Genomic DNA, 57671 nt, shown 5'->3' with positions numbered 1-57671 from the left:
GGTATTGTGCCCGGTGGCGGCTTCGCCTTACCGGGCCTACAAACACACCGTTCACAGGCCGGGTAAGCGTTAGCGCCACCCGGCTATTTTATTGCAGAGAGCACCCACCCCACCGACAGCAAATCCGCGCTGCCGCCCGGGCTCAGGTTCCGTTCAATCAATGCCTTATCCATCTTAAGCAGCGCCTCTCGATCCCAGCCACTCACCAGTAATTCCCGCGCGTAGCCCTGAACGTAGCGCAGCCCTTCAATGCCGCCGCGCGAGACGAGATTACTGTCCTGATTGACCGCCATCAGGCGCAACAGCAGGCCGTGAAGCGACTGTCCGTTCCACTGCGCCAGCGCCTTACGCGCCGTCGCAAAGCCGCTTTCCGCCTCTCCGCGCGCGCCGGTTAAGCCGTACAGATGAAACTGCCGCTCGCCCGCCGTCGCCTGCCCGCTGCGCGCGGCCAGCTCACGCGACACCAGCCCGCTGCAGATGTTACTCACCTCACAGCAGAGGCTGTCTGCGGAGATATTTTTCACACGTCCGGCAGCGAAGCACAGTAAACCCAGGGCAAAAATCCCGCCCTTGTGGGTGTTCACTCCGTTCGTCGCGGCATACATCGCCTGCTCGCAGGCCATCCCCATCGGGCGGATAATGCGAAGCTGTGCGTCAGCGGGTTTATCTGCATGTGCGTTACCGAGTTCGGCAAAGCGCGAAAACCACGGCGTAATCGCCGCAATGCTGCGGACGAACAGCGCGTGGTTCATATCGCGATGGGAACCGTTATTGAGCTTGTCCACCAGCCCCGGCTTGGGCGTCAGCTCCAGCTCCTGCCATAGCGCCGCCTCGGCAAGCGCGGGCACGTCAACCGGGCGCGGTTTAGTCGCGAGCAAACCAGTCATCGATCGTCTTCTCCACGCGGGAAACCACCTGCTCAACGGGGTGATTGCGCGAACGGGAACAGGCATGAGCGGGTTCGTCGCAGATCAGGCAGCGTCTGAGGTTTGCCCCCAGAGACTGACGCCCGACGTGGCCGTACTGAGGGCAGATCACGTCCAGATCCCACAGCCTGCCGAGCGGGTGCGTCTGCTCCAGCTCCGCGCAGTGCGCTTTGATTTCCACCGCAGGATGGGCCACGCACCACAGGGCTTCTGGCCCGGTCGGGAGCCACAGCACCTGGCGGTCCAGCACCTGCCAGCGGTTTTCCCACAGCAGCTGGTCGCACATTTGCAGCGCCACGCCCATGGTATTGCGATAGCGCAGGCTGTCTTTGATTTCCCCTGGCGTGACCAGCGTGAGGGAAATCACCGGTTGTTGATAGTGCTCAAGCATGTCAGCCTGGCGCGCTGCGCGGCGCTCTTTCGCCGCCAGCAGTTCGTCCAGGCTGACACCCGCCCGCACGGGTGTCGCTATTGTCATAACTACTCCTTCACCTGTCGCACGGTGTCGATCACGCTGCCGTCGCGGTAGCGGATCACCCCGACGATTTTGTCAGTAAATTCAATCGATTTCGGTACGCCCGTCAGGGAAATCGCCCGCTCGTAAAGCGTGCTGATATCCACAACTTTGAGCCCGGCTTCCAGCAGCCGCTCGCGGATCTCCGGCCGCGCCGGATTGACCGCAATGCCGTGGTCGGTGACCAGCACGTCGATGCTTTCGCCCGGCGTGAGGCGCGTGGTAACCCGCTTCACGACCGTTGGAATGCGGCTGCGCAGCAGCGGCGCGACGACGATGGTCAGGTTTGCCGCGGCGGCCACGTCGCAGTGTCCGCCGGACGCGCCGCGCATCACCCCGTCGGAGCCGGTGATAACGTTGACGTTGAAATCAACGTCGATTTCCAGCGCGCTGAGGATCACCACGTCGAGCTGGTCGCAGCTTGCCGCCTTGCTGCCGGGGTTGGCGTAGACGTTGGTGGAGATCTCAACGTGGTTCGGGTTGCGCGCCAGCGAGGCCGCCGCCTGACCGTCAAAGCACTGGGTATCGAGTAGCTTTTCGATGAGCCCCTTCTCGTGTAAATCCACCAGGCTGCCGGTGATGCCGCCGAGCGCAAAGCGCGCCTTCACGCCGCTGCGCTCCATCTTCTCTTCCATAAAGCGCGTGCAGGCGGTCGCCGCCGCGCCGGAGCCGGTCTGCATTGAGAAGCCCGGTTTGAAGTAGCCGGAGTGTTCAATCACGTCCGCCGCATAGCGGGCGATCATCAGCTCGCGCGGGTTGCTGGTGACGCGCGCCGCGCCGACGCTGATTTTTGCCGGGTCGCCCACGCTTTCAACCTGCACGATGTAGTCCACCTGGTCCTGAACCAGGCTGGCGGGCATATTGGGGAACGGCACCAGTTCTTCAGTCAGCAGCACTACCTTACGGGCAAAGTGCGCGTCCACCATCGCGTAGCCCAGGGACCCGCAGCACGATTTACCGTGCGTGCCGTTGGCGTTGCCAAACTCATCGCTGCACGGCACGCCGAGAAACGCCACGTCAATATTCAGCTCGCCGTCCTGCAGCAGCTTCACGCGCCCGCCGTGGGAGTGGATTTGCACCGGCTCGTCCATCAGCCCGTGGGAGATGGCATCCGCCAGCCTGCCGCGCATGCCCGAGGTGTAAATCCGGGTGATGACGCCGCTTTCAATATGCTCGATCAGCGCGTCGTTGCAGGTCATCAGCGAGCTGGAGGCCAGCGTCAGGTTTTTGAAGCCCATTCGCGCCAGCAGCGCCACGACGGTGTTGATCACCCGGTCGCCTTCGCGAAACGCGTGGTGGAAGGAGATGGTCATCCCGTCCTGCAGGCCGCAACGCTTAACCGCCTCTTCAACAGAGGCGCAGAGCTTGCGGCTGTGCTTAGCGTCGCTGTCCGCCAGCCACGGCGTGGCGCTGTGGGCGGTATCAAAAGGTTTTAAGTCCCGCAGATGGGGAAAATTCACGTGAAGAAGTTCTGTCTGATTCATTATTTTATCCTTACCGACGCACGCCGGAGGCCGCCGCGCGCTCCAGCACCACCTGCGCGTGGTTAATAATCGGTGCATCCACCATTTTGCCGTTGAGCGACACCACGCCCAGGCCGTTACGCTCGCCCTCTTCTGCCGCCTCAATCACCCTTTTGGCGTGATCCACCTCTTCCTGCGTCGGGGCGTAGGCGTTGTGCAGCAGGTCAATCTGGCGCGGGTTAATCAGCGATTTGCCGTTAAAGCCCATCTTGCGGATCAGATCGACCTCGCGCAGGAACCCGGCCTCGTCGTTAACGTCTGACCACACCACGTCGAAGGCGTCGATGCCCGCCGCGCGGGCGGCGTGCAGCACGGCGCAGCGGGCGTAGAACAGCTCGGTGCCGTCTCCGCGCTCGGTCTGCATGTCCATCACGTAGTCAAAGGCGGCCAGCGCAATCCCGATGAGGCGCGGAGAGCTGCGGGCAATCGCCACGGCGTTGATGACGCCAATGGCCGATTCAATCGCCGCCATCACGCGGGTGGAACCAACCTCGCGGCCACACTCCTGCTCGATACGTTCGAGATGGCTTTCCAGCTCGTAGATATCGTCCGGCGTGTCGGTTTTCGGCAGGCGGATCACGTCCACGCCGGCCCGCACGGCGGCTTCCAGATCCAGCAGGCCAAACGGCGTGCTGAGCGGGTTAATACGCACTACGGTTTCGATATCCTGATACATCGGGTGCTGCAGGGCGTGGAACACCAGCATGCGCGCGGTATCCTTCTCGCGCAGGGCAACGGCGTCCTCAAGGTCAAACATGATGGAGTCGGGACGGTAGATAAAGGCTGTTGAGAGCATGGCGGCGTTGGCGCCCGGCAGGAACAGCATACTGCGGCGGAGTTTGCTCATTTCAGCGCCCCCCAATTGATGGCCTGTTCATCGGCGGCACGCATCAGCGCGCTTTGCAGGCGGGCGCGGATCACACAGTCCAGCGCCCCTTTGTCTTCAATAATAATTAATCCCTGGTGCACGTTCATGGCGCGCAACGTGTCGTTGACCACCTGGCGAATTTGCTCGCCAAACTGCTTAATCACTTCACTGTGGATGACTATCTCCAGCTCGTCGTGAGCGGGAGCGATTTTCACCATCAGGTCGCTGGACTCCTGCGTTCCGGCCAGCGCCTCCCTTACAATTTTCATGATAAATTCCTGGTAGTTAAGCGACTTCCGCACTCGCACGGTAATGCGTTTCGAGATGCGCGAAGGTGGAGTCCGGGACAATCTCCCGGATCCGGGAAAACTGCTGTGTCTTCAGTAAGCGGCGCACTTCGGACGCTGAAATAGCGTTGCCGGTGGCCTTGATGCGCGGCATTTCTACCACCTCGATATGCGAGGCCAGCAGGTCGTGCAGCGTCTGGTTGTACTGGCGGGTGATATCGCAGAACGGCTCCGAGCCGATGAAGCGGTGCGTGATGCCGAGCGCCGGGGCGATGAAGTCCCGGAAGATCAGCACGTCGATCTCGCTCCACGCCTGCTGCACCTTGCCGGTCTCCTTCAGGAAGTAGGCCGGGAAGGTGGCGCGGGAGATGATGTACTGCGAGCCTTCATGCACCACCACGTTCGGCAGATGCGCCACGCCCGCGCGCACCATCTCGAGGCGCGCGCTGAACGGGAAGAACGAGGCGTCTTCACGCACCACGAACAGGTGCAGGGCGTCGCACCGCTGCGCCGCCTGCTCCACCAGATGGCGGTGGCCGAGGGTGAACGGATTGGCGTTCATCACTATCGCGCCAATGTTCTCCCCGCACTTGCGCTTCGCGCGCAGGGAACGGCAGTAGCGTTCGATCCCCTGCGGGGTGTTCTCCATCAGCACCGCGTTGTTCCCGCTCTGGGCAATCGGCCAGAAGCCGCTGCGGGCAAAGCGCTCCCGGTTGCACGGACGGGTGCAGAGGAAGAGATGAAAATGGCCGCACTCCAGCGCCGCATTTTCCACCTCTGCCAGCAGCCGCGCGCTGAGGTTCTCGCCCCGAAGCTGCTCGTTGACCGCCACGCATTTGATAACGTTGGCAGCAAGCCCAGCGCAACCCACCAGCTGCGAGCCGGACCAGGCTTCGACAAACAGCGTGATGTCGTTGTCCAGGCCAAGGCCGCTGTCTGCCAGCAGGTAGCGGATCTGGCTTAAGCGTTCCGGGTGTTTCGCCACGACGGTGTGGCGAAAATCGATGGGTTGACTGTTCATGCCGTCTTTCTTAATGTGCTGCCGCAAGCCCGACGGCTGGCGCTTCCACGATCACGTTGCTGAGATGACCGATATGCTCGATCTCCACCTCAATGCGATCCCCTTCTTTCATAAACAGCGGCGGATTGCGCTTTTTACCCACTCCGCCCGGGGATCCGGTGATGATCACATCGCCCGGGCTGAGGCGGGTGAAAGTGCTGATGTACTCGATCAGCTCCGCAACCTTGTGGATCATGCTGCTGGTGTTGTCTTCCTGTACCATGCGGCCGTTCAGCCAGGTGCGGATCGCAAGCTGGTGCGGATCCGGGATCTCATCCGCCGTCGCCATCCACGGCCCAAACGCGCCGGTTTTGCGCCAGTTTTTACCGGCGGTAAACCAGGTGTGCTGCCAGTCACGGGCGGAGCCGTCCATGTAGCAGCTGTAGCCCGCCACGTGGCGCAGGGCGTCATCGCGACTGATGTTCTCCCCGCCTTTACCGATGATCACCGCCAACTCGCCTTCGTAGTCGAATTCGCTGGAGTGGCGCGGCTTCAGCACCGGCTCGTTGTGGCCGGTCTGTGAATCGGGGAAGCGGACAAACAGCGTCGGGGCCGGGTTATGCTGGTCAAACTCCTTGCGCTTGTCGGCATAGTTCATGCCCACGCAGAGGATCTTTTCCGGCTGCTCGATCACCGGTAAGAAGGTGATGGCGCTCATCGGCACGTCCACGGCATCGTTCAGGTAGCGGGTGGCCTGCGCCAGCCCGTTGCCCTGCAGCAGCGCCTTGAGGTCGCTGTAGCGGTCGCCGAGACGGCGGCCTAAATCAATCACGCCATCGGCCTGGACGATGCCGTAGCTGCGTTTTCCCTGGTATAAAAAGCTTGCGAGTTTCATTGTTCTTTCCTGAAAACTTAAACGAGGAAGTTGCCCAGAATCAGCAGTGAGACAGAGACGTTAATCGCCCCGCCGATACGGGTAGCAATCTGGGCGAACGGCATCAGGCTCATACGGTTGCCTGCGGTCAGGATCGCCACGTCGCCGGTACCGCCCTGGCCGCTCTGGCAGCAGGAGACGATGGCGACATCAATCGGGTGCATACCAATCTTTTTGCCGACGAAGAAGCCGGTTGCCACCAGTGCGGAAACGGTGCTGACAATCACCAGCAGGTTGCTGACGGTGAACGCCGCCACCAGTTCATGCCACGGGGTGATGGCCACGCCGACGGCGAAGAGGATTGGGTAGGTCACGGAGGTCTGGAAGAATTTGTACACCACCTGAGAGCCTTCCAGCAGGCGCGGAGAGGCGCCGTTGCAGAGTTTCACCAGGACCGCCATAAACAGCATGCCAACTGGTGCTGGCAGGCCAATCAGCTTGTGGCCGAGCATGCCCAGCATGTAGAGCAGCACCGCCAGCAGCGCGCCGGAGGCGATAGTGGTGACGTCCGCTTTGCCGGAAAACGCAGGCTGAGAGACGGTGGCATCGGCATTCGCGCGGTTAGGCATCAGCTGGCCTTCACCGGTCAGATGCGGGAAGCGTTTACCGAGCTGGTTCAGGCAGCCGGAGATGATGATTGCCGTCAGACCGCCGAGCATTACCATCGGCAGCACGCGGCCGAGCGCCACGCCCTGGTCCATGTGCAGCAGGGTGGCATAGCCGATGGAAAGCGGGATCGCCCCTTCCCCGACGCCGCCCGCCATAATCGGCAGAATGATAAAGAAGAAGATCTGGAACGGCTCAAGACCCAGCGCCAGGCCAACGCCCATCCCTACCAGCATGCCGACGATTTCACCGCACAGCATTGGGAAGAAGATGCGCAGGAAGCCCTGAATCAGCACCGTGCGGTTCATGCTCATGATGCTGCCGACGATAATGCAGCAGATGTAGAGATAGAGAATGTTGGTGGATTTGTAGAACTTGGTGGTGGACTCGACCACCACGTCCGGCAGCAGGCCATAGTAGACCAGCGCGGAAGGGATAAAGGTGGCGCAAATCGCCGCCGCGCCGAGCTTGCCGACAATCGGCAGGCGTTTGCCAAACTCGCCGCAGGCAAAGCCGAAGAAGGCCAGCGTTGCCACCATGACCACGATATCGCTCGGCAGTTTTCCGCCCAGGCAATCAATCGCAATCAGCGCGCCCGCCAGAACGAACAGCGGCAGAGGAATAATCCCAACTTTCCAGGTATCCATAATATGCCACCAGCGCTCTTTGAGCGAAGGCCGCTGAATTTCAATCGGGTCGTGGGTAACAGAGAAAGAATCGTCAGTTGTGCTCATAATAAGCCCCTTGGTTATTTTGTGCGTTCAGCTTAGAGTCACAAAGGCTTACTTTATGTGAGGGATGGCATATTAAAAGCGAAGTTTTAATGGCAGCTATGGTTTTAATGGTTTCTTTTATTTAATGTGATTTATACCTTATTTATTGCCGTGGTTTTTATGGTTTCTTTTCCGAATTGAACAAACAAATAACATTTATCCGGGAAGCCCGAAGCACGTTCGCCTTCAGGATAACTCTTTTACAGCGCCCGCTGTGCAAGGGATCACAAGTTTTCGGCAAAGCGGGCGTCAGCGCAAAAAAAGATGATATATTGGCGATCTTTGCTGCTACCTCGCGTGATAGTTATGAAAGTTTCTTTCCAGATTAAGCTGTTTATTTCGCTGGTTGCCTTTTTCTCGGTACTTTTCGCGCTGCTGGGCGGATATTATTATACCGACGTCGGGAAGCAGCTTTATCAGGAAATGAGTACGCGTGCCAAAATACAGGCTGAAGAGATTGCGCTTATTCCGACATTGCGTCATGAAGTTGAACAAAAGAATATCTCCGCCATCCATGATTTTATGCAGAAGATGTCTGCACACAGCGACGCCAGCTTTATTGTGATTGGTGATAATAAAGGGCAGCATCTTTTTCACTCCGTCTTTGCCGACAGAGTGGGCACAACCCTGGTTGGCGGAGACAATGAGGCCGTATTGCAGGGTAAAAGCACCACCACCATCCGCAAAGGCGGGCTGGGCATTTCGCTGCGCAGTAAAGCCCCCATCTTTAACGCTGCCGGACAGGTGGTCGGCATCGTTTCGGTAGGCTATCTCACCAGCTACCTTGATACCATTACCGTCAGTAAGGTGGTCAATATCCTGATTGCCGCCGTGCTGCTGCTGATCGCTCTCTTTATCTTCTCCTGGTTCTTTACCCGCAGCATTAAGAAGCAGATCTTCTCCCTTGAGCCGCGCGAGATCGGCCTGCTGGTGCGCCAGCAGAAAGCGATGATGGAGTCTATTTATGAAGGGGTGATTGCCATTGACGATCGGCGGCGGATTGAAGTCATCAACCAGGCGGCACGCAAGCTGCTGGGCCTGAGCCAGCCGGCCCGCGAGCTGCGCGGACAGCTGATAAGCCAGGTGATCGATCCGGTCCCGTTCTTCGACACGCAGACGATGCTGGCGAAAGATACCCATGACGAGATTTGTCGTTTTAACGATCTCACGGTGATTGCCAGCCGGGTGCACATCATGCTTGAGGGGTCGCTGCAGGGCTGGGTGATCACCTTCCGCGATCGCAACGAGATCGACTCGCTGAGCGCCCAGCTCAGCCAGGTAAAACGCTATGTCGATAACCTGCGCATCATGCGCCACGAGCAGTTAAACAGGATGACCACCCTCTCCGGCCTGCTGCACATGGGCCGCTATGAGGAAGCCATTGGCTACATTCAGGCACAGTCGGAGCATGCCCAGGAGCTGCTGGACTTTATCTCTTCGCGCTTCAGTTCCCCGACCCTGTGCGGCCTGCTGCTGGGGAAAGCCGCCCGCGCGCGGGAGAAAGGCGTCGAGCTGTGTTTCGACCCGGGCTGTCGGCTGGACAGACCCTTCCTGCCCCTTGGGGAGCAAGAGCTGATTTCAATTATTGGCAACCTGCTGGATAACGCCATCGAAGCGACACAGCGGTCGCCGCTTCCCCACGCGCCGGTAGAAGTGCTGATCAAACTCAGCGAACAGGAACTGATTATTGAAGTGGCCGACCAGGGCGTTGGCATTACACCGGCGATCCGTGACCGGATCTTTGAACGCGGCGTCACCACCAAAACACGCGGCGATCATGGGATTGGCCTGTACCTGATCGAAAGCTACGTCACACAGGCTGGCGGCGCGATAGAAGTTGCCGATAATACCCCGCGCGGCGCCATTTTCTCCTTGTTTATCCCGGCCACGGGAACCGCCCGGCAACTGGAAGACACCGACTATGCAACATGAACTTATCGACGTACTGATTGTTGAAGACGAGAACGAACTGGCGCAACTGCACGCGGAGCTGATAGGCAAACATCCGCGTCTGAGGCTGGTAGGCATTGCCTCGTCGCTGGCTGCGGCCCAGGCAGAGCTTGAAAGCAAACAGCCGCAGCTGATGCTGCTGGATAACTACCTGCCGGACGGTAAAGGCATCTCGCTTATCAATAACCCCATGCTGGCCCGCGCCAACTGCTCGGTGATTTTTATTACAGCCGCCAGCGATATGGACACCTGCAGCCAGGCGATTCGCAACGGCGCGTTCGACTACATCCTCAAACCCGTCTCCTGGAAGCGGCTCAGCCAGTCGCTGGAGCGGTTCGTGCAGTTTGCGGAACAGCAGCGGGTCTGGAAGATTGTCGACCAGCAAAACGTGGATTCGCTGTATCAGCTCCAGGCGAAAAACTACCGCCTGGACAATGGCAGTAAAGGCATTGAGGAAAATACGCTGGCGCGGGTGCAGACGCTGTTCAACGACAAGGCAACGCACTGCTTTACCGTGGATGAGGTGGTGAGCGAAACCGGATTAAGCAAAACCACCACCCGGCGCTATCTGGAGCACTGCGTGGAGGCGGGTTTTCTGACGGTGGAGATGCTGTACGGCAAGATTGGGCATCCGAGGAGGATGTACAAGCGTAGTGCGGTTTGATGAAAGGTTCCCTCTCCCTGTGGGAGAGGGTTAGGGTGAGGGCAACAGCCCGCACTATCTTAATACATACCCATACAGCCGCTTAATCCCGTCGGCATCCTTCTCGCTGTAAACTCCCTGCAGCTCCGGCGAGAAGCCCGGCAGCAGGTTGACGCCCTCCTCCAGCGCCAGGAAGTAACGCTGTACCGCCCCGCCCCAGACCTCACCCGGCACCACGCACAGCACGCCCGGCGGATAGGGCAGCGCCCCTTCGGCAGCAATGCGCCCTGCGGCATCACGTATGCGAACCAGCTCCACCTCACCGCGAATATAGGCCCGGTTCGCATCCTGCGGGTTCATCACCACCTCCGGCAGGCTCTCCTTGCGGAACATCGCCTTCTGCAGATCCTTCACGTCAAAGCTGACGTAGAGATCGTGCATCTCCTGGCACAGCTGGCGGAGGGTGTAATCCCGGTAGCGCACCGGGTATTTCTGGAAGATCGTCGGCAGCACGTCCGCCAGCGGCGTGTCGTCTTCAATATGCTGTTCGAACTGGCCCAGCATCGCCACCAGCTGCGCCAGCTTCTCGCTGCTTTCGGCAGGCGTCAGCAGGAACAGGATCGAATTGAGGTCGCATTTCTCCGGCACGATGCCGTTTTCGCGCAGGTAGTGCGCCAGAATCGTCGCCGGGATCCCGAAATCCGTGTACTCCCCGGTTTCGGCATCGATACCCGGCGTGGTCAGCAGGAGCTTGCACGGGTCGACAAAGTACTGCTCGCGGGCATAGCCCTCAAAGCCGTGCCATTTGGCCCCCGGCTCAAAGCTGAAGAAGCGCAGCTCGCTGGCAATGGCGTGCGTCGGATGATCCTGCCACGGCCGGCCCGTCACCACCGGCGGGATAAACGGTTTGATCATATGGCAATTCGCAATGATCGCCTTGCGCGCTTCAATCCCCAGCTCGACGCACTCCGCCCACAGCCTGCGTCCGCTTTCACCTTCGTGGATCTTGGCATTCACATCCAGCGCTGCGAACAGCGGATAAAACGGGCTGGTGGAGGCATGCAGCATAAACGCGTTGTTCAGCCGCTTGTGCGGGCAGAAACGCGCCTGACCGCGAATGTGGTTATCCTTTTTATGGATCTGCGACGTTTGCGAGAACCCGGCCTGCTGTTTGTGCACCGACTGGGTCACGAAAATCCCCGGATCGTTCTCATTCAGCTCCAGCAAGAGCGGGGACGTTTCCGCCATCATCGGAATAAACTGCTCGTAGCCCACCCATGCGGAGTCAAAGAGAATGTAGTCGCACAGATGACCGATCTTGTCGATCACCTGGCGGGCGTTATAGATCGTCCCGTCGTAGGTGCCAAGCTGAATGATCGCCAGGCGGAACGGACGCGCCTCGTCGGCCTTTTCCGGCGCCGCCTCGCGGATAAGATCCCGCAGATACGCATCGTCAAAGCAGTGGTCGTCAATTCCGCCAATAAAGCCAAACGGGTTACGCGCGGCCTCAAGATAAACCGGCGTGGCGCCCGCCTGGATCAGCGCCCCGTGGTGGTTAGACTTATGGTTATTGCGGTCGAACAGCACCAGGTCGCCGCGGGTCAGCAGCGCGTTGGTCACCACCTTGTTGGCCGCTGAGGTGCCGTTCAGCACGAAGTAGGTTTTGTCCGCGTTGAACACTTTTGCTGCGAACTTTTGCGCGTGCTTGGCGGACCCTTCGTGGATCAGCAGATCGCCCAGCTTCACGTCGGCGTTGCACATGTCGGCGCGAAACACGTTTTCACCGAAGAAATCATAGAACTGTCGCCCTGCCGGGTGTTTTTTGAAAAATGCCCCGTGCTGGTGGCCCGGACAGGCGAAAGTGCTGTTGCCCATCTCCACATACTGGCTCAGGGTGTCAAAAAAGGGCGGCAGCAGGTTCTCTTCGTAGCGGCTGGCAGCGCTCTCCAGTTCCAGAAACTCCTGAGCTTTACCCGAGATAACCGCGGTAGCGCCATCGGGAACGTCCATTTGCTCCTGCGAGAAAATAAACACCGGTAGCTGAAAGCCCGTGCGTTTCAGCAGTGCAAGAATGCCGCTGCGACTTTCAGCTGTTGTGATGACGACGGCCGCCACATCGGTAAAATCAGTGCTGTCCAGCGTCACCTTTTCGCGGTGCGTAGACACAGTGGAAAGCAGCTCGCGGCTGACGGCAATTTTCATGGTTTTCATAGGCGCAGTTACCCTCACCGGGCGGTGAGACAGGGAGGAGAAAATTCGCGCAATAATGTCACCTTTTATTTTGAGGTGCAAGAAGGAATCAGTATGCACGAAACCACCCAAAGCTAAGGCCCGCGAAGCCCTGCCGTGCCATAATAATGCAATATCAATGATTAAATAACAGGAGTTAACTTTGGTTATCGGGCCATTTATTAACGCAGGCGCCGTATTGCTGGGCGGCGTACTCGGCGCCATGCTGAGCCAGCGGTTGCCGGAGCGTATTCGCACCTCCATGCCCTCAATATTCGGCCTGGCTTCGTTAGGGATCGGTATTCTTCTCGTGATCAAATGCGCCAACCTGCCGGTGATGGTGCTGGCCACCCTGCTCGGCGCGCTGATTGGCGAATTTTGCTTTCTGGAAAAAGGCATTAACAGCGCGGTGAGTAAAGCCAAAAACCTGATTGCCCGACCGGGCGGCAAGGCGAAACACGGCACGCACGAGTCGTTTATTCAGAACTACGTCGCCATCATTATTCTGTTTTGCGCCAGCGGCACCGGGATTTTCGGTTCAATGCAGGAGGGGATGACGGGCGACCCAAGCATTTTGATTGCGAAGGCGTTTCTTGATTTCTTTACGGCCACTATTTTTGCCACCACGCTCGGCGTTGCCGTTGCCGCGATTTCCGTGCCGATGCTGCTTATTCAGCTGGCGCTTGCCACCTGCGCCACGTTGATTCTCCCGCTCACCACGCCGGCGATGATGGCAGACTTTACCGCCGTCGGCGGCCTGCTGCTGTTGGCGACCGGGCTGCGCATCTGTGGGATTAAGATGTTTGCCGTGGTGAACATGCTGCCCGCACTGCTGCTCGCCATGCCGCTCTCCGCGCTCTGGACGCACTTTTTCGCTTAAGGATGCTGCGAAATGGTGAGAGATTGCGCAGTCTGTAACGAAAACAACATTTTTCGTTGACGCCACGGGGCAGATCGGGTTTAATGCGCCCCGTTGCCCGGATAGCTCAGTCGGTAGAGCAGGGGATTGAAAATCCCCGTGTCCTTGGTTCGATTCCGAGTCCGGGCACCACTATTTAGAAAACCCAGCCTATGGCTGGGTTTTTGCTATATGGCTACGGCCGATTTCTGGGCGTTGATAAGCGTGGCTTTAATGCGGGCACGCTTACGCTAATAGCCCGGTAAGTTAATACAGGCGGTGGCTCTTTTTATCACTTAATTTTGCCGGATAAATTGCTGACCTGATTTGAAAGGTTGTCGTTGCTCCGCTTCATGTCATCAAGGCTTCTTTGCAATCGCTCGATCTTACTCTCCTGCTCAGAATTCTTTCTCTCAAGCTCTAAAACCTTCTGAGTTAGCTCATCGACTTTGCGGTTGTCGGACTTCAGCTTCCTCAGGCTATCCTGCATCTCCTTTAGATCCGACTCCCTGAAATCAGAAGACTCGATTTCATCTGCATTAGAAATTACCGGGATATATCCTCTATTAGAGATGTGGGGTTCGATACTAACCTGAACTTTATTTAGACCCGCAGAGTGCGCGTAACCTATTGAAGAAAAATAAAAAAAAGAAACAACACACAGACCAGACAGATATTTATTCATTTCTAACGTCCTTTTAAATTTTTCAATCACTTCCAGGAGTCTCCTTCTGGTATCACCCGCTCAGGATAAAACACATGGCTTAGCCTCTGGCAGTTCATAAACGTGGTTAAAGAGCAGAAGATACTATTCGTTTTTCATTATAATACGCGTTTCCTCTCCCCCAAAATCCAACCGCCACCCGCTCATTTTCTGCCACCTTATATCCGCCGGCATCGAGATAAGCGCGTTACCACGCACCTAATCAAAGGTATCTCCCATGCCCGTCGAAGAAATAATCCTGCTTAGCGCCTGCCTGTCAGGGCACCTTGTCCGCTACAACGGTACCGATAAATCCTGCTCCTCAGATCTGCTGCAACACTGGCGCGAATAAGGCCGTCTGGTCACCCACTGCCCGGAACTGGCGGCAGGGCTATCTCCCCCCTTTATCCGCAGAGAGGGTTAGCGGTCAGGGAATCGACGTGCTGAACGGGCACGCGCAGGTGGTAGAAAGCGATGGGCGCGACTGTATTCGCCTATGTTGGTCATTAAGGAATTCGATTGTTCAAGCCCATACCTGTACAAAGCCGTTGCGACAGGTCAAAACCTGTCATCAGCTGAGATAAAGTGGTATCGGATAAATTACTCTGGCCTTGAAGAATAGTTTTTCAACATGTTGCCTGAAGACGTCAGGATAGTGTCGATTTCCCCTGCGATGACTACAGGCGATAACCCTAACGAAAACCCTATGGAAACCGTCGAACTCAGGTATGAGAAATCACCTGGAAGGTCCATTCTTTCTTTGCCGGAGAGTTACGGTCACTGTAATTCTCAGTGAGGTAATCTAACAATTCTTGCTCATCATGTAGCATCAGAAAAATTTCCAACCAGACTCTTCAACCGTGTCCATTACAACGTCCTTTCTCTCGTTTTGAGCCAGAGTAAATCCATAGCTAAAATAAGGATGTCGTCACCGTCCAGTTTTCTTAAAACTCAGAATACTGCCCGCAAGTCAGTTCTATACTTTTGGTTTTTCCCCACCCCAGGGATCGTTCCCACCTGCGTCCAGCAGTTTGTTTTTAAAGATAAACAAACACGCCTCGTTGAAGTTCTCTGCCCCCAGCCGTTCCGAGAGCGCCGTTCGTTTACGATAGAGGCTTTTCACCGACGTATTCAGCTCATCGGCAATGGCTTCCATCGGCATCCCTGCCCTCAGCAACCGCAGCATGATCGCTTCGTGTGTGCTAAGCCGTAAGTTAAGCAGCCACTTCGTGGTCAGGCGCCTGCCCTTCATATTGAGCACCAGGTTAAATAACGACGCCATATCCGGCGCGGTCAGCGACGTGTTCATAAATAACTTCATACTGAGCAGATTCTCCTCCCGGTGTCGCATATCGAGCATAACGCAGCAGATTGTTTTTTTCGTTCTGGCCGGATGGCGTATCAGGTAATCATATAAACGAAGCGGAGAACGACTATCAATCAATACAGAATATTCATCTGCACCGTTATCAAATATGTTTCTGTCAATCGAGTCGAGCAGGATAATATCCGGGAAAAATATCCGCATCCCTCTGACAAGGTAGCGATCCTGAGTCACTAAAACAATTGAAGTTGCCACTAACCATCCCTTTTAGATTAAAGCAAGCACGATCCCTCGCAAAGAAGGCCGCCTTCGTTTTATAGCGCTATTATATTAACGATAAATGTATTCCGGCTTTGGACATCCCTCAATACAGACATTGATGAGCAAGACTTCCTGTAGACTATCATTCAATGGCTGCCATTAATTATAAATAAAAAACAATCGCAGAAAAGTCACTTCTCTAAACATTAAGAGTTTTTGTCATGAAACTTCCCAAACATGCACCAGAAAGTACTTTAATTGAGGCAGGTAAACCACATTAAAAATATATACAAAGCTGTCACAATATAAATAAAATACCAATATATCAATCAGTTACAAATAACCAATCATTTCAATAAAACCGCCAAAAACCACTCGATACAGAATTATCTCAAAACTACTCAGCCGCTTTTCAACATATTTATCCGGCAACATATCAGGTGTACATTAGCTTTCACCCAGTCCACTAAGATAAGGATCCATAATTACCTTTAGGTAAGTACCCCGTAACATCACTGCATTCAGATTTAACGTTCTCATTTATGGCCTTTAACCCTGAGTTTAAAGGCGGCCGTGTTATGCAATGGATTCATGATAAACAAATGGCAAATAGATATGGAAAGTTCACTTCGCTTCAATACGTTATTCTTTTATCGCACCCCAACATTATTGTTTCTGTTATTCCTCTTTCCCGTTCTGGCTCAGGCGACTGAATCCGTTTATGAGCAACAGATTCAACAGGCGCGTAACGGTAATTACACGCCGTTTCTCGATTATCTTCAGCGTTATCAGCAGCAGCATGCCCTGACGCCTGCACAAGTTGCGGACTGGTTACAGGTTGCAGCCTGGGCGGGTCATGATGACGAGGTTATTCAGGTCTGGCAGCGTTACGGCATTTATATGCCGCTGCCCGCCCGCGGCGTTGCTGCCGTCGCGCAGTCCAGGCGAAATCAAAAAGCGTGGCAGCCGGCCCTGGCGCGCTGGAAAGAGGCGCGTAGCCTTGCGCCGGATAACGACGATTATCGTATCGGCTACATCAAAACTCTCGCCGATGCCCGCATGGACACGCTTGCCCTGCAGGAAGCCCGACGGCTGGTGGCGGAAAATCCCTCTCAGGCGCATCTCCAGACGCTCTCGTATGTCTGGTTACGCCAGGGAAAAAGCTGGGATCGGCTTCTGGCAGACACCCGCGCGCTGAATGTCGCACCTGAGAATAAAGCGCTCCTCAGCGAGCTGATCGACGCGCTAACGGATAGCCGGGTGAACACCCCCGCGCTGCAGCTTTCACAAAGCGTCACGCTGTCTCCCGCGGAGCGTCGCCGTCTTGAGCGTAATGCCGCCGCCGAACGGGTTCGCCTTGCCGATGTGCCCGGCAGAACAGAAAAGGAGCGCCTGCAGCTTGCGCAAACCGCGCTGAATCGTTACGACGCCCTGCTTGCTCGCTGGCAAAATGAGCCGCAGGCGGCGGAAGACGTCGTCCTGGCGCGTATCGACAGGCTTGGCGCGCTGTACGCCCATGCCGATTACCCACAGGTGATTAGCGAATATCAGGATCTTAGGACAGCCCAGCATCCGGTGCCGGGCTGGGCCATCGGCTGGGTGATTTCCGCGTATCTGCAGGAGCAAAACGCGCCCGCCGCCTTCTCGCTTCTGCAACGCTATCCGCAATACGCTTCCGACCCGCAGGACGAGGAGCACGCGCTTTTCTACGCCTGGCTGGATACGGGACAGTATCAGTCCGCCCGCCAGTACGTAGAGCGTCAGATCCGCAACGTCCCCTGGACCCGCTACGATTTCGGCTCCCCTACCCCTCAGCCGAACGACAGGTGGCTTACCGGACAGTCGCTCCGCTTTAACTATTTGCTGGCGACGAATGCCCTGCCGGAAGCCGAAACGCTGGCGCACCGTCTGGCGACAACGGCGCCGGGCAATCAGGGATTACAGATTGACTACGCCACCCTGCTTCAGGCGCGGGGCCTGCCGCGCGCGGCCGAGCAAAAGCTGAAAAAGGCGGAGGCGCTGGAGCCGTCCAACACAGAGCTAGAGCAACAGCAGGCCTACGTCGCGATGGATCTGCAGGAGTGGCGACAGATGGATTTACTGGCCGACGACGTGCTGGCTCGCGCGCCCAACGATCGCAGCGCCAGGCGTCTCGACAGGCTCAGAACGGTCCACCACATGTCCGAACTGCGCCTCAACGCGAGCAAGGGTTTGCACTCCGATAGCCCCGTCAGCGGGACACACGACCTGAGCTGGGACGCCACGCTCTATGGCCAACCCGTAGCGGACAGCTGGCGGCCGTTTGCAGGCACCCGCTACGCGCAGAGTAATTTCGATGAAGGCAAGGGCACCAGCCGTCACCTTTTGGGCGGCGTCGAGTGGAGGCCACGCGACCTCCAGCTCGAAGCCGAGCTTTCCAGCAACCGCTATCACGGTGAAAACAAGCCGGGCGCTCGCCTCGCAACAACATACTTTGTGACCGATAGCTGGCAGGTCAGCGGCAGCCTGGAACGCCTGTCGCGCACCACGCCCCTTCGGGCGTTACGCAACGGAATTAGCACCAACCGGGGTGAAGGCGGAGTGCGCTGGTATCAAAACGAGCGGCGTGAGTACCAGTTCAGCGCCGCCCTCAGCCGCTTCTCCGACCATAACCGTCGCCAGGAATACACCCTCACGGGCAAGGAGCGTCTCTGGCAGACCCCGTCCCTGACGCTGGATCTCGAGCCGGGGATCGCCGCCAGTAAAAACAGCCTGCGCGACACGCTCTACTACAACCCGGAGCGGGATCTGTCCGTGACGGCGGCCCTGGCCGTTGACCATGAGATGTACCGCCATTACGACACCCTCTGGAGCCAGCAGTTTGTAGCGGGAGGCGGCAGCTACTGGCAGAAAAATCAGTCCGCTGGCGCCATCGCCCTGCTGGGTTACGGACAGCGCGTCCAGTGGAACAACGTCATTGATACCGGCGTGATGCTGAACTGGGATAAACGCCCTTACGACGGCAAACGCGAGAGCAATCTCTCCGTCACGTTTGACGCGACTTTACGCTTTTAAGGATGAATATGCTGAACACACGTTTTTCCGTGGGCCTGATACTCCTCGGCTGGCTCTGCCTCAGCGCGAGCGTCTGCGCGCAGGCGATCTCGTTCATTGCGCCCAAAGAGAGGCCGCAGCTGGAGGCGAGTGAACCCTGGCCGAAAAACCAGTTTCTGGTCCTGGCCTACCACGACGTCGAAGACGATGCCGCCGATCAGCGCTATCTCTCCGTTCGCACCAGCGCGTTAAACGAGCAGATAAGCTGGCTGCTGCACAACGGCTACCACGCCATCAGCGTGCAGGACATTCTTGACGCGCATGACGGGAAAAAAACGCTGCCGCCAAAAGCCGTTCTGCTCAGCTTTGACGACGGCTACAGCAGCTTTTACACCCGCGTCTGGCCGCTGCTTCAGGCCTGGAACGTCCCCGCGCTGTGGGCGCCGGTGGGCAGCTGGGTGGATACGCCAGCAAATCAAAAAGTTAACTTCGGCGGTCTGATGACGCCCCGGGATCGCTTCGCGACGTGGGACATGGTGCGCGAGCTCAGCCACTCCCCGCTGATTGAGATCGGATCGCATACCTGGGCCTCGCATTACGGCATTCCGGCCAACCCGCAGGGCAGCCGCGAGCCGGCCATTGCGAATCGCTTTTATGACAAAGCGACGGGTCGCTATGAAACCGACCAGCAGTTCAGCCAGCGGATCGGCGATGACGTTCGCAAAGTGACTGAAAAAATCACGCAGGTGACGGGCAAAGCGCCGCGCGCCTGGGTCTGGCCCTACGGTGCCGCCAGCGGTACGTCGCTCGCTATCGCCAGACAGCAGGGTTACCAGCTGGCCTTCACCCTTGAGGACGGGCTGGGGAACGTGCAGGATCTGGGCAACATCCCCCGCCTGCTGATCGCCGGAAATCCCTCGCTCAAGGCGTTTGCCAGCACGGTCAGCCAGGTTCAGGAGCGCGATCCCGTGCGCGTCATGCACGTCGATCTCGACTACGTTTACGATCCCGATCCGGCCCAGCAGACCCAAAACATCAACAGGCTGATCCAGCGGGTCTACGACATGAAGATCAGCCATGTTTTCCTGCAGGCGTTTGCCGACCCGCAGGGCGACGGCAGGATCAAGGCGCTCTATTTCCCCAACCGCCGGCTGCCGGTTCGGGCCGATCTCTTTAATTTTGTCTCCTGGCAGCTGCAAACCGCGCGGGGGTAAAAGTCTTCGCGTGGATGCCGGTGCTCTCGTTCGATCTCGATCCTTCCCTGCCGCGCGTTCAGCGCCGGGATCGTCAAACCGGCCAGCTGCGTGAAGCCACCGAGCCCTATATCCGGCTCTCCCCGTGGGACCCGCAGGTGCGCCAGCAGGTGACGGACATCTATGAAGATCTGGCCCGCTATGCCAGCTTCAACGGGATTTTGTTCCATGACGATGCGGCGCTGACGGACGTGGACGATGCCGGTCAGAACGCCACGCGCCAGAAAAGCCAGACGCTCATCGGGTTTACACACGCCCTGAGCCTGGCGGTGAAGCATATCCGCGGCCCGCAGATAAAAACCGCGCGCAATATGTTCGCCTTACCCATTCTGCAGCCCGAAAGCGAAGCGTGGTTCGCGCAGAATCTTGATGATTTTCTGGCGGAGTATGACTGGACGGTACCGATGGCCATGCCGCTGATGGAGTCCGTCCCGGCAGACGAGAGCGATGCCTGGCTGACGCGTCTGGTTAACGCGGTCGCCGCACGCCCCGGCGCGCTCGATAAAACCATTTTCGAGCTGCAGGCCAGGGACTGGGACCAGAAACCGCAGCGCGCCGTTGCCGATAGCCAGCTTGCGCAGTGGATGCGCGTGCTCCAGCTGAACGGCGTCAAAAACTACGGTTACTACCCCGACGACTTTCTCAACAATCAACCTGATATCTCACGCATCAGGCCTGAATTTTCTTCGTACTGGTACCCTGACAATGACTGATCGCATTATCGCCTTCTCTATTTTATGTCTGGTATTCGGGTTGCCGTTAGGCGTGGCCGCCCTCTTTACCGGCGAACTGATTCTGGATTTCGTGTTCTTCTGGCCGCTGTTCATGTCGGTACTTTGGATAACAGGCGGCCTCTATTTCTGGTTTCAGCTTGAACGCCACTGGTCGTGGGATAAAGACACGCCCGCCCCGACGCTCGCGGGTGAACCGCTCATCTCCATTCTTATCCCCTGCTTCAACGAGGGACGAAATGCCCGGGAGACCATCAGCGCCGCGCTGGATCAGCGGTATGAAAATATAGAAGTTATCGCCATCAACGACGGGTCTTCTGACAACACCGCGGAGGTATTGCAGGCGCTGGCGCAGGAACAGCCGCGCCTGCGGGTGATTAACCTCGCGGAGAACCAGGGGAAAGCGCTGGCGCTCAAGGCCGGGGCCGCGGCGGCACGGGGCGATCTGCTGGTCTGCATTGACGGCGACGCCCTGCTCGATCGCGATACCGCCGCTTATCTGGTGGCCCCGCTGATTCAGTACCCCCACGTCGGGGCGGTTACCGGCAACCCGCGCATTCGCACGCGCTCCACGCTGATTGGCCGCATTCAGGTGGGCGAGTTCTCTTCCATCATTGGGCTCATCAAGCGGACGCAGCGGATCTATGGCCGGGTCTTTACCGTTTCCGGCGTCATCGTCGCGTTTCGCCGACAGGCGCTGGCGGACGTTGGGTACTGGAGTCCGGACATGATCACCGAAGACATCGACATCAGCTGGAAGCTTCAGCTGCGCCACTGGGATATCTTTTTTGAGCCGCGGGCGCTGTGCTGGATCCTGATGCCGGAGACGCTGAGGGGCCTGTGGAAACAGCGTCTGCGCTGGGCCCAGGGGGGCGCGGAGGTGTTTCTGGTCAACCTTCGCAGGATTGTGCGCTGGGAGCATCACCGCATGTGGCCGCTGTTTCTGGAGTACGCGCTGTCAACGCTGTGGGCCTTCGCGTACGCGATGACGGTGCTGCTGTTCCTCCTCAGCCAGGTTGCTCCTGTTCCCGCCAGGCTGACCGTGGAGAGCCTTTTTCCACCGGAGTTTACCGGGCTGCTGCTGGGCGTGATGTGCCTGCTGCAGTTCCTGGTCAGCTTGTACATCGAGCGGCGCTATGAACGTAAAGTGGCCAGCTCGCTTTTCTGGGTGATCTGGTTCCCGATGGTGTACTGGATGATCGGCCTGTTCACTACCCTCGTCGCATTTCCAAAAGTCATGCTTAAACGCCAGCGCGCCCGCGCGCGCTGGATCAGTCCGGACCGGGGAAAAGGGAGCATTTAATGAACGAAAATACCTTAATTTTGACCGAGCATCGGCTCTTGCCGCGTCTTTTCGATGCCTCGTTGACGCTGGTGGCATGGGGAGGATTTCTGTTTTTCCTGTATGCCCGGCTGTGGATGCAGCTAACCGATGAGAGCGACCACCGCTGGAGCGTGATTATTGCCTCCTTTAATACGGTGTTGATCTATTTGCTGTTCGCCGCGCTCAACGGCTGGCTGCTGATTTTGTGGTATCAGTACAACCGCCGCCGCGCCAACGTGAGACGGCGCCAGCCAGGCTATTTTCACCAGGAGGAGCTGGCCCGCAGCTTTAACGTCTCACCGCAGATCATCTCCGAGATGAGCCAGTACAACCTGCTGACGGTGTATCACGATCAGATTGGCCGCATCATCGATCTGAAGATCAACGAGCAGGAAGAGGAAGAGCAGTAACAAAAAGCCCCCGCAGGAGACCCTGCGGGGGCTTATTTATCGCAGGTATGAACTACTTATCTTTAACCACAATCAGCGGCTCGATATCGCTCTCTTTTTTCACCACCAGCGAGTCATCGCCGCGCAGGCAGGTCCCGCCGTAGTTTCCGCCCACGGTGAAGGTGCAGACCTGAATGTACTTGCCGTCGACGTTCGGCAGACACCACAGCTGCTGGTAAATATTCTTGCGGTCAACAAACTTGCCGCTGGATTTATCCAGCAGTTCGTCCTGGGCGCTGATGAGATCGATATTGCTGCCGCAGCGGCCAGCAATCGGCTTGACGGCATAGCCGGTCTGCTTCAGCAGATCGTTAACCTCAAAATCGGTGTCGAGCAGGTAACGGTGGTTCGGGAACAGCTGCCACAAGACCGGAAGAATCGCCTTGTTGCCGGGGATCACCGTCCACAGCGGTTCGAACACCAGCACCTCCGGGCGCAGCAGGACGTCAATCAGGCGCACCTCGCCCTTAGGATGTCCGGTGCGGATCGGCACGGCGGCGTATTCGGTTTCGCTGACCTCGCGGATCTGCTCTATCGCCGTTTCCCACGCCCAGGTTTTCCACACGCAGTTGACGTGGCGACCTTCGTCGTCAATCAGCTGTCCGGCAGCATCCCAGCTCAGCGCGCCCAGCCCGTGCAGGATCTTGGTCTCGAACCCGGCCTGCATCAGAGAACGCTGAATAAAGAGCGCGTGATAGTCCTCTTCGACATCGTTGTCCTGCATGATGTGGACGAACGGCCGCGCGTGGCTGTGCTTCCATGCGCCGGTCAGCTCTTCCAGCAGCCCTTCCGCCGGGTTATGCCCGTTGCCGCGATAGCCGTTTTTCACCCACTCTTCGAGAATCAGCCCGCCCTCGGTATGGCAGGACGCGGAGTCGGCGTTGTACTCGTAGACCTTAATGCCGCGCTCATCCATGCAGAAATCCATACGACCGGTGATCATATGGTGACGACGCCACTGCCAGGAGAGGCGCAGGCGCGGCCAGAGGATTTTCGGGATGTCGAAAAGCGCCAGCAGACTGTCGTCTTTCAGCACCTTGTCCGTGGCGTGCAGGTACATCAGGTGCAGTTCGTTGGTGGCCTTGATCAGCTCCTGCTCGGCGCTTTCGGTAATGGTGAAGTACTGGCAGGGATCTTTGTTGATCACATGGCCGTTGGCGCGGATATACGCCTGCTGCAATGCGTCATTTTCGTTAAGCCATTTTCCGTCGAACTGACGCCTGTTTTTCAGCCGCGCGCCGCTGATTTTCAGCAGTTCGCCGTCGATTTCCGGCTGGGGAATGCTGTGTTCCGCGTCGTCGGTCTGGATCATCCAGCCGAGAATCTCCGTGTCGTTGAAGGTGTCATGGATGGTATAACACCCGTTCTCCACGCTCAGACGCAGCTCGCGCGTCCACTGCTGCCCGAGCGGCAGCGGGGAGTGAATCACGTTCTGCTCCGCAATACGCACCCTATCTTCCAGAAGCTGGATGATCACCGCCACGTGGCCGGTCTCATGGAACTCGCCGCCCTTTTGCCAGATCAGCAGCGCCCCGGCCCGCGGCGCGCGTTTTGAGCCATTGGCAAAAGCCTGAAGGGGCAGGATGTTATCGTTCACCACCTGACGCAAAAAGCGCAGAGAGAAGATTTCCCACGCCATGCCGACGTCGGTAAACACAAAGCCATAGTTGAGAAACAGGAAACGGCGGGCAAACTCAACGCACTGCCACTTGTGGCCCATGTATTCGTTGCCGATATAGCTGCGAAAATCCGCGTCCTGCGGGTAGCTGCGCGGGTCCAGACTGCCGTAATTTGAAGAGTAAATCGCCACGCCACCGGGCGCATAGCCTAACAATGTCCCGAATGGCGCATCACTGCTTAACTTTCCTTTACGCATGTATCCAACCTAAAACAGGCAGGCGGCAATTTTTTTAAGGGTTGTCGTCGTCTGCACGTTGTAATTAACCTGACAGAGGGACATTTATCATACACCTCCCCTGACCATTGCGCTCACATCGTTAAACGGTCGATTCATCTCCTGCTAAACTCCCTCAACACATCACTCAAAAGGCAGGCCAACATGTCAGACAACACGTATCAGCCACCAAAAGTGTGGGAATGGAAAAAGAACGGCGGCGGCGCGTTCGCCAATATTAACCGCCCGATTTCCGGCGCGACCCATGAGAAAGATCTGCCCGTGGGCTCCCACCCGCTGCAGCTTTACTCTCTCGGAACACCGAACGGCCAGAAAGTGACGATCATGCTCGAAGAACTGCTGGCGCTGGGCGTGACGGGCGCGGAGTATGACGCCTGGTTAATTCGCATCGGCGAAGGCGATCAGTTCTCCAGCGGGTTTGTTGAAGTGAACCCGAACTCGAAAATACCGGCGCTTCGCGATCATTCCACGAACCCGCCAACGCGCGTCTTTGAATCCGGCAATATCCTGCTCTATCTGGCAGAGAAATTCGGTCACTTCCTGCCGAAAGATCCGGCTGGACGCACCGAGACCCTGAACTGGCTGTTCTGGCTGCAGGGCGCAGCGCCGTTCCTCGGCGGCGGCTTTGGTCACTTCTACAACTACGCGCCGGTAAAAATTGAGTACGCGATTGACCGCTTCACCATGGAAGCCAAGCGCCTGTTCGACGTGCTGGATAAACAGCTGGCGCGCGGTCGCTACGTGGCGGGGGAAGAGTACACCATCGCGGATATCGCCATCTGGCCGTGGTTCGGCTGCGTGGCGCTGGGCAGCGTCTATAACGCCGCCGAGTTCCTCGACGCAGAGAAGTACACGAACGTGCAGCGCTGGGCGAAAGACGTGGCGAATCGCCATGCCGTTAAGCGCGGCCGTATTGTTAACCGCACCAGCGGCGAGCTGAACGAGCAGCTCCACGAGCGCCATGCGGCGAGCGACTTCGATACCAATACGGAAGATAAGCGTCAGGCGTAATGTTCAGCCGGGCGGGTCCCCGCCCGGCAACTGAGATCCCAGCCCAGGGCATGATTAGCTTAAAGGTTGAGCCGGTATTGCTGGCACTATCTGGACGTTTTTCTCGCGTGAGAAACGACGTCTCAACCGACAGCAGTCACAAAGGATCTGTTATGAAACTTATTAAAACAACGCTGGTTATCAGCGCCCTCATTTTTTCCGCCTCGGGAATGGCTATCGACAAAACCGCCGCTGGCGCGGTAGCAGGCGCGGCCATTGGTGCGGCCACGGGCAAAGATCTGAAATCGACCGTTGGCGGTGCCGTTGTAGGCGCAGGCACGGGTGCCATGTTCAAAAACGGCGGCAAAGGTAAAGCCGCGCGTAAGGGCGGCGCGGTAGGTGCTGCCGTAGGCGCTGGTGCCGCAGCGGTTACCGGCAAGAGCGTGCTGAAAGGTGCAGCCGTTGGTGCGGGCACGGGCGCGCTGATTGGTGAAGCGACGCACTAAGGTCGTGTGCCACCTTGTGAACAGGCATGAATAATAAACCCAGCGATCGCGCTGGGTTTTTTGTGTTTTTGAATCAGATACAAGCCCGTTCGAACAACCGACGCGCGGCTGGCGTTAACCCTGACATATGAATGCAGGCATGCACCATTCCCGGCAACCGTTCACAGCGTACTGGCACCCCCGCCTCCTCAAGCCGCCGCGCATACGCTTCAGCCTCATCGCGCAGGGGATCATATTCACAACTCAGGATGGTTGCTGGTGGTAACCCTCTCAGCGAGGCCATATGCAGCGGCTCGGCATAAGGATGACGACATTCTCCCAGATAGTTCTCCCAGCAAAACGCCATCGCATCACGCGTTAAATAATAACCTTCAGCAAATTCCCAATAGCTTTGGGACGACATTTCGCGACTTAATGCCGGGTAGAGCAGCAACTGATGCTCAATGTGAGGTCCGCCGCGATCCCGGGCCAGCAGCGCTGTCGCGGCAGCAAGATTGCCGCCTGCACTGTCGCCGCCCACCGCCAGACGGGTCGCATCTATCCCCAAAAGCGCGGCCTGTTCACTGGCCCAGCACAGTGCCTGATAAACATCCTCTAACGGCCTTGGGAAGGGGAACTCCGGTGCCAGACGGTAATCAACGGAGAGTATTTTCCGACCAGTAGCATTGGCCAGTGCCTGACAGGGCCGATCGTACATCGACAGCGAGCCCAGACACCATCCACCGCCGTGAGCAAAAAGCATTGCAGGCTGTGCGATTTCAGCGTTTGAGGCAGCAGGCGTATACACGCGAAGACCGATAGCGTAACCATCATCAGCGATAACAACGTAATGTTGAATGCCGCCACCTGCTTCCTCCTCACCCTGTAGCCGCAATAAGTCCACTTCGGTGGCGGCACGCAGGTCGGCTAACGACGCCGGTTGCGGCGCGCCCGATGACGCAGCCAGAAAGTCAGCGATGTGTTTATCAAGCGGCACGATCGGTGTCCTCTGAGAGAAAGGGTACGATTAGCCCAATAAACGCCTCATGACACTCTTCGGTAATAAAATGCCCGCAGTCCGCCACCGTCTCGCCACGCAAATCAAGGGCATTGCCCTGCAGGGTTATCAGCGGAGCATCGCGCGTCGCATGTTCGGCCCCCACCGTTAACACCGGCATGGTTAAAGGCGTTAGCGCACGGCGCTGGTTCTGCCGGATGGTTTCCGGGATAGCGCGATAATAGTCGAAACCCGCTCGCAGCCCGCCGGGTGTTGAATAGGCGGCGATATACACCTCTGCGGCAACCCGTTCACGTCGATGAGACCAGCGGTCGAAAATATAGCTGAGATACTGTGATTCGCGCCCGCTGGTCAGGGTTTCGGGTAGATCCGCCAGCTGATTGAACATGAAGTGCCAGAGAAAGATGTTCTCTGCCGGTGCGACAAAAATCGGCGGTGGTGGGGCCAGTCCAGGGATAACCGCTTCTGTCAGCACAAGTCGTTCTATCGCCTGAGGAAAATCGCTCGCCATGGCGTATCCAACCCACATGCCAATATCGTGGCCTACTATGCTATAACGCGCATGACCCAACTGCGCCATCATGGTATGCAGCATGGCACCGACACGTCCGGTGTCATAGCCGTCGCGTGGTTTATCTGACTCACCAATGCCCGGAGGGTCGACCGCTATCGCCTGAAAACCCGCCGCCGCCAGCGCCTGAAGGATATAGCGCCAGGTATACCAGGTCTGTGGCCAGCCCGGTATCAGCAATACCGGTTGACCTTTTCCCGCCACGACGCAGTGGATGCGCTGTCCGTTCACTTTCGTATAGACGTGTTCTGCCCTGAGATCCGCGTGCGCGATCTCACCGTATTGTTGTTCCATGGGGACTCCCTGTGATGTTGTTGCTTAGCGGATGCCGAGTAATGCGTTAATTTGCTGAGGGTTAACTGGCGCACCGGCGAAATCATCGAAGACTTTATCGGTGATGTGAATAATGTGGTCGCGGATGAACGCGGCCCCTTCTCTGGCACCATCCAGCGGTTTTTTCAGACAGCACTCCCACTCCAGGGTTGCCCAGCCAGCATAATCGTATTGGGTCAGCTTCGAGAAAATAGCCCTGAAATCAACCTGGCCGTCACCCAATGAGCGAAAACGTCCTGCACGATCGACCCAGGACTGATAGCCACCATAAATACCCTGACGCCCGGTCGGATTAAATTCAGCGTCTTTGACGTGGAACATGTTGATCATGTCCTTATAAATATCAATAAAATCCAGATAGTTAAGCTGCTGTAATACCATGTGGCTGGGGTCGAAAAGTATCCGGCAGCGGGGATGCTCTTTCACCCTTTGATAAAACATTTCAAACGTCACCCCATCATGCAGATCTTCGCTCGGGTGGATCTCATAGCAGAGGTTAATTCCCTCCTCGTCACAGGCGTTGAGCACCGGCATCCAGCGTCTGGCCAGCTCGTCAAAGGCGGTTTCAATTAACCCTTCCGGGCGCTGCGGGAACGGGAACAAATAGGGCCACGCCAGCGAGCCAGAGAAGGTACCCAGATCGCTGAGCCCAAGCCTGGCGGAGGCCTTGACCGCCATCAGCAGCTGTTTCCGTGCCCACTCGCCGCGGGCTTGCGGGTTACCGTGTACTTCCGGCGGTGCGAAGCTGTCGCATAAGCTATCGTAAGCAGGATGTACCGCCATCAGTTGACCGAAGATGTGGCTGGTCAGTTCACTCACCACCAGGCCATGCTCCGCCAGCATACCGGTCAGATCGTCGCAGTAGGTCTGGCTTTCTGCTGCCGTCGCCACGTCGAACAGCCGACGGTCCCAGGCCGGGATTTGCAGAGCGCTAAACCCCGTTTCCGCCGCCCACCGGGCGATCGCAGGCAAATTATTGAATGGGGCCGCATCATCGCTGAACTGAGCCAGATGGAGAGAGGGACCTTTGAGGGTTTTCATCGTATACTCCTATTGTTTGTCGATTGACAAACAATAGGAGTAAAGCCGGATAACCGCAAGCGAAAATTATAAATTCGTTGGTAATCCAGATGATTTAGGCGATCCTGTTTCACTGAATTCAGGACCAACCGGAGCAACAAAATGGCAGGCAGACCGCGCCAGTTCGATCGTGACCAGGCGCTTATCAAAGCGCGCAACCTGTTCTGGCGACAGGGTTATGAAGGAACCTCAATGTCGGATCTGGTGGCGGAGCTGGGGATTGCATCGGCACGGATTTACAAGGCGTTCGGTTCAAAAGAGCAGCTCTTTCGGGAAGCTATCGCCGATTACGAAAAACAGGAAGGCGGTTTTGCGGATCGGGCCTTATCCGCAGGGGGCAACGTGCGGGATACCATCCAGACGCTGTTAATGGATGCGGTTCACCTGTACTGCCATCCGGATTTGCCGCAAGGATGTATGGTGGTGGCCTCTGCAGCCAGCGTCAGTGCGGAAAATGAAACGCTCAAAACCTGGCTGGCACAGCATCGCCTGCAGCGTACGCAGCAGATCATCGACCGTCTCCATCAGGCAGTGCATAACGGTGAACTGCCGGATACGACCGATGCAGAGAGTCTGGGAGACTATTTTGCCGTCTTTTTACATGGTTTGTCGGTGCAGGCCAGGGACGGTGTTCCGGAATCGCGTTTGCAGGCGGCGGTTAAGCAAGCGCTTAGCCTGCTGCCGCATTGCTGAGTGCGCTGCTAAGAAAGGCCGAATACAACGGTCTCGTATTTTTGCGATCCGCTTTCAGAAATCACATCTTCCCCACTGTCACAACCCAGTGAACAATTGCCTGTCGTAGCCTGAAGATTACAATGCATTTGCTTATCGTAAACTACAGGCTACAATAATGGCTAAGGTCAAACACTACATCACAGCAGACGGGTACGATCCTTTTGATGCATATCTGAGAAGTGTTAAAGATCCCATAGCTAAAGCCATGATTGCTACACGTGTCGCCAGAATGTCTACGGGTAACTATGGTGATTGCAAGCCATGCAGAGAGAGCGTTTCAGAACTCAGGATTGACCAGGGGCCGGGTTACCGCGTCTATTTCAGCGAAGTCTTCGATCCGGCAGATGGCGCAGTGAGTCTGGAGCAATTGACTGGAACGAAAAAAAAGCAAAATGCAGATATTGACAGGGCCGTTGAGTATCTCAACGAGTACAAGCGCAGGATATAAGAGGAAATCGGAATGGCTAAATCAGTACTTCATGATGACGCAATGGTACAGCTCCTGAAAGATTCTCCGGATTTCGCGCCCGTATATCTTCATCAGGCTTTCATTGAAATTGACGAGCCCGGAGGCTATGAGGCTTTCATGCTGGCTTTACGCCATGTTATTGAAGCCTCTGGCGGGATGACCGTCATCGCAAAACGTGCAGGCATTTCTCGCGAATCACTCTATAAATCACTCTCACCAAACGGTAACCCCTCATTTAAGCGTATCGCAGAAGTGGTATCCGCAACGGGATACCCGATTTCCCGAATTGCAGCTGCAGGGTTAAACGCACCAGCGTGAGTCGCACGTCAAAATACGCCCGGATGCGCTAGCCGCGCGAAGCATCAATGACGATCGTCATGCTGAAACACCATTGGAAAAGGCGGTAAGAGACATGCCTGCATGCCGCCTCGTCTGTTGCATTAATACTTAATGTCCCGCGCTTTTTGTCTTCCGGACTGTTTCATCTGACGCTTGTCCTGACGGCAGTCGTGATTACTCTGGTTATTGTTCGCCACGCAGGTTTGCTTCACCTGCCGCGACGCGTCGCGGGTTTCCTGCCTGACATCACGCGCCACGTGCCGCTCCTGCGCCTGCTGGGTCGCACTGGCACAAACCGAGAACAGCATCAGAAGAATGCAAGAAAGGACGGGAATGACAGATAACGATCTGTTCATAGCAACACCTCGAAGAAGAGAGCCCAGAACGTCAGTGGGGTTAGCAAAAGAATAGCAGTTTCAGAAGGGGCTGAATGGGGAAGGCGTTAATAATACAAGGCCGCACAAGGCGGCCTTATAGGTTGCGTTATGCCGTCAGGCGGAACTTCTGCACCGAGCGCTGAAGCTCTTCGGTCTGGCGCTCCAGCGCCGCCGCTGCCGCAGAAACCTCTTCAACCAGCGAGGCGTTTTGCTGGGTCACGCCGTCCATCTGGGTAATGGCAATCCCGACCTGCGAAATACCCTTGCTTTGCTCCTCAGAGGCAGAAGCGATTTGCTTCATGATGGTTGTCACTTCCGTCACGTCGCGCAAAATCGCATCCATGGTGGTGCCGGTGTCGCTCACCAGTTGCGCCCCCTGCTCTACGCGGGAAACGGAATCGGTAATCAGCCCCTCAATCTCTTTAGCCGCGTTGGCGCTGCGGCTTGCCAGGTTACGAACTTCGCCTGCCACTACCGCGAAACCACGCCCCTGTTCGCCGGCGCGCGCCGCTTCAACCGCCGCATTGAGTGCCAGAATATTGGTCTGGAAGGCAATGCTGTTGATCACGTTGGTGATTTCAGCAATTTTCTTCGAGCTTTCCGAAATACCGCTCATGGTGGTCACCACCTCTTCCACCAGCGAGCCGCCGCGGCTGGCGGTAGTTGAGGCGACATCGGCCAGCTGGCTGGCCTGACGCGCGCTTTCCGCGTTCAGTTTCACCGTGGCGGTCAGCTGTTCCATGCTGGCTGCCGTCTCTTCCAGCGCAGCCGCCTGCTCTTCGGTACGGGAAGAGAGGTCGTTGTTACCGCTGGAGATTTCCGTCGCGCCGCGCCAGATATTTTCACTGCCGGAGCGAATCGTGCTGACCGCTTCGCGCAGGCTGTCCTGCATCGCGCTCAGCAGCGGCACCAGCTGCCCCACGCAGTTGCGGCCGAACGGCTCAATGGGCTGGCTGAGATCGCCCTGGGCAATCTGGCGGAACTGCTGGCGAATGCGAGCCAGCGGTTTGACCAGCATCGCCACCAGATAACGGTCGGTGAAGAGCAGGATCAGCAGGCCGATAATCGTGGCGACGATAATCACCGTGCGGGTCATACTTGTCAGGCCGTCCACCACCACGCGGGTGCTGTCGAGCGACTTCGCGGCGGCATTGTTGAACTCCTCAGCGGCCGCACCGAACGCGCGGCTCAGCGGTGGCGTGACGTTGTTGGCCTGCTGGCGATACCCCTCCAGAGCCCCCTGCTTCGCCTGCTGCATTTGCGGCGTTACGCCCTGTTCAAGCAGCGACTGCCAGGAGCCGATCACCCGGGAAGAGACCTGCTCGTCCATCGGGCCTGGGGAGATCGCCTTCATCTCGGCCAGTTTCTTGCCCATGTTATCCAGCGCCTGTTGGGCAGAGGACAGATCCGGCGTGCCGCCTGCGGCTTTGACTTCCATAGCGCGGCTCAGACGGGTCACAAAGCGGAAATATTGATCGTTACCCTGGCTGAGTACCGTCATCTGTTTAACCAGCTGGCGATCGACTTCATTGCCATCCGATACGCGAGAAAGGGACCAGGTGCTGTACAACCCAACGCCCGCCCACATTAAACAAAAGATCCCGAGAATCGTCAGCATGACGAAACGGATCGTGAAATTACGGAGCATATTCATAAGTCTTCCTTGCCGTGAGGGTGAGTTCGCCCAGAGGCGAGTACTACTCTCGTTATCGGCAGGAAAGAGGGAAATTATAACGTTTTGTGATCATTTTTAATTAGCGTGGCTTCACTGGTCACACAGCTGCCGTTAATCATTAGGCACGCGCTTAGTGATGCAATTTGTGATGTGATAAGTGCAAAGTGGGAAAGCGCTTTGAATCTGTGGCAGGCGTCGTCGGATAAGTCGTCGGATAAATAGTGCGGTCTGATGCCCTCATCCCGGCCCTCTCCCACAGGGAGAGGGCGCTTAAGTGAGGGGAATTACTTTTTACTGATCTTATCCAGATACCCCATCACAAACGCAGACAGCACAAACGTCAGGTGGATGATGACGTACCACATCAGTTTGTTATCCGGCACGTTCTTCGCGTCCATAAAAACGCGTAACAGGTGGATAGAGGAGATTGCCACTATCGACGCGGCCACTTTATTCTTCAGCGACGAAGCATCCATTTTGCCCAGCCAGCTGAGCTTCTCTTTACGCTCGTCGATATCGAGCTGGGAGACAAAATTCTCGTAGCCGGAGAACATCACCATCACCAGCAGCCCGCCCACCAGGGTCATGTCCACCAGCGACAGCAGAACCAGAATCAAATCCGCTTCGGCAATAGAAAAAATGTTCGGCAGAACATGCCAGATTTCCTGAAAGAACTTAATCGTCAGCGCGATAAGTGCCAGCGAGAGGCCAAAATAGACGGGGGCCAGTATCCAGCGGGAGGCGTACATGGCATTTTCAAAAAAGCGTTCCATAGAGTCCTGTTTGCAAAAGAAACCAGCGCCCAGTATATCTCAACGGCGCTGACTGTTTGCAATAACTCAACGGTACGTCACTCAGACGTTGTCCGGGTTAACCTCGGGACGTGCGTACTCCGGCCAGACAAGCGCCACCAGTTCAGGATAGGCTTCCAGGCTGAACTCGCGAAAACACTGACGCAAATTTAATACGTCCAGATCGGAATAAGAGACCTTCTCGCCGTTAAGACAGCGCTTTTTAATATTGTCATAATATTTATAGACTGCTGAATTCAGATCGCTACAGCGACGCTGCGCCTCAAACAGTCCAGGCGTGTCATTAATTTCCGACATTTTCATGCGCTTAATTGTCGCGTGTAAAAAGTCGATATATTCGTGGTTTACCCGCCAGTACCAGACAGGCGTAACGGAGTTCATCAATACAGAGAAATGGTCTTCCCCTTCCTCTTTTGTCATCAGTTCAGGTTGCGGGGGTTCACTGGTGTCTTTCGACACTTTCGTTTTATTGAACTCCTGCATCAATAAAAGCACACCAGCGGTCAGTAATAGTAATGTGATGACCGTAAAAAAGATGCTGTTCATGGGTTGGCTCCATTTTTTTTGATTTTAAATTTGCCTCATGATATTGTCAACGAATCTCACGCCTTTACCAACCCCACCCTGTTGAAAATAAAGGAAATTAAAAATGCTGCCCGACTATCTCGTCCCGGCTAAGTACCACATTACGCCTGTGGAACAGCAACCGACGGAAGCAGAAAAAGAGGCCAGTTTCACTCAGGGGAAAAGAAAGCTCTCTGATTTCGAGCCCGATATATTAATTGGTGTTTCCCGAACTGGCAAATCCCGAAATATGTTGCTGGAAGAGCACGATCGCCATATAAAAGACCGCTTATTTCGCGCCATAAAAATTGAAGCCTTTGTCCACCTGCTGAATGACCTGCAGGCCGAGGGTGAAATAGATGCCCAGAAACTAAGTCAAATAATGACCGAGAAAACCGAAGAAATTAATGAAGCGGGCAATGAAATTTGGCTTAATTTAATTACGCGCGAAAAAAACAACCCAATCTTTTATAGCCTGGGGGAAGATTAACGTGAAAGAAGTTAAAAACAACGACGTTTATTTGACTTTAGATGATAAAAAAAGTGATGAATTTATCTTAAAGCAAAATCTCGACGCACTAAGAAACACAAAAAATGACGAGATGACGCGTATTACGCAAGACCTGGTATCGATCCCGGCGACGCTGGTTCGTTTGAAATGGCAGAATCGCCGTGAAATTTATCCGCTACAGGTCAAAGAAGAAATTTACGGTGCCGTGATGAACGCTATCATAGAGCAGCGCCCCGAGCTGAAAGAGAAGCTTCTGGGACGTCTTGAGGCCAATTATCAGTATCTGCTTGCCAGAGAAATCGCCACCCTGCGTCTGACGCGCAAGCTGTCCGACGGTGAGTACCGTACCTCAAACGTCACCTGCGTGGCGCTTGATGAGGACGCGCTGGCCCCCTCTTCTACCGCACCGACGGATAATAAAAACGCATAAACCGACAGGCATAAAAAAAGCCGGCTTTCGCCAGCTTCTTTATCACTTCGAGGCCGCTTTCTCTTCGCCGACCAGTCCAATCTTCAGGTAACCCGCCTGATGCAGCGTGTCCATTACCTTCATCATGGTTTCATAATCAACGGTTTTATCCGCGCGGAAGAAGACCGTGGTGTCTTTCTTACCGCCCGTAAGCTGCTCCAGCGCCGGGATGACCGAGTCGGCCGTCACCGGGTCGTTCCCGAGGAACATGGATTTATCCGCTTTCACCGACAGGTAGATAGGCTTCTCCGGGCGCGGCTGGGGCTGGCTGGAAGAGGCGGGCAGATTGACCTTCACATCCACCGTCGCCAGCGGGGCGGCCACCATGAAGATAATCAGCAGAACCAGCATGACGTCGATAAACGGCGTCACGTTGATTTCATGCATTTCGCCGTTATCGTCCAGATTTTCGTTTAGACGCATCGCCATACTCTTAACCTGCGCGCAGTTTAGACGCCGCGTGCACCGGCTTAACCGAGCTGGCGTTCAGGTCGAGATCGCGACTTTGCAGCAGCAGAACCTGCGCGGCAACGTCACCCAGCGTGGCTTTGTAGCTGCCAATCATACGCGCGAAGATGTTGTAGATGACCACCGCCGGGATAGCGGCAACCAGACCGATTGCCGTCGCCAGCAGCGCTTCTGCGATACCCGGCGCCACGACCGCCAGGTTGGTGGTTTGGGTCTGCGCGATACCGATAAAGCTGTTCATGATGCCCCAGACCGTTCCGAAAAGACCGATGAACGGTGAGATCGCGCCGATGGTCGCCAGATAACCATTGCCGCGTCCCATGTGTCGGCCAACGGCCGCAACGCGACGCTCCAGGCGGAAACCGGTACGTTCTTTGATGCCTTCGTTATCTTCACTGCCAGCGGAGAGTTCCAGCTCGTTCTGCGCTTCGTTCACTAGCAGGGTGGTCAGGCTTTTCGCGTGGAAGGATGAGGTCATATCTGCAGCCTGATCCAGAGAGCGGGCTTCGGCCAGCTGCTGCTGTTCCCGCTTAAGGCGACGCTTCTGTGAAAGCAGCTCGGCGCTTTTGCTGAAGAAAATAGCCCAGGTGACAACGGACGCCAGAATCAGGCCGATCATCACAATCTTAACCACGATGTCAGCATGCTGATACATGCCCCAAACGGAGAGATCCGTCTGCATCAAATTATTACCCACTCTGTATCTCCAGGACGCAAATCACAAAATCTGAGCGTAATAATATCAAAACGTCGTCGAATTGATAGTAGTTCTCATTAGTATTTGCATGGTGCCGTAATTTTCGCTCACTTTCCTTGCGCTTACGCAGTAAAAATTTCTTATGCGAATTTTTGCTAATATTTTCTGCTTATTCGATAAGCCTCGGGGTGCAGTTTTTTCCAATCGTGGTAGTCTGGACGTCCAGACGTATAAAAACAGGGTTAGCGAACATGACAAAGAAGCATCTTGATACCACGCTGGTACAGGCAGGACGCAGCAAAAAATATACGCAGGGATCGGTCAACAGCGTGATTCAACGAGCCTCCTCGCTGGTGTTTGATACCGTAGAGGAGAAAAAAATCGCCACGCGCAATCGCGCGAAAGGCGGGCTGTTTTATGGCCGTCGCGGCACGCTAACCCATTTCTCTCTTCAGGAAGCGATGTGCGAGCTGGAAGGCGGCGCGGGCTGCGCGCTGTTCCCGTGCGGGGCGGCGGCGGTCGCCAACACCATTCTGGCGTTTGTGGAACAGGGCGACCATATCCTGATGACCAACACCGCCTACGAGCCCAGCCAGGACTTCTGCACCAAAATCCTCAGCAAGCTCGGCGTAACGACCGGCTGGTTCGACCCGCTGATTGGTGAAGGCATTGCCGAACTTATTCAGCCAAACACGCGCATTGTGTTCCTGGAATCTCCGGGATCGCTCACCATGGAAGTTCACGACGTGCCGGCTATCGTGAAAGCCGTGCGCAGCAAAGCGCCAGAGGCGATCGTGATGATCGACAACACCTGGGCGGCGGGCGTGCTGTTTAAAGCGCTGGAATTCGACATTGATATCTCGATTCAGGCGGCGACGAAGTACCTGATAGGCCACTCTGACGGCATGATTGGCACCGCGGTTTCCAACGCGCGCTGCTGGGAGCAGCTGCGTGAAAATGCCTACCTGATGGGCCAGATGGTGGATGCAGACACGGCCTACATGACCAGCCGCGGTATCCGCACGCTGGGCGTTCGCCTGCGTCAGCACCATGAAAGCAGCCTGAAGGTGGCCGAATGGCTGGCGCAGCATCCGCAGGTTGAGCGCGTGAATCATCCCGCGTTACCGGGCAGTAAAGGCCACGAATTCTGGCAGCGTGACTTTACAGGCAGCAGCGGTCTGTTCTCGTTCGTACTGAAAAAACGGCTGAATAACGACGAGCTGGCGAGCTATCTGGATAATTTTACCCTCTTCAGCATGGCCTACTCCTGGGGCGGTTTTGAATCCCTGATCCTGCCTAACCAGCCGGAACAGGTTGCGGCTCTGCGCCCCAGCGGTGAAGTGGACTTCAGCGGCACCCTGATTCGACTGCATATCGGTTTAGAAAACGTTGACGATCTGATTGCCGATTTAGCAGCAGGGTTCGAGCGTATCGTGTAGAGTGCTGGCTGAAAATGTACTCCCTGGACGCTTTTGTGGACACGGCAATGAGAAAAGTCTGCTTGAGTTGCGCCCGGGATCAAACCCGACGGGCGAATAAGGGAGTACAATAGCGCTATATCTGCTGTTCCACAGGAAAGTCCATGGCTGTTATTCAAGATATTATCGCGGCGCTCTGGCAACATGATTTTGCCGCCCTGGCGGATCCTCACGTCATAGGCGTCGTCTATTTTGTGATGTTCGCAACGCTGTTTCTGGAAAATGGATTACTGCCAGCCTCGTTTTTACCCGGTGACAGTTTGCTTTTACTTGCCGGGGCCTTGATTGGCAAAGGCGTCATGGACTTTACGCCCACGATGGTTATCCTCACCTCCGCCGCGAGCCTGGGCTGCTGGCTGAGCTATCTGCAGGGCCGCTGGCTTGGAAACACGCGCGTGGTAAAAAGCTGGCTGGCGCAGTTGCCCCATAAATATCATCAGCGTGCGACCTGCATGTTCGATCGCCACGGCCTGCTGGCACTGCTGGCGGGGCGTTTCCTCGCGTTTGTTCGCACGCTTCTGCCTACGATGGCGGGTATTTCCGGTCTGTCAAACCGCCGCTTCCAGTTCTTCAACTGGCTGAGCGCCCTGCTGTGGGTGGGTGTGGTCACCACGCTCGGCTATGCGCTGAACATGATCCCGTTTGTGAAACATCACGAAGATCAGGTAATGACCTTCCTGATGATCCTGCCGATTTTCCTGCTGGTGGCAGGGCTGGTAGGGACGATTGCGGTGGTGATCAAGAAAAAGTACTGCAGCGCCTGATCCCCTCACCCTGACCCTCTCCCCATAGGGGAGAGGGAAAAAAGCCTAAGCTCCCTGCATGGTTCGGATGCGTGATGCATCTTCTCCCGGCGTGACGCCGAAATAGCGCTTAAACTCCCGACTGAACTGCGACGCGCTTTCATACCCGACGCGCATGGCCGCCGCGCTGGCCTTCATGCCGTCGTGGATCATCAGCATCCGCGCCTTATGCAGCCGGTAGGTTTTAAGGTACTGCAGCGGCGAGGTGCTGGTTACCGACTTGAAGTTATGGTGAAACGCCGAAACGCTCATGTTCGCTTCTGCCGCCAGCTGGTCGACGCTGAGGTTTTCCGTGTACTGGCTTTCGATACGCTTGAGCACGCGGCTTATCAGGCTGAAGTGGGTCTGTCGGCTCACCAGAGCCAGTAACGCTCCGCCGCCCGGGCCCAGCAGCACGTGGTAGAGAATTTCGCGGACGATCTGTTTGCCCAGAATGCGCGCGTCCAGCGGCCTTTCCATCACGTCCAGCAGACGTTCAATGGCGCAGAGGATCTCTTCCGACAGCGTCGCCGAGTTAATCCCGCTCGACGCCATAGACGGCTGGAAGAATTCGTCTTCGCCAATATCCATCAGCAGCTCCTGCAGCTGAAGAATATCGACGTTGACGCGAATACCGGCCAGCGGAACGGCCTCTGTCGCGAAGGTTTCACATTCGAAGGGTAAAGGTACCGTCAGAAGCAGATATTCATTGGTGTCGTAGCGGAACACGCGCTCGTTGATATAGCCAATTTTATGGCCCGAGAAGAGAAAAACGATGCCCGGCTGGTACATGACCGGCGTGCGCGTCCCGGGCTGCGTGCCATAAAGCAGGCGAATGTCAGGAAGCAGGCCACTGACGCCATTTTCGTTATCTATCAGTCTCTTAATCTGCGCAGTGAGCTGATGGCAGATCGCTTCACGGTTCATATTACGTTACTCCGGGTACGGTTTCCGACGTTGACAGTGTGCGTGCTTTTCCGCGCTTTCTCCAGCGCTCTGTAGAAATGGGCAAGACATCGGCAGGAATGTGCATTGAGAGGATAACCCCGGACGGCCACAATGTGCAGCATCAGGTAGCCCTCTGCGCCACCACGGTTTTTCACCCACTAAAGGGAACGAGCAATGAACAACTTTAACCTTCACACCCCAACCCGCATTCTGTTTGGTAAAGACGCTATCGCCGATCTGCGCGCGCAGATCCCTGCTGACGCCCGCGTACTGATCACCTACGGTGGCGGCAGCGTGAAAAAAACCGGCGTGCTGGATCAGGTATATAGCGCCCTGGACGGTCTGGACGTGCGTGAGTTCGGCGGCATCGAGCCAAACCCGTCTTACGAAACGCTGATGAACGCGGTGAAAATCGCTCGCGAAGAGAACATCACCTTCCTTCTGGCCGTCGGCGGCGGCTCCGTGCTGGACGGCACCAAATTCATCGCGGCGGCTGCGCACTACGCTGACGGCATCGATCCGTGGCACATCCTGGAAACCCGCGGCAGCGATATTAAAAGCGCCATCCCGATGGGCTCCGTGCTGACCCTGCCAGCGACCGGTTCTGAATCCAACAAGGGCGCGGTGATTTCCCGCAAAACCACCGGCGACAAACAGGCCTTTATGAACGAACACGTTCAGCCTGTGTTCGCTATTCTGGACCCGGTTTACACCTACACCCTGCCTGCGCGTCAGGTGGCGAACGGCGTGGTCGACGCCTTTGTTCATACCGTTGAGCAGTACGTAACGTATCCGGTGAATGCCAAAATTCAGGATCGCTTCGCGGAAGGCATTCTGCTGACGCTCGTCGAAGACGGCCCGAAAGCGCTGAAAGAGCCGGAAAACTATGACGTTCGCGCCAACGTAATGTGGGCCGCAACGCAGGCGCTGAACGGCCTGATCGGCGCTGGCGTGCCGCAGGACTGGGCAACCCACATGCTGGGCCACGAGCTGACGGCAATGCACGGTCTTGACCACGCTCAGACGCTGGCCGTTGTGCTACCTGCGCTGTGGAACGAAAAACGCGACACCAAGCGTGCCAAGCTGCTGCAGTACGCCGAGCGCGTGTGGAACATCACCGAGGGTTCCGACGATGCGCGGATTGATGCCGCTATCGAAGCGACCCGCAGCTTCTTTGAAGGTCTGGGCGTGCCAACGCGTCTGTCCGGCTACGGCCTGGACGGCAGCTCCATCCCTGCCCTGCTGGCAAAACTGGAAGAGCACGGCATGACCCACCTGGGCGAGCACGGCGACATTACGCTGGGCGTGAGCCGTCGCATTTACGAAGCGGCACGCTAAGCGTTTTTGTCCTCCCGACTTTCGTTTTTTGACATTTCGTCCAGACTTAATGCACACCCCATCGCCGGAGGAACCCTCCGGCGATGCGCACCTGAAGGAGGAAAAATGGCAAACCAAACCGTAATCAAGCTGCAGGACGGCAACGTGATGCCCAGCTGGGCTAGGTGTATGGAAAGCCGGTAACGACGAGGTCGTCTCCGCCATTCATAAAGCCCTGGAAGTCGGCTATCGGTCCATTGATACCGCCGCCGCATATAAAAACGAGGACGGCGTGGGTAAGGCACTGGCCAGCGCTGGCGTCCCCCGCGATGAGTTATTCATCACCACGAAACTGTGGAACGACGATCAAAAACGCCCCCGCGAAGCGCTGGAGGAGAGCCTGGAGAAACTCCAGCTCGATTTCGTCGATCTCTGGCTGATGCACTGGCCGGTTCCGGCTATCGATCACTACGTTGATGCCTGGAAAGGGATGATTGAACTGCAAAAAGAGGGGCTGGTGAAAAGCATCGGCGTCTGTAATTTCCAGGTTCACCACCTGCAGCGGCTGATTGACGAGACGGGCGTTGCGCCGGTGATTAACCAGATCGAGCTGCACCCGCTGATGCAGCAGCGCCAGCTTCATGCCTGGAACGCCACGCATAAAATCCAGACCGAGTCCTGGAGCCCGCTGGCGCAGGGCGGCGAAGGGGTGTTTGATCAGAAGATTATCCGTGAGCTGGCGGATAAATACGGTAAAACCCCGGCGCAAATCGTCATTCGCTGGCATCTGGACAACGGCCTGGTGGTCATTCCGAAATCGGTCACGCCATCGCGCATCGCCGAGAACTTCGACGTCTGGGATTTCCGGCTGGATAAAGATGAGCTGGGTGAGATAGCGAAGCTGGATAAGGGCAAGCGGCTCGGGCCGGACCCGGACCAGTTTGGCGGTTAATCGCGTAAAAAAGCCGGGTGGCGGCTTCGCCTTACCCGGCCTACGTGTCGACATAAAAAACCCCGGATTGCCGGGGTTTTTTATTTACGCTTTGCGCTTCACGGGCTTCTTCACACTCGAATTACCGTTCGAACGCTGATGCACAATCGGCGTGTGCTTGGTCAGCGCCGGGCGCGTATTGCGATTCTGGCGACGCGCTTCGCGCATCTCATCCAGCGTCGGGGCCGGTACCAGGCAGTCGCGGCGCGAGCCGATCAGGTGTTTATTTCAGAAACCTTTAGGCATGAATATTAAAGAATGTCTTCAGTCGGAAAGCGTGCCCCCATTTTCTGCGACTTCCATTTCCTCCGGCACCATTCTGTTTTTAATATACTGAGAATTCCTGCAGATGAGAGGAAAAAGCTCCGGATTATTAATTATGCAGTTCGTTGCCGTTCGAGCATCTTCCGGAGACCACGACGAAAACGAAAATGCCTGACGGTCAAGCCATTGAGACAGGATTTCATTATCAACAGAAGCGCTAAACAGTGCCGCAATAGCTCTGCGTTCAGCACCCTTCGCTGGTTCAATAAACGACAACTCATTATGGAAATAGGTAATAACTGCAATACGGCTGTCAGTACGAATATGTCTTTCAAGTAAGACATCCTGTAACTCATCAAGTACAGTCTCTCTCTGGTTATTATCCAGGCAAGACCACAGAAAATGAATATTCCCAGCGTTTGCAACAACGTCTGGTTCTGCATCACGAAACCATGATGCAAAAATACCAACACTGCCTTCCATCCTGATAAAAATACCCTGAAGGTGCATTTGCTTAAGAATAAACCGTATGTTTACAGGAAGAACCGTGAAACACTCAACAAGCCTTTCAGGAGAATTAAACATATTACTTGCCAAGATGTTCAGTTTCTCCGTCAGAATATCAAACTGTTCACCTGACTGATAAACGTCATTCAGAAATATCGGTCCCAGCGCATTAACATCAGACTCATTGATTTTTTCCGCTAGGATTTTTTGACGTTCTCGTACTAATATTAAAGGAGCGGCTGATTCTGTTGCTTCTTTGATGACATCATACTGGCCTTTTACAAAACTCAGGACAGGTATATTTACCAGAAAACCCGAGTTGACAATTTGGCAAACAGCATTTTTAATGTAAGGCAGAGTATTTTTATCATTGAGAGCTTTAAAGATACTTTCGGCGGAACGAAGATAACGCAGATATGAGACCATAGTGAAATCAAACTGCTCTTCGCCAATATGTTCATTGTACGACTCGATACCGGCATAGTTACCATGAAGTACCATATGAGAAACAGCCTGTGCAGCAAACTCCGCAGGAAAAAGATTTTTCGTCGCCGTATTATTAAGATAGTATTGATTTAAATTATTGTTGTTCCACTCAGGACTCAGAACAATTTTCCTGAAATGGATAACATCTTCTATAACTTGGCGATTCTTAAGCGCTGTTATTGCAGTACTGACCTGAACTCCACCTGTACCATCATTCTTTTCAATAACGCTCTGAACAGCCTTGGATACGATCTTGATATGCCGGATAATTCCCGGGGTAAAAAGGTCAACCTGCGGTTGCTCTGCGGCATAGCGTAACATTTGCTCCCGACCGTGACTTCCGATATCCAATGAGCCTATTTTCAGGTTTGGATAGGTCTCTTCGTGATTGACAAGATATTCCACATAAAACACACCGTCAACATAGTTCGCCATTTTTTCCAGCAGGGATTCACCAACCAGAACAGAGTATGAATCGGCTTCCTGCAGCAATGCCAGCGTGGATTCAGTCTCCCATTTTTCTGAATCCTGAATTTCATCCAGTTTACTGACAATAAACGATATCTGCCTTTCGATGAAGGGTTCCATACTCATCTGCCCGTCTGTCATCAGTCTCTGCAGACTAAGCGCTAATTCTTCATCATACTTCTCCCGATGTGAAAGAGCATAACTCAGGTTCATCATTTGCACTGCAATCCTGAGTTGCGTTTCGGCAAGTGCCCTGTATTTTTGATCCATCCGGCCATAAGAAACCAGCCAGTCACGCATCTGAATATGTGGTGCAACTCTCTGCCATGCTTCAGCGAAACCCCACAAGACCGTCAGTTCTTCAAGCCGCGGAGTATTTATGGCACCGATAGCGTCTTTAAGAGGCGTATCAAGCAACTCGCTCCTGGCAAGTTCCACCGTAGACTGATAGTGGATACTCATCAGAAATTCGCTCCACCTTTCCATATCGTTATTAAAAATTCGGGAAATTTGTTGATAAGTCAGCGAAAGCATCTCGTCAAAGTCATCAGGGACAATGCCGGGTTCAGTCTGATTGGTTCGGGGATCACGCAGTAATACCTTGATATCCCGTTCTCCATATCTGACCACCAGCAAGTAGAGGGCAATAAGAATATGGCGGTGCTCTTCTGTTGCAGGGATAGTAAGGTTCAGAATATGAATATCATTAACAAATTTCTTCATTAACCTTGGTGTTATACGAGGATATTCAGAAGGTTTCCAGCGCTCAAGCAACACCGTCGACTCCTCGCACGCCATTCCCACATCCTCATTTACTGTTTCTTTCCAGTATTGTCTTAACGCTTCCTGCCATCCAGCAGAAATGAGAGGAGGAACCTGAAAACTCACAGGGATCCGTTTTGCAATAAACTCTCGCCCACTGAAACCAGCCACAGAAAGTGATGCAGAAACCTGTCTTGCCGAATAGGGAACCACTATTCTGAAGTGTTCATGAGTGGCACCGGAGATAAGCTCCATATCACTCCAGAGTTCTTTGACTTTATCTGCACTGATTCGGTCCAAGTTATCAATGATAAGGATGAAGCGATCTCCCCGTGAAATGACTTCTTTTGAGGTAAATCCCCGCAAAGCCGCTGAAAGCTCAATAGCTCCAACTTCCTTGTTAACAAGCCAAGTTTCTTCAATTCTGTCAGTACTGTTGCGTTTGAACAAATCACCTATACTCGAATATCCTTTCTTTCTGTACCATTCCATTTTCTGCAGGCATGCCAGACCAGCAACCATAATTGCAGGAGAAAGAAACGCGAGGACCTCAACAGAAAAAAGCCACCATATCAATGGCTTGTTATTAGAAAAATACTGATTAAGGTCTGTCAGCACATAGCGAAGCATCTGAACAGAAAGCAGTGACAGTAAAATAAAAACAACGGTCAACCAACTCAGCCTACTGCTGACTTTTTTATCATATTCAACGATGTTACCCAGAGCCTGATTTTTGAATTTATCCAGTTTTTCCCGTGAGGCTGGACATTGCAGGCTAACCCCATGATGGATAACATCGATAAGAGCTTTTTTGGTTGATCCATGATGATAACGTTCCGCATCAAAGTTTATGAACGTAAACTCACCTTTAAGCTTTTTCTGCAGAAATTGAAGTATTGTAGACTTGCCAGAACCAAGCTCCCCTTCCAGGCCAATAATATTAACATCTGGCGTCCTGATGACCTGAGCCATATTCTCTGCAACTTTTTCATGGCTGCTGCCTCTGAACATATCCTGGTCGGCAGGTGATTCCGTCTGCAATCGTAGAGTCATTCAGCAATTCCTTAATCAAAACGTAAGATTCTTTCAAGATCAGATATAGTGCAGAGCCCGTTGCTACTAAATGGCTGTAGGCGGGGCAGATTAGTTTAAAGCATGCATAAACAGATATTTATGGAACGCCTTCCACATATTAATATTGAATATGAAACAATAAAAACATTAATGTGTTTGTGATTAGCTACAGTAGGAAGGAGGCAATTCCAAAGCCTGTCAAACAGGAGCAAGGCTAGCTCTGTTCCTGTTTTCTCCAGTGTTTCCTGAAACCTGGAGCTCTGCAGACACTTTCCAGTAACACTTCCTTCCTCGCTCAATCAGTCATGGTTAAGCATTTTCTTTAATGACCTGCAAATAACCTGTATGTTGAATGAATACAGTGAATTATACATACCCGTTGTGCACATTATGCAGAGCTGAAGTCCGAAAATATTCGTAGCTGTGTTTGCCGTTTAGTAATTTCAGTCTATTCCTGTGACAGCAGTTGCGCAAGTTGGCAGTTATCGCGGCTACCCGGTTACTATCCCAATTACACCTTCCATAAAACAAGTGGTCCGAACAGCGATTTACAATATCCAAACTGATCCCTTCTAGCGTTGGTCTCGGAAAAATGGATATTTCGGGCCGTATTCGTAATCGTGCGGGCCTGGCTCATATTCCCAGAATGGACGTCCGCATATGGTCTTAGGGCCGCGCTCGTTTACGATGTCCTCTACGTCCTGGATATGAAACGGCATCATTGCCAGAAACATTTTATCTTCGTCAGTCAGCGTCATGGTTGCACCATCGAGGCGGCTATAAAAATCGGCAAACTGTTTACCCGCGCCGTGTAACCGGTGCTCCGCTACACTGCGGATTGCATGCAGGTCCAGCTCCACGGCTTCCATACGATCCATGTATAACTTCATTTCCTTACGTAATTCTCTCAGTTCACGGGCTTTAATAAATCCGTATGCGTACCCGCTTAGAACTATAACTGCGATGATTGCTAAAACAGTCATTCGTTTACTCTTTAGTTGTGGCGGCCTTTTTGTATCGGTGCCTCATTGATGTGGTAATAAGGGCAGTTTTGAAATGCACTAAACGTACAATAATTTCAGATTTCCCAAGAACACCCTCAGCGGACGTTCACTTAAAATGCTTAGGTCCCTGCAGGCTTGTCAGAAGTTATAAATAACAGATACTAGTACGGTTTTCGAATTAAGGGTACTTACCGTCACTGTTTTCTGTGGTTCATTCCCCAGCCAGCACTCCGCTTCAATATGGCAGTCCTGCTGCTTTTTGTACCCCATAGAATCAAGATAGGCATCAATTCTGCTGGCATCGGTAACACCATAATATCTGACCGTATAGACATGGGATGCCGGACCGGTGATGTTGGCAAAATCAAAGTCATAGCGGGGAGAAATGCGGGGCATATTTTTAAGTAGCTCAGGCGTATAGAATTCGTATTCACGCCTGTCCTGTTGGGTATAGTGCGCACTGCCGGCAAACTCCATTGATGCATATGGCCATGCCCAGATGAGCACGACGGCAATCGCTACGACAACGCCAGTAAGTATTTTGAATGATTTACGCATGCGGCAATGCCCCACCTCTTGCTTTATCGATGAAAGACCCGTTTGCACTAGCAATAGTAACAATCCCCGAGCTGAAATCATTCCAGGGTCTGACCGTTCTCATGAAGTTAGGTAAATCACCTCTACGGGGTCTAGCATTCGGGAAGTGCTTTGGATCAGGGAAAAGAAGCGGACTGAAGGTCTCGTTTTTCCATGCCCCAACTTTGCCATAATAGTCCCAGCGTTTCAGGGCTTCCTGTTTACTGATCGGCTGCAGCGCGGGGAAAGGATTCTGGACAGAAACAACACGGTAGAACCCCAGCAAGTCAGATACCAGATCTTCGCCGCTGAAACCACTGTCCGTAGTGAAGTTAAGCGGGAATGCGGCCTGGAGTCCTTCAAATTTGCTCGCTAGGGACATCATCATGCCCAGAGCAATGCTGGTTCTTTCTGCATATGAACGCCCGCGCTTAATGCGCCATTTAATGAATTTACCCATCTTGATGGACCTGGTCGGATCGACCATGGATTGCGAATAGGCCACGTCATAATATTCTTTGCCGGAGGATTCGCCAGTTTCAATGTTGCGCAAAAGCTTTCTGATGTCGATACCCTGAGCGTGTCCCAGATCTATCCAGCCAAGCACCTCGGTATAAATCAGGCCATAAGGAACCCTGGCTGCGTCAGCACCATCGATTATATCGTTACGTTTACTCATTATTTCCCTCTCCCTGTTTCGCCCACGAAATCTGGCATACAAAGTAACTTCTCGTCCGTGACCACTAGGTTTTTAAGATATGTCCAAGGAGCGTTAAGCGAAAAACCTCAAGTTGTCATTACCGCTTCAGTTCGACATTTAATTACGTGGTATTCTAGACCCCGTATCGCGTCTGTCCAATGTTTGCCACACGCGTAGTCTAAACTATCCGTTCAGATGAAAGAGCAGATATGTGCGGACTTTTTCTCAGTCACTGACACACGCCGACTACTTGGCTTATCTGGCCTGTGAGGCTCACACTTAGTTTTCCGCAGTACCGCAGCTGATTAATGCCCGAGCCAAAACCGCAGCGACGGGAATTATTCTTCGTCCGCTGTGGGAACGCGGCCGCGCAATCGTTTCTGCTGACAGCTGGTACAAGTGGGTACGCGGCAGTTTGGTCAGCGGGATGACGAAGAAGGATTTGTTATTGACACGGCAGTAGCGGACAAGTGACTCATTGATATTCACGATCGACGTCCTCTCATCCTGACGCGGGCTGCCGATGGAGACTGGCTGCGGGAGAATCTCAGGGGTGAAGAAACGGATAGAACGGCTGCTACAAAGTGTGGTGATTCAGCACGAAAGTTAGGGGTGACCGACCTGAAGAAACCGATCACCATGGGTAAAGGATGTTAAAAAGTGTTCACCATGTCCCGGAACACCTGTCTACCATGCCCCAAGACTGTACAAGGAGAGGGCCGGGGTGAGGGCACCATCGTTATTCGATCTTACGTTTTCCCGCTTTTTTCGTCCCCGTAGCCCCACCGTTCGAACGCTGATGCACAATCGGCGTATGCTTGGTCAGCGCCGGGCGCGTATTGCGATTCTGGCGACGCGCTTCGCGCATCTCATCCAGCGTCGGGGCCGGTACCAGGCAGTCGCGTCGCGAGCCGATCAGGTGTTTTTTACCCATCTCTTCCAGCGCCTGACGGATCAGCGGCCAGTTTTTCGGATCGTGGTAGCGCAGCAGCGCTTTATGCAGACGGCGCTGTTTATCCCCTTTCGGCACCACCACCTCTTCACTCTTATAACCAATCTTACTCAGCGGGTTCTTGCCGGTGTAATACATGGTCGTCGAGTTGGCGAGCGGTGACGGATAGAAGTTCTGCACCTGATCCAGGCGGAAGCGACGCTGCTTCAGCCACAGCGCCAGGTTCACCATGTCTTCATCGCGCGTGCCCGGGTGGGCGGAGATGAAGTATGGGATCAGATACTGCTCTTTACCCGCCTGCTTCGAATAGGTATCGAACAGCTCTTTAAAGCGATCGTAGCTGCCCATGCCCGGCTTCATCATTTTCGACAGCGGGCCTTCCTCGGTATGCTCCGGCGCAATCTTCAGATAGCCGCCGACGTGGTGCGTCGCCAGCTCTTTGATGTAGCGCGGATCTTCCACGGCGATGTCGTAACGTACCCCGGACGCGATCAGGATCTTCTTGATGCCCTTCAGGTCGCGCGCGCGGCGGTAGAGGTTGATCGTCGGCTCGTGGTTAGTGTCCATATGCTCGCAAATGCTCGGATAGACGCAGGAGAGGCGACGGCAGGTTTGCTCCGCGCGCGGCGACTTGCAGCGCAGCATGTACATGTTCGCGGTTGGGCCGCCAAGGTCGGAAATCACGCCGGTAAAGCCCGGCACCGAGTCGCGAATCGCTTCGATCTCATTGATGATCGAATCTTCAGAGCGGCTCTGGATAATACGCCCTTCGTGCTCGGTAATGGAGCAGAAGGAACAGCCGCCGAAGCAGCCGCGCATGATGTTGATCGAGAAGCGGATCATCTCATACGCCGGGATACGGGCGTTGCCGTACGCCGGGTGCGGAACGCGCTTGTACGGCAGCGCAAAGACGCTGTCCATCTCCTCGGTGGAGAGCGGGATCGCCGGCGGGTTAATCCAGATAAAGCGCTCGCCGTGCTTCTGCATCAGCGCGCGGGCGCAGCCCGGGTTGGTTTCATGATGCAGAATACGGGACGCGTGCGCGTAGAGCACCTTGTCGGCTTTCACCTTCTCGTAGGACGGCAGCAGCACGTAGGTTTTTTCCCACGGTTTCGGACGCGGCGGCTGCACAACGATTGCCTTCGCTTCCGCTTTTTTCGGCTCAACCGGCTTGTTATCGGCACACGGCAGGTCTTCGCCGTACGGGTGCGGGATCGGGTCGATTTTGCCCGGCATATCAATGATGCGGGAATCCACCCCGCTCCAGCCCGGCAGCGCCTCTTTCACCATAATGGCGGTATTGCGCACGTCGCGGATGCTGCTCACCGGCTCACCCTGCGACAGACGGTGCGCCACTTCCACCAGCGGACGCTCGCCGTTACCGTAAATCAGCATGTCGGCCTTGGAGTCCACCAGCACCGAGCGGCGCACGGTATCTGACCAGTAGTCGTAGTGGGCGGTGCGGCGCAGGCTTGCCTCGATGCCGCCCAGGATCACCGGCACGTCTTTCCAGGCTTCTTTACAGCGCTGGGTATAGACCAGGGTTGCGCGGTCGGGGCGTTTACCCGCCACATTATCCGGCGTGTAGGCGTCGTCATGGCGCAGCTTGCGGTCGGCGGTATAGCGGTTGATCATCGAGTCCATGTTGCCTGCGGTGACGCCGAAGAACAGGTTGGGTTTACCCAGACGCATAAAGTCGTCTTTGCTGTTCCAGTCAGGCTGAGAGATGATCCCCACGCGGAAGCCCTGCGCTTCAAGCATACGGCCACAAATGGCCATGCCGAAGCTCGGATGGTCAACGTAGGCATCGCCCGTGACCAGAATGATGTCGCAGCTGTCCCAGCCCAGTTGGTCCATCTCTTCCCGGGACATCGGCAGGAATGGCGCCGGTCCAAAGCAGGCCGCCCAGTACTGGGGCCAGGAGAAGAGGTCACGATCCGGCTGGATCAGGGAAATTGCGCTCATAATGCTTCCGAAGAAAAAATAGACAAAAGGAGCGGGATTATACGCTGTTCATCCGCCAGATTTGAAGAAAAGGATGCAGGAAGCAGGCAGATATTCGTGGAAGTCGTTAAAATACCGCGCCCTGATAATTTTGAATCATAATATTCACTATATTTTCCGGTGAGTTGCCCCGGAACGTGTTATTGCGCGGAGCTCTGTCGTGAAGCCCAACGATTCATTATATGTATCCCAGCTGCGGGTTGTCCTTCACCTCTGCGGTTTTCTGGTTCTGCTGTACAGCCTTTCCATGCTGCCGCCGATGGTGATCGCCCTGCTGAATAAAGAGCGGACCTACTTTGCCTTCCTGACCACCTTTTTAACCTTTTTTACTCTCGGAGGGCTAACCTGGCGGGCAACCCGTCACGCCGGCATACAGCTTCGCACCCGCGACGGGTTTGTGATTATCGTGCTGTTCTGGCTGCTGTTTTCATTCATTAGCGCCATGCCGCTCTGGATGGATGACGGGCTACAGCTCTCCTTTGCCGACGCGCTCTTTGAAGGGGTTTCCGGGATCACCACCACCGGGGCAACGGTCATCGGGGACGTCAGCGCCCTGCCTAAGTCGTACCTTTATTACCGCGCTCAGCTGAATTTTATCGGCGGGTTAGGCGTCATCGTGCTGGCCGTCGCGGTCCTGCCGCTGCTGGGCATCGGCGGCATGAAGCTCTATCAGTCAGAGATGCCGGGGCCGTTCAAAGAGGAGCGTTTGACTCCCCGCCTTGCCGATACCGCGCGCACGCTGTGGGTAACCTACTTCGCGCTGGGCGTAGCCTGCACCCTGGCCTACTGGCTGGCGGGAATGTCATTTTTTGACGCCCTCTGTCACGGGCTGTCGACCGTGTCGTTGGGCGGATTTTCCACCCGCAGTGAGAGCATTGGGTTTTATGACAGCCACGCGATTGAGCTGGTCGCCGGGGCGTTTTCACTGCTCTCCGCGTTCAACTTCACCCTCTGGTACGTCGCCATTGTCAGACGCACCCTGAAACCGATTCGCCGCAGCCCGGAGGTTAAATTCTTTCTGAGCGCCGCCGCGGTGATTATTGTCATCACCGCCTGGCAGGTCTGGCATGCCGGGATGTACAACGCAACGGATAGCCTGGTGCACGCCTTCTTCCTTGCCAGTTCGATGATGACCGATAACGGCCTTTCGACAGCCGACTATGCCCAATGGCCCGCACACACCATCTTCCTGCTGCTGAGCGCCAGCTTTTTTGGCGGCTGCGTAGGCTCGACCTGCGGCGGGATCAAAGCCCTGCGTTTTCTCATTATGTTCAAGCAGAGTATTCAGGAGATGAACCAGCTGGCGCATCCGAGAGCGCTGCTGAGCATTAAGGTGGGCAAAAGCGTGGTGAACGAACGCGTCCTGCGCTCGGTATGGAGCTTCTTTTTTCTCTACGTGATGATCACGGGCTTTTTTGTCTGGTCGCTCAACCTGATGGGCTACGACCTGTTTACGTCATTCGCAACGGTTGCCGCCTGCATCAACAACATGGGGCTGGGGTTTGGCGAGACGGCGTCGACGTTTGGCACGTTAACCGAGGGGGCAAAACTGCTGATGTGCGCGGCGATGATCTTAGGGCGTCTGGAAATTTACCCGGTGCTGATTCTGTTCTCGCGCTTTTTCTGGCGGGCATAAAACATTCCCGGCGAACCGGGAATGACAGGATTATGGCGCAGGGTTGATCAGCATCTGCCCCACGGAGCCCCTGTCCATCATCTCCAGCGTCTGGCTGTGGAACAGGAACGGGAAATGCGGCCACGAAGGCTGACCGTAATAGACAAGCAGTTCAACCTGGCCGTCCACCCAGACGGTATCTTTCCAGCCGCGGTCTTCCGGGAACGGCATCGCGCCGTTGACGTTGCGGATCAGGAATGCCACCCCTTCAATATGGAACGACTGCGGCATATCTGAACGGACCGTCCAGCGCTCCCAGGTGCCCTGCTGCGCGGTAATGTCGATGCGGTTGACGTCCCACAGCGCGCCGTTGATTCCCGGGTCGTCGCCCAGGCTGATATCACGGCTGCGCACCGGCGAGCCGCTCATGATCTCCTGCGGCAGCAGGCGCATTGGCAGGCTATCGGTCACCAGCGGCAGCAGACCGGTTGGGCGCAGAGTCAGCACCAGGGTCGAGACAAGAATGCTCGACGGTTCAAAGAACCCGCGAATGCGGTCAACAATGCTGGCCGCTTCGCCGCAGGTGACAGACACTTCATCCCCGTTGGTCATATCAATGAGAACTTCACGACGTTCTCCCGGCGAGAGCGCCAGCTGTTTGACGGACACCGGGGCCGGTAAAAAGCCCTGGTCGCCGGAGATCACGTGCAGCGGACGGCCATCGCTCATTTGCAGCTGATAGCGGCGCGAGTTAGACGCGTTGAGCAGACGCAGGCGCACCCAGCCGCGCGAAACTTCCACATACGGGCTTTGCGCGCCGTTGACCAGCAGCGTATCGCCGACGAAGCCGCCGCTGCCCGGCTCGCTGTATTCCGGCGTACCGAAATTATCCAGACGTTTGTCCTGGATGATAATCGGGAAATCATCCACGCCGTAGTGGTTCGGGATCGGCAGGGATTTGCTGACCTCGTCTTCCACCAGCCACATTCCGGCCAGGCCGTTATAAACCTGCTGCGCCGTACGGTTAGGCGTGTTGGCGTGATACCACAGGGTGGCCGCGCTCTGGCGAATCGGCAGAACCGGCGCCCAGTCTGCGCTGGGTGACATCATTCGCGCCGCGCCGCCAATCAACGGGCCAGGCACCTGTAAGCCGCTGATGGTCATGGCGACATTTTCAGGGGTACGGTTACTGTAGATGAGCTTTACGTCATCGCCATTCCACACGCGTATGGTCGGCCCAAGGTAACGTCCGTTAATGCCCCAGACCGGCGCGCGCGTCCCCTGGGTAAAGGACCAGTGGCTGCGCTGCAGCGTCAGGAAAAGCGGCTGACCGCGACGAGATTCAATTAATGGCGGAATAGGCAGCGGCTGTTGCTGCCCGGCGGCGCTGGCTGTCAGCGGCATCGCACCCGCACAAAGGGCGATCCCGGAAGCCTGAATAAACTGACGCCGACTGAGTGACATATAAGCTCCATCTGAAACGACTAACAACGCGGGAATTCGTTTTCCCTTCAACGCCGGATTAAATCTTACCGGCGGCTTCTCTCTCTGCGACTTCTTTGTCGAGCTGCGCAATATGCTGAGCCATCAGCTCACGGCAGTGCGCTGCCAGCTCGCGCACCTGGTCTTTACCGTATTTGCTGGTATCGACGGGTGGCAGCATTTCGACAATTACCAGCCCGTTATTCAGGCGGTTAAGATTAATCTTATTCGAAGTATTGGAAACGCACACAGGAATAATTGGAACACCTGCCGCAATTGCGGCATGAAACGCCCCGGTTTTAAACGGCAGCAGGCCGCGGCCGCGGCTGCGCGTTCCTTCCGGGAACATCCAGATTGAGATTCTGCGCTTTTTAAAATGATTCACCACTTCCGCAATGGTGCTGTGCGCTTTCGCGCGGTTGTTACGGTCGATCAGCAGGTTACCGGTCAGCCAGTACAGCTGGCCAAAAAACGGGATCCACAGCAGGCTTTTTTTTCCCACCGTCACGGTCGGTGGAAGCACGATATTTGCGGCGGTCACCATATCGTAATTGTTTTGATGGTTAGCGATATAGATGGCGTTACCGAAATTCTCCGCCCCTTCAGGCAGACGTTTTTCAACCTTCAGACCAAACAGCGGCGCAAGGCGACCGAACATATGGCCGAAGGTGGCAACATGCTTAGGATTACGCGGACTGAACAGGCAATAGATGCAGCCGAAAATACAGACCAGAATGCAGTAGATAACGGTAAGAATAAGACGAACAATATATAGCATAGCGACCTCTGAAGCCCCAACAGCTGACAATTATACTTCACCTGTGGCCAGGTAAGGACTTTATTACGAGCGCGTATTGTTAATCGCAACGCACGAATTAACAACGATTTTACGGGAAATTTTATTGAAACTCCCCCTCCGGGCAGAGGGGGATATCACGACATTACTCTTCGCTGTCACCCGCGGTGCTGCGTGCAGGAGAGTCAATCTCCACGCGGTCGATGCGCTGCAGGCCGCGCATCAGCGAGCCGCGGCGACCGCGCTCACCCACCACTTTCTGCAGCTCTTCCGGACGCAGCTTGATCTTACGCTTGCCGACGTGAATGGTCAGCGTACTCTGCGGCGGCAGGAGGAAGAGATGCGCCAGGCTATCTTCGCCTTTCGCGGCTTCCGCCGACGGGATGTTGATGATCTTGTTGCCCTTGCCTTTCGACAGCTCCGGCAGATCGCTGACCGGGAACATCAGCATACGTCCGGCGGTGGTGATCGCCAGCAGCATGTCGCTTTCGTTCTCAATCACCAGCGGCGCCATCACGTGGGCGTTATCCGGCAGGCTTATCAGCGCCTTACCGGCACGGTTACGGGAGACCAGATCGTTGAAGGTACAGATAAAGCCGTAGCCCGCATCGGACGCCAGCAGCAGCTTCTGGTCATCGGCTTCCATCAGCATATGGTCAACCGTCGCCCCCGGCGGCAGCGTCAGCTTGCCGGTGAGCGGCTCGCCCTGCCCACGCGCGGAAGGCAGCGTAATCGGGTCGATGGCGTAGCTGCGGCCGGTGGAGTCGATAAACGCCACCGGCTGGTTGCTCTTGCCTTTCACCGCCGCTTTGAAGCTGTCGCCCGCTTTGTAGCTCAGCCCCGGCGCGTCGATATCGTGGCCTTTGGCGCTGCGCACCCAGCCGCTCTGCGACAGAACAATCGTGACCGGCTCGGACGGCTGCATGTCGTGCTCGTTCATCGCCTTCGCTTCTTCACGCTCGTGCAGCGGAGAACGACGGTCGTCGCCGAAGGCGTCTGCATCGGCCTGCAGCTCTTTCTTCAGCAGGGTGTTCATCTTGCGCTCGGACGCGAGGATCGCCTGCAGCTGATCGCGCTCTTTTTCCAGTTCGTTCTGCTCGCCGCGGATCTTCATCTCTTCCAGTTTGGCGAGATGGCGCAGCTTCAGTTCGAGGATCGCTTCGGCCTGGGTTTCGCTGATGCCAAAGCGCGACATCAGCGCCGGCTTCGGCTCGTCCTCGGTACGAATGATCTCAATCACTTCATCGATGTTGAGGAACGCCACAAGCAAACCTTCGAGGATATGCAGGCGCTTAAGCACTTTCTCCAGACGATGGTTCAGACGACGACGGACCGTATCGCGGCGGAAGGTCAGCCATTCGGTGAGGATCTCCAGCAGGTTTTTCACCGCCGGGCGTCCGTCGAGGCCAATCATGTTCAGGTTGATGCGGTAGCTTTTTTCCAGATCGGTGGTGGCGAACAGGTGGTTCATCACCTGCTCCATGTCCACGCGGTTGGAGCGCGGCACGATCACCAGACGGGTCGGGTTCTCGTGATCCGATTCGTCGCGCAGGTCGTCCACCATCGGCAGCTTTTTATTGCGCATCTGGGAGGCGATCTGCTCCAGCACTTTGGCACCGGAAACCTGATGCGGCAGCGCGGTGATCACCACGGCGCCGTCCTCTTTATTCCACACCGCGCGCATGCGCACGGAGCCGCGACCGTTCTGGTAGATTTTGCGGATTTCCGCGCGCGAGGTGATGATCTCAGCTTCGGTCGGGAAATCTGGCCCCTGCACGATATCCAGCAGCTCGTCGAGCGTCGCTTTCGGCTGCTCGATGAGGGTAATAGCGGCTTTCGCCACTTCACGCAGGTTGTGCGGCGGAATGTCCGTCGCCATACCGACCGCGATACCGGTGGTGCCGTTCAGCAGGATGTTCGGCAGACGCGCAGGCAGCATCTTCGGCTCCTGCATCGTACCGTCGAAGTTTGGCACCCAGTCAACGGTTCCCTGACCCAGCTCGCCCAGCAGCACTTCGGCATATTTAGAGAGGCGGGATTCGGTATAACGCATCGCCGCGAAGGATTTCGGATCGTCCGGCGCCCCCCAGTTCCCCTGCCCGTCTACCAGCGGATAGCGGTAAGAGAACGGCTGCGCCATCAGCACCATCGCTTCATAACAGGCGCTGTCGCCGTGCGGATGGTATTTACCCAGTACGTCACCGACGGTACGGGCGGATTTCTTGAACTTGGCGGTGGCGTTCAGCCCCAGTTCGGACATCGCATACACGATGCGGCGCTGAACGGGCTTCAGGCCATCCCCGATAAACGGCAACGCCCTGTCCATGATGACGTACATGGAGTAGTTCAGGTAGGCGTTTTCCGTGAATTCATGTAGCGCGAGGCGCTCTGCCATATCGCTCATTACGTGTGATTCCTCAACTCAGAAACCGAAGGGTTTCAGGCAATATTGCCGCAGATACTACCTCATCTGATGAATTGAGTCACAAAGAAAAAGGGCCGCACAGGCGGCCCTTTTCGGGTTATTTGTTCAGCTTAATAACCTGCTTCACGTCGATTTCAAACTCGTTCCAGTCTTTATCGACTTTACCCTGCAGTTCAACTTTATCCTGCGGAGTGACGGTCACGCCGTTCCAGCGCTTGTGGTCAATCTCAACTACAACCGTGCCGGACTCATCGCGGAAGGTGTAGCGGTCATCAGAGAGGCGCTCGGTGATGTTCCCGCGCAGCTTCACCCAGGCATCGTCCTTCAGGTCTTTCACTTTTGCCGCGGTGGTGAGGTTAGCGTTGTTATCGACAAAACCGCCCTGCTGAGTTTGCGTCTGGGTCTGTGTGGCCGATGGGCCAGTAAAACCGCCCTGAGCAGCAAAGACCGGCGCGGTGGTCATCATCATGATGGCCGCAATTGCAGCGAATTTTTTCATTTTCATCTCTCCCTTTAATGTCGTTTCGCAATCCATTTAACAGGGTAATCCTTAACAACTTCTTAAGGGAAAAATTTATTTATTATTGCTGTACAGCAGGCGCTTGCAGAGGGTTTACTGACGGCATCAAGGAGGGAACATGCGCATTTTACTGGTAGAAGACGACAGGCTCATCGGCGACGGTATCAAGGCGGGGTTAAGCAAAATGGGCTTTAGCGTGGACTGGTTTACCGACGGTAAAACCGGTCAGGCCGCGCTCTCTTCTGCGCCCTATGATGCCGTGGTGCTGGATCTGACGCTGCCGGAAATTGACGGTCTGGACATCCTGCGCGCGTGGCGCGAAAGCGGGCGCAGCGAGCCGGTACTGATTCTGACGGCGCGGGATGCGCTTAACCAGCGCGTCGAAGGGCTACGTCTTGGCGCGGATGATTATCTCTGTAAACCGTTCGCGCTGATCGAAGTGGGTGCCCGCCTCGAAGCGCTGGTCCGCCGCAGCCACGGACAGGCGCGTAGCGAGCTGCGTCACGGGAAGGTCACGCTCGATCCGACCCGTCTCATCGCCACGCTGGACGGTGAGCCGGTGACGCTCAAGCCGAAAGAGTTCGCGCTGCTGGAGCTGTTAATGCGTAACGCGGGCCGGGTGCTGCCGCGAAAGCTGATCGAGGAAAAACTCTATACCTGGGACGACGACGTCTCCAGCAACGCCATCGAGGTTCACGTCCATCATTTGCGCCGCAAGCTCGGGAGCGAGTTTATCCGCACCGTGCACGGCATCGGCTACACCCTGGGTAACGCATGAAACTG

At 55.6% G+C, this 57671-nt stretch carries 50 protein-coding genes, 1 tRNA gene and 4 pseudogenes (1 of these 55 only partly in view); 23 read left to right on the top strand and 32 right to left on the bottom strand.

The window, feature by feature from the left end; translation table 11 throughout:
* Positions 1-83: 83 nt before the first annotated feature.
* Genes citG through ACZ6J2_RS16355 form a run of 8 tightly spaced genes read right to left on the bottom strand, consistent with a single transcriptional unit; the run spans position 84 to position 7392 of the window.
* Positions 84-887, bottom strand: a complete 804-nt coding sequence (gene citG / locus ACZ6J2_RS16390; protein WP_471726218.1) for a triphosphoribosyl-dephospho-CoA synthase CitG — start codon at positions 885-887, stop codon at positions 84-86.
* Entirely contained in the window at positions 865-1404 is a 540-nt protein-coding gene (gene citX, locus ACZ6J2_RS16385) for a citrate lyase holo-[acyl-carrier protein] synthase (RefSeq protein ID WP_471726217.1), read from the bottom strand. Before citX ends, citG begins: the two co-directional genes overlap by 23 nt.
* 2 nt (positions 1405-1406) lie before the next feature.
* Entirely contained in the window at positions 1407-2924 is a 1518-nt protein-coding gene (gene citF, locus ACZ6J2_RS16380; protein ID WP_471726216.1) for a citrate lyase subunit alpha, read from the bottom strand.
* Positions 2925-2934: 10 nt separating this feature from the next.
* A complete protein-coding gene (gene citE, locus ACZ6J2_RS16375) occupies positions 2935-3810 on the bottom strand; it encodes a citrate (pro-3S)-lyase subunit beta (protein WP_069303293.1) in 876 nt (291 codons plus the stop codon).
* Positions 3807-4100, bottom strand: a complete 294-nt coding sequence (citD, locus tag ACZ6J2_RS16370) for a citrate lyase acyl carrier protein (RefSeq protein ID WP_096150635.1) — start codon at positions 4098-4100, stop codon at positions 3807-3809. Before citD ends, citE begins: the two co-directional genes overlap by 4 nt.
* Positions 4101-4116: 16 nt before the next feature.
* Positions 4117-5139 (bottom strand): [citrate (pro-3S)-lyase] ligase, encoded by a 1023-nt coding sequence (gene citC, locus ACZ6J2_RS16365; RefSeq protein ID WP_193805657.1) that lies wholly within the window; start codon positions 5137-5139, stop codon positions 4117-4119.
* Positions 5140-5149: 10 nt separating this feature from the next.
* Positions 5150-6013 (bottom strand): fumarylacetoacetate hydrolase family protein, encoded by an 864-nt coding sequence (locus ACZ6J2_RS16360; RefSeq protein ID WP_021242089.1) that lies wholly within the window; start codon positions 6011-6013, stop codon positions 5150-5152.
* Between the two features lie 17 nt (positions 6014-6030).
* The gene (locus ACZ6J2_RS16355) at positions 6031-7392 is read right to left on the bottom strand and encodes a 2-hydroxycarboxylate transporter family protein (RefSeq protein WP_029740738.1); all 1362 of its coding nucleotides are present in this window, start codon (positions 7390-7392) and stop codon (positions 6031-6033) included.
* Positions 7393-7737: 345 nt separating this feature from the next.
* Between ACZ6J2_RS16355 and ACZ6J2_RS16350 the strand changes: the two genes are divergently transcribed.
* Positions 7738-9363 carry an ATP-binding protein gene (locus ACZ6J2_RS16350; protein WP_471726215.1) on the top strand — a complete coding sequence of 542 codons (1626 nt, stop codon included), beginning with the start codon at positions 7738-7740 and terminating at the stop codon, positions 9361-9363.
* Positions 9353-10045, top strand: coding sequence for a response regulator (locus ACZ6J2_RS16345; RefSeq protein ID WP_023309148.1), 693 nt, complete (start codon positions 9353-9355; stop codon positions 10043-10045). Before ACZ6J2_RS16350 ends, ACZ6J2_RS16345 begins: the two co-directional genes overlap by 11 nt.
* Positions 10046-10099: 54 nt before the next feature.
* On the opposite strand, the gene ACZ6J2_RS16340 is transcribed toward ACZ6J2_RS16345, so the two are convergent.
* Positions 10100-12235 (bottom strand): ornithine decarboxylase, encoded by a 2136-nt coding sequence (locus ACZ6J2_RS16340; RefSeq protein WP_471726214.1) that lies wholly within the window; start codon positions 12233-12235, stop codon positions 10100-10102.
* Between the two features lie 181 nt (positions 12236-12416).
* On the opposite strand from ACZ6J2_RS16340, the gene ACZ6J2_RS16335 reads away from it, so the two are divergent.
* Both ACZ6J2_RS16335 and ACZ6J2_RS16330 read left to right on the top strand, forming a co-directional pair.
* Positions 12417-13133 carry a DUF554 domain-containing protein gene (locus ACZ6J2_RS16335; RefSeq protein ID WP_471726213.1) on the top strand — a complete coding sequence of 239 codons (717 nt, stop codon included), beginning with the start codon at positions 12417-12419 and terminating at the stop codon, positions 13131-13133.
* A gap of 95 nt (positions 13134-13228) precedes the next feature.
* Positions 13229-13304: transfer RNA gene (locus ACZ6J2_RS16330), tRNA-Phe, on the top strand.
* A 139-nt stretch (positions 13305-13443) separates the two neighbouring features.
* Here ACZ6J2_RS16330 and ACZ6J2_RS16325 read toward each other — a convergent pair.
* Positions 13444-13866, bottom strand: coding sequence for a hypothetical protein (locus ACZ6J2_RS16325; protein WP_471726212.1), 423 nt, complete (start codon positions 13864-13866; stop codon positions 13444-13446).
* 445 nt (positions 13867-14311) lie between these two features.
* On the opposite strand from ACZ6J2_RS16325, the pseudogene ACZ6J2_RS16320 reads away from it, so the two are divergent.
* Positions 14312-14590, top strand: a pseudogene (locus tag ACZ6J2_RS16320) (Hcp family type VI secretion system effector); the annotation flags it as partial.
* Between the two features lie 240 nt (positions 14591-14830).
* On the opposite strand, the gene ACZ6J2_RS16315 reads toward ACZ6J2_RS16320, so the two are convergent.
* Complete coding sequence (locus tag ACZ6J2_RS16315) at positions 14831-15382, bottom strand: helix-turn-helix transcriptional regulator (protein WP_471726250.1); 552 nt, start codon at positions 15380-15382, stop codon at positions 14831-14833.
* Positions 15383-16054: 672 nt separating this feature from the next.
* On the opposite strand from ACZ6J2_RS16315, the gene pgaA reads away from it, so the two are divergent.
* The 4 genes and pseudogenes from pgaA to pgaD all read left to right on the top strand — a co-directional run bounded on the left by pgaA (position 16055) and on the right by pgaD (position 22190).
* Positions 16055-18493, top strand: a complete 2439-nt coding sequence (pgaA, locus tag ACZ6J2_RS16310) for a poly-beta-1,6 N-acetyl-D-glucosamine export porin PgaA (protein WP_471726211.1) — start codon at positions 16055-16057, stop codon at positions 18491-18493.
* An 8-nt stretch (positions 18494-18501) separates the two neighbouring features.
* Positions 18502-20438, top strand: a pseudogene (gene pgaB / locus ACZ6J2_RS16305) (poly-beta-1,6-N-acetyl-D-glucosamine N-deacetylase PgaB).
* A complete protein-coding gene (gene pgaC / locus ACZ6J2_RS16300) occupies positions 20431-21759 on the top strand; it encodes a poly-beta-1,6-N-acetyl-D-glucosamine synthase (RefSeq protein WP_471726210.1) in 1329 nt (442 codons plus the stop codon). Before pgaB ends, pgaC begins: the two are co-directional and overlap by 8 nt.
* Positions 21759-22190: a poly-beta-1,6-N-acetyl-D-glucosamine biosynthesis protein PgaD gene (gene pgaD / locus ACZ6J2_RS16295; RefSeq protein WP_471726209.1), complete on the top strand. Its 432-nt coding sequence runs from the start codon at positions 21759-21761 to the stop codon at positions 22188-22190. The genes pgaC and pgaD overlap by 1 nt, the downstream gene beginning before the upstream one ends.
* A 52-nt stretch (positions 22191-22242) precedes the next feature.
* Here the strand turns inward: pgaD and gss are convergent, their stop codons facing one another.
* Positions 22243-24105, bottom strand: coding sequence for a bifunctional glutathionylspermidine amidase/synthase (gss, locus tag ACZ6J2_RS16290; protein WP_471726208.1), 1863 nt, complete (start codon positions 24103-24105; stop codon positions 22243-22245).
* Between the two features lie 183 nt (positions 24106-24288).
* Between gss and yghU the strand changes: the two genes are divergently transcribed.
* Entirely contained in the window at positions 24289-25155 is an 867-nt protein-coding gene (yghU, locus tag ACZ6J2_RS16285; protein WP_023309162.1) for a glutathione-dependent disulfide-bond oxidoreductase, read from the top strand.
* 152 nt (positions 25156-25307) lie between these two features.
* Positions 25308-25640 carry a glycine zipper family protein gene (locus ACZ6J2_RS16280; protein WP_133295139.1) on the top strand — a complete coding sequence of 111 codons (333 nt, stop codon included), beginning with the start codon at positions 25308-25310 and terminating at the stop codon, positions 25638-25640.
* A gap of 73 nt (positions 25641-25713) precedes the next feature.
* Here the strand turns inward: ACZ6J2_RS16280 and ACZ6J2_RS16275 are convergent, their stop codons facing one another.
* From ACZ6J2_RS16275 to ACZ6J2_RS16265, 3 genes are read right to left on the bottom strand one after another with little or no spacing between them, the layout of a single operon-like run.
* Positions 25714-26616 carry an alpha/beta hydrolase gene (locus ACZ6J2_RS16275; protein ID WP_471726207.1) on the bottom strand — a complete coding sequence of 301 codons (903 nt, stop codon included), beginning with the start codon at positions 26614-26616 and terminating at the stop codon, positions 25714-25716.
* Positions 26606-27502: an alpha/beta fold hydrolase gene (locus ACZ6J2_RS16270; RefSeq protein ID WP_471726206.1), complete on the bottom strand. Its 897-nt coding sequence runs from the start codon at positions 27500-27502 to the stop codon at positions 26606-26608. The genes ACZ6J2_RS16275 and ACZ6J2_RS16270 overlap by 11 nt, the downstream gene beginning before the upstream one ends.
* A gap of 24 nt (positions 27503-27526) precedes the next feature.
* On the bottom strand, positions 27527-28582 hold the full coding sequence (locus ACZ6J2_RS16265) for a sugar phosphate isomerase/epimerase family protein (protein WP_471726205.1): 1056 nt from the start codon (positions 28580-28582) through the stop codon (positions 27527-27529).
* Positions 28583-28723: 141 nt separating this feature from the next.
* Here ACZ6J2_RS16265 and ACZ6J2_RS16260 point away from each other — a divergent pair, with 141 nt between their 5' ends.
* From ACZ6J2_RS16260 to ACZ6J2_RS16250, 3 genes are all read left to right on the top strand, one after another.
* On the top strand, positions 28724-29314 hold the full coding sequence (locus ACZ6J2_RS16260) for a TetR/AcrR family transcriptional regulator (protein ID WP_023333391.1): 591 nt from the start codon (positions 28724-28726) through the stop codon (positions 29312-29314).
* A gap of 157 nt (positions 29315-29471) precedes the next feature.
* Positions 29472-29804, top strand: a complete 333-nt coding sequence (locus ACZ6J2_RS16255; protein WP_471726204.1) for a type II toxin-antitoxin system RelE/ParE family toxin — start codon at positions 29472-29474, stop codon at positions 29802-29804.
* A gap of 12 nt (positions 29805-29816) precedes the next feature.
* Entirely contained in the window at positions 29817-30143 is a 327-nt protein-coding gene (locus ACZ6J2_RS16250; protein ID WP_471726203.1) for a helix-turn-helix domain-containing transcriptional regulator, read from the top strand.
* Between the two features lie 122 nt (positions 30144-30265).
* Here ACZ6J2_RS16250 and ACZ6J2_RS16245 read toward each other — a convergent pair whose 3' ends face one another.
* The 4 genes from ACZ6J2_RS16245 to ACZ6J2_RS16230 all read right to left on the bottom strand — a co-directional run bounded on the left by ACZ6J2_RS16245 (position 30266) and on the right by ACZ6J2_RS16230 (position 33574).
* On the bottom strand, positions 30266-30520 hold the full coding sequence (locus tag ACZ6J2_RS16245) for a hypothetical protein (RefSeq protein ID WP_471726202.1): 255 nt from the start codon (positions 30518-30520) through the stop codon (positions 30266-30268).
* Between the two features lie 127 nt (positions 30521-30647).
* A complete protein-coding gene (locus ACZ6J2_RS16240; RefSeq protein WP_471726201.1) occupies positions 30648-32195 on the bottom strand; it encodes a methyl-accepting chemotaxis protein in 1548 nt (515 codons plus the stop codon).
* A gap of 305 nt (positions 32196-32500) precedes the next feature.
* Positions 32501-32989, bottom strand: coding sequence for a TIGR00645 family protein (locus ACZ6J2_RS16235; protein ID WP_023309169.1), 489 nt, complete (start codon positions 32987-32989; stop codon positions 32501-32503).
* Positions 32990-33070: 81 nt separating this feature from the next.
* On the bottom strand, positions 33071-33574 hold the full coding sequence (locus tag ACZ6J2_RS16230) for an ESA_00282 family adhesion-associated protein (protein WP_023309170.1): 504 nt from the start codon (positions 33572-33574) through the stop codon (positions 33071-33073).
* A 103-nt stretch (positions 33575-33677) separates the two neighbouring features.
* On the opposite strand from ACZ6J2_RS16230, the gene ACZ6J2_RS16225 reads away from it, so the two are divergent.
* Both ACZ6J2_RS16225 and ACZ6J2_RS16220 read left to right on the top strand, forming a co-directional pair.
* The gene (locus ACZ6J2_RS16225; RefSeq protein WP_039262936.1) at positions 33678-34082 is read left to right on the top strand and encodes a hypothetical protein; all 405 of its coding nucleotides are present in this window, start codon (positions 33678-33680) and stop codon (positions 34080-34082) included.
* 1 nt (position 34083) lies between these two features.
* Complete coding sequence (locus ACZ6J2_RS16220) at positions 34084-34533, top strand: cytoplasmic protein (RefSeq protein ID WP_471726200.1); 450 nt, start codon at positions 34084-34086, stop codon at positions 34531-34533.
* A 42-nt stretch (positions 34534-34575) separates the two neighbouring features.
* Here ACZ6J2_RS16220 and exbD read toward each other — a convergent pair whose 3' ends face one another.
* Together exbD and exbB are read right to left on the bottom strand one after the other, a co-directional pair.
* Positions 34576-35001 (bottom strand): TonB system transport protein ExbD, encoded by a 426-nt coding sequence (gene exbD, locus ACZ6J2_RS16215; protein WP_023309173.1) that lies wholly within the window; start codon positions 34999-35001, stop codon positions 34576-34578.
* Between the two features lie 4 nt (positions 35002-35005).
* The gene (gene exbB, locus ACZ6J2_RS16210) at positions 35006-35737 is read right to left on the bottom strand and encodes a tol-pal system-associated acyl-CoA thioesterase (protein WP_023309174.1); all 732 of its coding nucleotides are present in this window, start codon (positions 35735-35737) and stop codon (positions 35006-35008) included.
* Positions 35738-35988: 251 nt separating this feature from the next.
* Between exbB and metC the strand changes: the two genes are divergently transcribed.
* Entirely contained in the window at positions 35989-37176 is a 1188-nt protein-coding gene (metC, locus tag ACZ6J2_RS16205; RefSeq protein WP_471726199.1) for a cystathionine beta-lyase, read from the top strand.
* A 143-nt stretch (positions 37177-37319) separates the two neighbouring features.
* Positions 37320-37979, top strand: a complete 660-nt coding sequence (yghB, locus tag ACZ6J2_RS16200; RefSeq protein WP_471726198.1) for a DedA family general envelope maintenance protein YghB — start codon at positions 37320-37322, stop codon at positions 37977-37979.
* A 45-nt stretch (positions 37980-38024) separates the two neighbouring features.
* Here the strand turns inward: yghB and ACZ6J2_RS16195 are convergent, their stop codons facing one another.
* On the bottom strand, positions 38025-38924 hold the full coding sequence (locus ACZ6J2_RS16195) for an AraC family transcriptional regulator (protein ID WP_048979108.1): 900 nt from the start codon (positions 38922-38924) through the stop codon (positions 38025-38027).
* A gap of 195 nt (positions 38925-39119) precedes the next feature.
* On the opposite strand from ACZ6J2_RS16195, the gene yqhD reads away from it, so the two are divergent.
* Positions 39120-40283: an alcohol dehydrogenase gene (gene yqhD, locus ACZ6J2_RS16190; RefSeq protein ID WP_471726197.1), complete on the top strand. Its 1164-nt coding sequence runs from the start codon at positions 39120-39122 to the stop codon at positions 40281-40283.
* 105 nt (positions 40284-40388) lie between these two features.
* Positions 40389-41214, top strand: a pseudogene (gene dkgA / locus ACZ6J2_RS16185) (2,5-didehydrogluconate reductase DkgA).
* 84 nt (positions 41215-41298) lie between these two features.
* On the opposite strand, the pseudogene ACZ6J2_RS16180 reads toward dkgA, so the two are convergent.
* The 6 genes and pseudogenes from ACZ6J2_RS16180 to ACZ6J2_RS16155 form a co-directional block, all read right to left on the bottom strand.
* A pseudogene (locus ACZ6J2_RS16180) lies at positions 41299-41478 on the bottom strand (hypothetical protein); the annotation flags it as partial.
* A 39-nt stretch (positions 41479-41517) separates the two neighbouring features.
* Positions 41518-44793, bottom strand: coding sequence for a P-loop NTPase fold protein (locus tag ACZ6J2_RS16175; RefSeq protein WP_471726196.1), 3276 nt, complete (start codon positions 44791-44793; stop codon positions 41518-41520).
* A gap of 593 nt (positions 44794-45386) precedes the next feature.
* A complete protein-coding gene (locus ACZ6J2_RS16170) occupies positions 45387-45797 on the bottom strand; it encodes a hypothetical protein (protein WP_471726195.1) in 411 nt (136 codons plus the stop codon).
* 159 nt (positions 45798-45956) lie between these two features.
* Complete coding sequence (locus ACZ6J2_RS16165; protein ID WP_335244780.1) at positions 45957-46376, bottom strand: hypothetical protein; 420 nt, start codon at positions 46374-46376, stop codon at positions 45957-45959.
* Positions 46369-47073 (bottom strand): hypothetical protein, encoded by a 705-nt coding sequence (locus ACZ6J2_RS16160; protein WP_335244779.1) that lies wholly within the window; start codon positions 47071-47073, stop codon positions 46369-46371. The genes ACZ6J2_RS16165 and ACZ6J2_RS16160 overlap by 8 nt, the downstream gene beginning before the upstream one ends.
* A gap of 760 nt (positions 47074-47833) precedes the next feature.
* A complete protein-coding gene (locus tag ACZ6J2_RS16155) occupies positions 47834-50011 on the bottom strand; it encodes a YgiQ family radical SAM protein (protein ID WP_471726194.1) in 2178 nt (725 codons plus the stop codon).
* Positions 50012-50210: 199 nt separating this feature from the next.
* Between ACZ6J2_RS16155 and ACZ6J2_RS16150 the strand changes: the two genes are divergently transcribed.
* On the top strand, positions 50211-51686 hold the full coding sequence (locus ACZ6J2_RS16150) for a TrkH family potassium uptake protein (protein ID WP_471726193.1): 1476 nt from the start codon (positions 50211-50213) through the stop codon (positions 51684-51686).
* Positions 51687-51716: 30 nt separating this feature from the next.
* Here ACZ6J2_RS16150 and ftsP read toward each other — a convergent pair whose 3' ends face one another.
* From ftsP to ACZ6J2_RS16130, 4 genes are all read right to left on the bottom strand, one after another.
* Positions 51717-53129 (bottom strand): cell division protein FtsP, encoded by a 1413-nt coding sequence (ftsP, locus tag ACZ6J2_RS16145; protein ID WP_023309186.1) that lies wholly within the window; start codon positions 53127-53129, stop codon positions 51717-51719.
* A gap of 58 nt (positions 53130-53187) precedes the next feature.
* Complete coding sequence (gene plsC, locus ACZ6J2_RS16140; protein WP_023333413.1) at positions 53188-53925, bottom strand: 1-acylglycerol-3-phosphate O-acyltransferase; 738 nt, start codon at positions 53923-53925, stop codon at positions 53188-53190.
* A gap of 163 nt (positions 53926-54088) precedes the next feature.
* Positions 54089-56347 carry a DNA topoisomerase IV subunit A gene (gene parC, locus ACZ6J2_RS16135; protein ID WP_047650119.1) on the bottom strand — a complete coding sequence of 753 codons (2259 nt, stop codon included), beginning with the start codon at positions 56345-56347 and terminating at the stop codon, positions 54089-54091.
* 118 nt (positions 56348-56465) lie between these two features.
* Complete coding sequence (locus tag ACZ6J2_RS16130; RefSeq protein ID WP_023309189.1) at positions 56466-56867, bottom strand: YgiW/YdeI family stress tolerance OB fold protein; 402 nt, start codon at positions 56865-56867, stop codon at positions 56466-56468.
* 139 nt (positions 56868-57006) lie between these two features.
* Here ACZ6J2_RS16130 and qseB point away from each other — a divergent pair, with 139 nt between their 5' ends.
* Both qseB and qseC read left to right on the top strand, forming a co-directional pair.
* Positions 57007-57666 (top strand): quorum sensing response regulator transcription factor QseB, encoded by a 660-nt coding sequence (gene qseB / locus ACZ6J2_RS16125; protein WP_471726192.1) that lies wholly within the window; start codon positions 57007-57009, stop codon positions 57664-57666.
* A protein-coding gene (gene qseC / locus ACZ6J2_RS16120; protein ID WP_471726191.1) for a quorum sensing histidine kinase QseC crosses the window boundary here: on the top strand, positions 57663-57671 show its start. 1341 nt of this gene lie beyond the right edge of the window; 9 of the gene's 1350 nt are visible here — the first part of the coding sequence; it begins with the start codon at positions 57663-57665; its stop codon lies off the right edge, out of view. Before qseB ends, qseC begins: the two co-directional genes overlap by 4 nt.

The sequence above is a fragment of the Enterobacter sp. E14S genome, assembly GCF_055666685.1.
The sequence above is the reverse complement of the archived record's forward strand: the minus strand, read 5'-3'. Positions and strand labels throughout refer to the sequence as shown.

Bases quoted from the DNA above. Each gene is read 5' to 3' on its own strand.
- metC (WP_471726199.1), top strand. From the start codon at position 35,989: ATGACAAAGAAGCATCTTGATACCACGCTGGTACAGGCAGGACGCAGC.
- qseB (WP_471726192.1), top strand. From the start codon at position 57,007: ATGCGCATTTTACTGGTAGAAGACGACAGGCTCATCGGCGACGGTATC.
- ACZ6J2_RS16355 (WP_029740738.1), bottom strand. From the start codon at position 7,392: ATGAGCACAACTGACGATTCTTTCTCTGTTACCCACGACCCGATTGAA.
- citG (WP_471726218.1), bottom strand. From the start codon at position 887: ATGACTGGTTTGCTCGCGACTAAACCGCGCCCGGTTGACGTGCCCGCG.
- ACZ6J2_RS16280 (WP_133295139.1), top strand. From the start codon at position 25,308: ATGAAACTTATTAAAACAACGCTGGTTATCAGCGCCCTCATTTTTTCC.
- pgaD (WP_471726209.1), top strand. From the start codon at position 21,759: ATGAACGAAAATACCTTAATTTTGACCGAGCATCGGCTCTTGCCGCGT.
- pgaC (WP_471726210.1), top strand. From the start codon at position 20,431: ATGACTGATCGCATTATCGCCTTCTCTATTTTATGTCTGGTATTCGGG.
- ACZ6J2_RS16345 (WP_023309148.1), top strand. From the start codon at position 9,353: ATGCAACATGAACTTATCGACGTACTGATTGTTGAAGACGAGAACGAA.
- ACZ6J2_RS16160 (WP_335244779.1), bottom strand. From the start codon at position 47,073: ATGAGTAAACGTAACGATATAATCGATGGTGCTGACGCAGCCAGGGTT.
- ACZ6J2_RS16170 (WP_471726195.1), bottom strand. From the start codon at position 45,797: ATGACTGTTTTAGCAATCATCGCAGTTATAGTTCTAAGCGGGTACGCA.
- ACZ6J2_RS16195 (WP_048979108.1), bottom strand. From the start codon at position 38,924: ATGAACCGTGAAGCGATCTGCCATCAGCTCACTGCGCAGATTAAGAGA.
- citX (WP_471726217.1), bottom strand. From the start codon at position 1,404: ATGACAATAGCGACACCCGTGCGGGCGGGTGTCAGCCTGGACGAACTG.
- ACZ6J2_RS16235 (WP_023309169.1), bottom strand. From the start codon at position 32,989: ATGGAACGCTTTTTTGAAAATGCCATGTACGCCTCCCGCTGGATACTG.
- ftsP (WP_023309186.1), bottom strand. From the start codon at position 53,129: ATGTCACTCAGTCGGCGTCAGTTTATTCAGGCTTCCGGGATCGCCCTT.
- ACZ6J2_RS16350 (WP_471726215.1), top strand. From the start codon at position 7,738: ATGAAAGTTTCTTTCCAGATTAAGCTGTTTATTTCGCTGGTTGCCTTT.
- ACZ6J2_RS16250 (WP_471726203.1), top strand. From the start codon at position 29,817: ATGGCTAAATCAGTACTTCATGATGACGCAATGGTACAGCTCCTGAAA.
- plsC (WP_023333413.1), bottom strand. From the start codon at position 53,925: ATGCTATATATTGTTCGTCTTATTCTTACCGTTATCTACTGCATTCTG.
- yqhD (WP_471726197.1), top strand. From the start codon at position 39,120: ATGAACAACTTTAACCTTCACACCCCAACCCGCATTCTGTTTGGTAAA.
- ACZ6J2_RS16340 (WP_471726214.1), bottom strand. From the start codon at position 12,235: ATGAAAACCATGAAAATTGCCGTCAGCCGCGAGCTGCTTTCCACTGTG.
- ACZ6J2_RS16260 (WP_023333391.1), top strand. From the start codon at position 28,724: ATGGCAGGCAGACCGCGCCAGTTCGATCGTGACCAGGCGCTTATCAAA.
- citE (WP_069303293.1), bottom strand. From the start codon at position 3,810: ATGAGCAAACTCCGCCGCAGTATGCTGTTCCTGCCGGGCGCCAACGCC.
- gss (WP_471726208.1), bottom strand. From the start codon at position 24,105: ATGCGTAAAGGAAAGTTAAGCAGTGATGCGCCATTCGGGACATTGTTA.
- ACZ6J2_RS16155 (WP_471726194.1), bottom strand. From the start codon at position 50,011: ATGAGCGCAATTTCCCTGATCCAGCCGGATCGTGACCTCTTCTCCTGG.
- ACZ6J2_RS16360 (WP_021242089.1), bottom strand. From the start codon at position 6,013: ATGAAACTCGCAAGCTTTTTATACCAGGGAAAACGCAGCTACGGCATC.
- ACZ6J2_RS16270 (WP_471726206.1), bottom strand. From the start codon at position 27,502: ATGGAACAACAATACGGTGAGATCGCGCACGCGGATCTCAGGGCAGAA.
- yghB (WP_471726198.1), top strand. From the start codon at position 37,320: ATGGCTGTTATTCAAGATATTATCGCGGCGCTCTGGCAACATGATTTT.
- ACZ6J2_RS16165 (WP_335244780.1), bottom strand. From the start codon at position 46,376: ATGCGTAAATCATTCAAAATACTTACTGGCGTTGTCGTAGCGATTGCC.
- ACZ6J2_RS16175 (WP_471726196.1), bottom strand. From the start codon at position 44,793: ATGACTCTACGATTGCAGACGGAATCACCTGCCGACCAGGATATGTTC.
- yghU (WP_023309162.1), top strand. From the start codon at position 24,289: ATGTCAGACAACACGTATCAGCCACCAAAAGTGTGGGAATGGAAAAAG.
- ACZ6J2_RS16230 (WP_023309170.1), bottom strand. From the start codon at position 33,574: ATGAACAGCATCTTTTTTACGGTCATCACATTACTATTACTGACCGCT.
- exbD (WP_023309173.1), bottom strand. From the start codon at position 35,001: ATGGCGATGCGTCTAAACGAAAATCTGGACGATAACGGCGAAATGCAT.
- pgaA (WP_471726211.1), top strand. From the start codon at position 16,055: ATGGAAAGTTCACTTCGCTTCAATACGTTATTCTTTTATCGCACCCCA.
- citC (WP_193805657.1), bottom strand. From the start codon at position 5,139: ATGAACAGTCAACCCATCGATTTTCGCCACACCGTCGTGGCGAAACAC.
- citF (WP_471726216.1), bottom strand. From the start codon at position 2,924: ATGAATCAGACAGAACTTCTTCACGTGAATTTTCCCCATCTGCGGGAC.
- ACZ6J2_RS16315 (WP_471726250.1), bottom strand. From the start codon at position 15,382: ATGCGGATATTTTTCCCGGATATTATCCTGCTCGACTCGATTGACAGA.
- ACZ6J2_RS16265 (WP_471726205.1), bottom strand. From the start codon at position 28,582: ATGAAAACCCTCAAAGGTCCCTCTCTCCATCTGGCTCAGTTCAGCGAT.
- ACZ6J2_RS16255 (WP_471726204.1), top strand. From the start codon at position 29,472: ATGGCTAAGGTCAAACACTACATCACAGCAGACGGGTACGATCCTTTT.
- ACZ6J2_RS16225 (WP_039262936.1), top strand. From the start codon at position 33,678: ATGCTGCCCGACTATCTCGTCCCGGCTAAGTACCACATTACGCCTGTG.
- ACZ6J2_RS16240 (WP_471726201.1), bottom strand. From the start codon at position 32,195: ATGAATATGCTCCGTAATTTCACGATCCGTTTCGTCATGCTGACGATT.
- ACZ6J2_RS16245 (WP_471726202.1), bottom strand. From the start codon at position 30,520: ATGAACAGATCGTTATCTGTCATTCCCGTCCTTTCTTGCATTCTTCTG.
- parC (WP_047650119.1), bottom strand. From the start codon at position 56,347: ATGAGCGATATGGCAGAGCGCCTCGCGCTACATGAATTCACGGAAAAC.
- citD (WP_096150635.1), bottom strand. From the start codon at position 4,100: ATGAAAATTGTAAGGGAGGCGCTGGCCGGAACGCAGGAGTCCAGCGAC.
- ACZ6J2_RS16130 (WP_023309189.1), bottom strand. From the start codon at position 56,867: ATGAAAAAATTCGCTGCAATTGCGGCCATCATGATGATGACCACCGCG.